Below are 57,671 nucleotides of genomic sequence, written 5' to 3'. Positions count from 1 at the left end.
GCATTCCGAAAGGGGGCTTTCCCGCCAGCTATGGCATACTGGAGGACGGCATTTTAAGTGTGGTCACGTTGGACAGCGGCAAGGCTGTTGCAGAGGTGGCATTAACGCACTAATTTATACACACACAATAAAAATCTTTGAAAAACACTCATTGATTAACCAGTGCGCGGGATGCATCGCGCCAAAATAGAAGGTTTTAGAGGATGGCGGAACAGGGTCAGGCTGCAGATACCGAGTGGGTTGATATCGTCGACGAGCAAAACGAAGTGATTGCTCAATCCAGTCGCCAACAGATGCGTGCTCAACGGCTACGTCATCGTGCTACCTATATTGTGGTGCATGATGGAATGGGAAAAATTCTGGTGCAACGTCGCACCGACATCAAAGACTTCTATCCGGGCTGGCTGGATGCCACGGCGGGTGGCGTAGTGCAAAGCGGGGAGAATGTGCTGGATTCCGCGCGCCGCGAGGCAGAAGAAGAGCTGGGTATTGCTGGCGTGCCTTTTGCCGAACATGGGCTGTTCTACTTCGAAGAAGAGCAGTGCAGGGTGTGGGGTGCACTGTTTAGCTGTGTTTCCCATGGCCCCTTTGCTTTGCAAGAAGAAGAAGTGGCCGAGGTGAGCTGGCTGACGCCGGAAGAAATCACCGCACGCTGTGACGAATTCACGCCCGACTCACTCAAAGCACTGTCGCTGTGGCTGACACGCAACAATGAGCAGGCCTATGGCAAGCCGCTACGCGATAGCGACGAAAATGCCTGATGGGCTTTTGCAATGAATAAGCCGGTCAGTCGACCGGCTTTTGTTTAACCTTGTTTATGCCAGCCGTGCAAAACCCGCGTCCAGATCGGCAATTAAATCTTCGATATTTTCAAGGCCAATGTGCACACGCACGAGTGTCCCGGTGAAATCTACTTTGCCGGCAGGGCGAATTTCGTTGAGTTCCTCAGGCTGGTTGGCCAAGATCAGTGATTCAAACCCGCCCCACGAATACGCCATGCTGAAGTGCTCAAAATTATCCAGATAATGGGCAACCTGTTCATCGGTTAACCGCTGTTTAAGCACAAAAGAAAACAATCCGCAGCTGCCGGTGAAATCCCGCTGATAGTATTCGTGCCCTTTACAGGAAGGGAGTGCCGGATGATTGACTTGCGCCACCTCGGGGCGATTAGCCAGCCATTTTGCGACGGCGATACTGCTTACCTCGTGTTGCTTTAATCGTACGCCCAACGTTCTCAATCCCCGGCTGCCAACATAGGCTGTATCGGCATCGGCCATTTGCCCCATGAGATAAGAATTCTCGCGCAGTTGATCCCAACAGCGTGCATTTGATACCGCAGTGCCTAACATGGCATCGGAATGACCAATGATATATTTGGTCCCGGCCTGAATAGAAATATCCACGCCGAAATCCAGCGCTTTAAATAAGATGCCTGCAGCCCAGGTATTATCAATCATGATTACAATATCAGGATTAACCGCGCGGATAGCCTTTACCATGCCGGGGACATCTTGAACCTCCATGGTGATGGAGCTCGGTGACTCAAGAAATACCACTTTGGTATTTGGCTGAATAAGGTCGACAATGCCAGCGCTTATCAGTGGATCATAATATGTCGTCGCCACACCCAAGCGTGCTAATACCTTATTACAGAAATCCTGTGTGGGCTCATAAGCTGCCCCAGTCATCAGAATATGATCGCCATTGGCGACAAAGGCCAAAATGGCATTGGTCACTGCGGCAGCCCCGCAGGGGTAAAGAGAGCATCCTGCGCCACCCTCTAACTCCGTCATGGCGTCCTGGAATGAAAAATGTGTCAGGGTACCTCGGCGACCATAGAATAACTCACCTTTGGCACGGTTTGCCGTGGCCTGTTTTTTCGCTTTAACTGAGCTGAAAATTAATGAGGATGCGCGCTGTATTACCGAGTTTACCGAACCCTGGGTAAATTTCGGTTTGCGACCCGCAGTGACCAAGGCAGTTTCTATTTTTTTAGACGTCATAATTTACCTGCTTATTATCGATTATTAATCCAATGGGTAACGAATGGGGTTCTATAAAGCGCTTTCTTCTTTTATTAGGGGAACATTTGTCTGATGTGCGGTAACTGCCGATTTCTTGCCAGAAAAACGTTCAACAATCTGCGCGGCATTTAAATCATGGATGACGTTGATTAAGGTGGCGGGGGCATCGGTAATGGTACCGAGAACCACCAACATCGGAATGGTTTCCAACGGGAGCCCCAGTGTCGTCACAATGAAAATTTCGCCAAGGAATGCTCCGCCAGGTACGCCGCCAACAATAATCGCCGAAAGTACAGAGATAAGCATGGTCAGTAAGAAGGTCTCCATCGTGAAGTCCAACCCCAACACGGCAAAGATGAAGACGATTTTCAATGCGGCAATCATCGCCACACCGCCTTTATTCAGGTTTACCAACAGAGGCAAGGCAATATCGACGATTTCCGGATCGATACCCATGGCTTTACCGGCGCGAATATTGACGGGCAACGTTCCTAGAGAAGAGCAGGTTCCCAATGCCGTTGCTGAAGGCTCGATGGCATTTTTCCAGAATGCGCGTACTGCAGGGACGCCGCCGCCAATCCAGGAGTAAAAAATGGAACCGAACACGAAATACAGCAGTGTTGCCAGGAAAAACAGGCCAATAGCGCGGGCAAAGGTGATCAGTAGTTGTGAGTCCTGGCTTGCCATGGTTGAAGCAAAATAACAGCCTAAACCGACGGGGGCCGCTTTCATGATGATGGACACAATCTTCATGATTACTGCATTCAGATCGTTTAACGAGTTGGAAATCCGTTTGCCTTGCTCACCGGATTGCCCAATGGCGATCCCGGCGATAACCGACATGATAATCAACGCCAGAATGTTGGATTTGGACAATAACCCAACAAAGTCATTGGCGGTAACCATGCTGACAAAATCCATCTCACCGCCCCCGGCGTTGAACTTTTCCGTCAGCTCAATCACCACGCCCTGTGCCGGATCAAACAGCGTTGCCAAACCCACAATACCTGCCGCCGGTATCAGCGCCATCATAATGGAAACGGCGAAGATAATTCCCATGATGCGGCCGAGTTTCTTCAGGTCCGTCATACCTGCAATTGATGACATAACGCTAACGCTGACCAAAGGGACAATTATCATAAATAATAAATTCAGGAATATTTTGCCTATAGCCTGTAATTTCAACGCTATCTCAGGTGCATAGATACCTAATGCTCCCCCCAGTGTTAATGCGAGCAATAGAATAAGTGAGGATCGGTAAGGCTCTAAGTGTTTCCACATATTGATTCCTTTTTCATCATTTTTTCACGTGTGACTGAAGTCACTTTTTTATTGGCTATTTTTATTGATTATTTATTTTGTGATTGCGATCACCCTTTGGTGCTGTATTTAAAATTAAAAACGGATAATGTTTCTGTTGTTAATAATTACATTTTATTTCAATCAATGTAATGCGCCATTCGTACCATTTAATGAAATCACTCGTGAACGAAAGGAAAAAATGAGCAATCCGGCTTCGTTAAAACAACTAGAGATCCTGGTCAAGATCGTCGAGTGTGGTGGGTTATCGGAAGCCGCAGTTCAGCTGAATGTCTCGCCGTCTGCGGTGAGCAAAAGCCTATCGCAGCTGGAAAATCAATTAGGGACAACGTTACTGAAAAGAACAACGCGGAGTTTTACCCTTACCGAGCCCGGGCAGTATTTATACAATAGAGCAACGCAACTGTTGTTGGATTTTGATGAATCAATAAATACAACGGCAGGTTACTATAATCACCCTCAAGGGGAATTAAGGATAACCTGTTCTATAGCCTTTGGTTATACACACTTAGTGACACTGGTTAATCATTTTCGCAAGAATTGTCCTGATGTTGATTTTCATATCGATCTTAATGATAACTTTGTTAATCTTAATGAAGTCAATGTTGATATTGCATTGCGGGTGTCTTCGTCCCCTCCTGATAATTATGCCATGCGTAAATTGGCGACTATTAACTGGGCCTATTGCGCCAGTCCTAATTACCTCAGAAAATATGGGAAACCCAAATCCGTTCAAGAGTTAACTCGGCATCATTGCCTTATTTATCCGGGTTTAACCCCGAGAGAAAGGTGTATCGATGAGCAGGGCGTGACGCACCAGTTAAAAAAACGAACGCCTATTCAAGCAAACAGCAGCCTGGTGCTACTCAAGTCAGCTATTGAAGATCAGGGAATTGCCTATCTCCCGACCTATTTGTTAAGTGATTCTATACAACAGGGAGCCCTGGTCCCTTTGGCACTGGATGGCGAATTGACTCACGACACCCATGCTCTCTATGCCCTCTATTTTCCCAGCAGATATAGCAATCCGAAGGTGCGTTCATTTATCGACTATCTGTTGGATGAGCTCCAGCCGATCCCCGTCTGGGATAGCTGGATGAGCGAGTTCTCGACGCATTAAAACCGGACGCCGCAATGAGAAGCATGTTTTGGCGCACAGGAGAGGGACTTTATGAAGAGGGGGGAAACTGCAGTAAGCGGTGTGGAAAAGAAAAAGCCGGTCAATTGACCGGCTTTTTATCTGATAATTCAGGAATTATCAGGCTTTGGCTGCTGCCGCATCAGCCTGGGAAGACTGGATGGCGGTCAGTGCGACGGTGTAAACGATGTCGTCTACCAGCGCGCCACGGGACAGGTCGTTCACCGGTTTGCGCATGCCTTGCAGCATTGGCCCGATGGACACCAGATCCGCAGAACGTTGTACTGCCTTGTAAGTGGTATTACCGGTGTTCAGGTCTGGGAAGATGAACACGGTAGCCTGGCCTGCAACCGGTGAGTTAGGGGCTTTGGACTTGGCTACGTCGGCCATGATGGCTGCGTCGTACTGCAGTGGGCCATCGATGATCAGGTCAGGACGTTTTTCCTGTGCCAGACGCGTCGCTTCACGCACTTTCTCAACGTCGCTACCCGCACCGGAGTTACCGGTAGAGTAGGAGATCATGGCGACGCGTGGTTCGATACCGAAGGCGGCAGCGGAGTCTGCTGACTGAATAGCGATCTCAGACAGTTGCTCTGCCGTTGGATCCGGGTTGATCGCGCAGTCGCCGTAAACCAGAACCTGGTCAGGCAGCAGCATGAAGAACACGGAAGACACCAGTGAACTGCCCGGTGCGGTTTTGATCAACTGCAACGGTGGACGGATGGTGTTGGCGGTGGTGTGAACCGCGCCAGAAACCAGGCCGTCGACTTCGCCTTTCTCCAGCATCAGCGTACCGAGAACGACGTTGTCTTCCAGTTGCTCACGAGCAACCACTTCGGTCATACCTTTGCTTTTACGCAGTTCAACCAGACGTGGCACGTATTGTTCGCGAACGGCGACGGGATCAACAATCTCGATACCTTTGCCCAATTCAACGCCTTGAGCGGCTGCGACACGCTGGATCTCTTCTGGGTTACCCAAAAGCACGCATTCTGCGATACCGCGTTCGGCACAGATGGCTGCTGCTTTCACGGTACGAGGCTCGTCGCCTTCAGGCAGCACGATGCGTTTGCCGGCTTTACGCGCCAGTTCGGTCAGCTCGTAACGGAATGCTGGCGGAGACAGGCGGCGTGAACGTTCGGAGGTTGCCGTCAGTGATTCGATCCACTCGGCGTTGATGTGGCTGGCCACGTAGTTCTGCACTTTCTCGATGCGCTGATGGTCATCTGCCGGCACTTCGAGGTTGAAGCTTTGCAGGCTCAGCGAGGTCTGCCAGGTGTTGGTGTCGACCATAAATACCGGCAGGCCGGTTTGGAAAGCACGTTCACACAGTTTTCTGATCGGTTCGTCGATGGCATAGCCACCGGTCAGCAGAATGGCGCCGATTTCTACGCCGTTCATGGCTGCCAGACAGGCGGAAACCAATACGTCAGGGCGGTCCGCTGAGGTGACCAGCAGTGAGCCTGGACGGAAGTGTTCCAGCATGTGCGGGATACTGCGCGCGCAGAAGGTCACAGACTTCACGCGGCGGGTCATGATGTCGCCTTCATTGACCACGGTGGCCTTCAGGTGACGAGCCATATCGATAGCACGGGTCGCAATCAGATCGAAGCTCCACGGCACGCAGCCCAATACTGGCAGCGGGCTGTTGGCAAACAGTTGCGCCGGCTCAACATGAGTGATGCTGGCCTTGGTGGAATCGTCGAAGATCTCGGACAGGTCAGGGCGGGTACGGCCTTGCTCATCAACAGGGGCGTTAAGCTTATTGATGATCACGCCGGTGATGTTTTTATTTTTGCTGCCGCCGAAGCTGCTGCGAGCCAGCTCAATGCGCTCTTTCAGCTGTGCTGGGGAATCGTTGCCCAGCGCCAGCACGAAGACGATTTCCGCATTCAGCGTTTTGGCAATTTCATAGTTCAGCGCATTGGCGAACTGGTGCTTACGGGTCGGTACCAGGCCCTCGATCAACACCACTTCTGCATCTTTGGTGTTTTCGTGGTAGCGAGCCACGATTTCTTCCATCAGCACGTCTTGCTGGTTGGAGCTCAGCAGGCCTTCAACGTAGCTCATACGCAGCGGTTCAGCGGCTGTAATCGTGGAGTTGCTGCTACGGATGATGGTGGTGGTCTGGTCAAGCGAGTCGCCGCCAGTGCGTGGCTGAGCGATAGGTTTGAACACGCTCAGGCTAACGCCTTTTTGTTCCATGGAGCGGATGACACCCAGGCTGACGCTGGTCAGGCCGACGCTGGTGCCAGTGGGGATCAACATAATTGTACGTGACACAGAATAGTCCTCTTCACGATTTGACATGAGGCTATAGCCAAAATAGTTGAAGTTGCAGCCAGACGGCAAACGCGTGCAGTCAATGTGGCTGCGGCTTCAAGTATGAAGGCTAAAACAGCACCGCCAGCCTGGGCTGACGGTGTCGGAAAGCATTACGCGGTCAGACGGGATGCGTCTTGCGCGATGACCAATTCTTCGTTGGTCGGGATAACCAGCGCCAGGCGGCTGCCGTCTTTGGTGATGGCACCGGATTTACCGAAACGCGCAGCCATGTTGCGCTCGTGGTCAATCTCGAAGCCCAGCAGGCCCAGTTTGTCCAGGGTCAGCTCACGCACCATGCCGGCGTTTTCACCGATACCGCCAGTGAAGATCACCGCGTCCAGACGGCCATCCATCAATGCGCTGTATGCGCCGATGTACTTGGCCAGACGGTGGCAGAATACGTCCATTGCACGCTTGGCGTCGGCTTTGGTTTCGTAGTTGTCTTCGACATAACGGCAGTCGCTGGTGACTTCGGTCAGGCCCAGCAGGCCGGATTCTTTGGTCAGCATTTTGTTGATTTGATCAACGCTCATGCCCAGTGCGTCATGCAGGTGGAAGATGATAGCTGGATCGATGTCACCGCTACGGGTGCCCATGACCAGGCCTTCCAGCGGGGTCAGACCCATGGAGGTATCAACACATTTACCGTTGCGCACTGCAGTTACAGAACCGCCGTTGCCCAGGTGGCAAGTGATCAGGTTAACTTCTTCAACGGGCTTGTTCAGCGCTTTTGCCGCTTCTTGAGTGACATAGAAGTGGCTGGTGCCGTGTGCGCCATAGCGACGAACGCTGTGGTCACGGTACAGGCTGTACGGCAGGGCGTACAGGTAGGATTCTTCCGGCATGGTCTGGTGGAATGCCGTGTCGAACACTGCCACGTTTTTATCAGCCAGTTTAGGGAAGGATTTCAAGGCTTCAGCGATACCGATCAGGTGTGCTGGGTTATGCAGTGGTGCAAAAGGTACTGCATCTTTGATACCCTGCAGGACATCGTCATTGATTACAGCAGAAGCGGTAAACTTCTCGCCGCCGTGCACAATACGGTGGCCGATAGCGGTCAGCTGTGCTGAAAGCTCCGGTTTTTGTGCCAGAATAGTATTAACAATGTAGTTCAGTGCTTCGCTGTGCGCAGCGCCGGCACCCAGAGCAGCTTCATGTTTGGCGCCGTCCATCTTCCACTTGAGGCGAGCCTCAGGCAGGTGGAAACATTCGGCTAAGCCGGAGAGGTGTTCTTCACCGTTGACAGAATCGATGATAGCGAATTTCAGGGAAGAACTGCCGCAGTTAAGGACCAGTACTAGCTTACTCGACATGGAAGTACCTACTTAAATAGTTCGTGTTGTTAAAGGAAATACCAAAACACGTGGTGAATTAATCGTCAATCAGACAACAAGCGTAGCGCATAATGCCGTTGACATTTATGATTAACATCATGTGAATTGCACAAACCACATGACGATGAAAAAACCGATGATTTCTCTGCGGTTTAAGTAATCTTGATTTTTATAGGGCTAAAAGTTGACAGAATTCTTGTCATCTTCTACCGGCCAAAAGGCCGGCTTAGGATACCGATAGCCTGAGGCAAACACAAAATAAATTTAAAGCTTCAAATTTTTTAGTATTGTGTTTGCCGTGCCCTTATTTTTCTTTGTGACGTTGAGGTACGCGATGACGAGCAAACCGTCCGGTTCCGTAAGCTGGTTTCAGGTATTCCAGCGCGGGCAGCATTACATGAAAACCTGGCCGTCAGACAAACGTCTGGCTCCGGTCTTTCCGGAGAATCGCGTTGCGAGTGCCACCCGTTTTGCCGTCCGCTTCATGCCGCCGCTGGCGGTGTTTACCCTGACCTGGCAGATTGCCCTTGGGGGGCAGTTGGGGCCGGCCATTGCCACGGCGTTGTTCGCCTGTAGCATGCCGATGCAAGGCTTGTGGTGGTTGGGGCGTCGTTCGATCACGCCATTGCCGCCAACGTTGTTGCAGTGGTACCACGAGGTACGCAATAAGTTAACGGAGGCTGGCCAGGCTGTGGCGCCGGTAGAAGGCACACCAACGTACCAGGCTCTGGCCGACCTGTTGAAGCGCGCCTTCAAGCAGTTGGATAAAACCTTCCTGGATGACCTGTAACATCAAAAAGGGCCGCATTCTTCAGCGGCCTTTTTACTGCGGTGACGAATAACCCCCGTTCAAATCAAAGAACCGGCGAGTTGTGATTTCCTGTGATATTGCGCTGTGCGATGCTTCCGTCATAAGCAATTTATCGAGGAAATTACGATGGAAATGACCCACGCCCAACGGCTAATCCTGTCCAACCAATACAAGATGATGACTCTGCTCGATCCGGATAACGCCGAACGTTACCGTCGCCTGCAGACCATCATTGAACGGGGGTTCGGTCTGCAGATGCGCGAGCTGGACCGCGATTTTGGTGAGATGAGCGAAGACGTGTGCCGCACCATTATTAATGTGATGGAAATGCACCATGCATTGCAGGTTTCCTGGGATAACCTGAAGGAAAAGCAGGGGATTGAAGCACGTCGGCTGGCGTTTCTCGGTTTTGACGCTGCCACCGAGGCTCGTCATTTGAGCTACGTGCGTTTCCTTGTTAATACCGAAGGACGTTATACTCATTTCGATTCCGGCAGCCACGGCTTTAACGCCCAAACCAAAATGTGGGAAAAGTACCAGCGTATGCTGGCGATCTGGCTGTCATGCCCACGTCAGTATCATTTGAGCGCCGTTGAGATAGCGCAAATTATTAATGCCTGAATAAAGAGGTTTCCTGTGGAGTGTAAGGGTTTTCTGTTCGATCTTGATGGGACGTTGGTGGATTCGCTGCCGGCGGTAGAGCGCGCCTGGATCAATTGGGCCACACGCCGTGGCATTAATCCGCAGGACGTACTGGATTTTATTCACGGTAAACAGGCCATTACCTCGTTGCGTCACTTTATGCCGGGTGAAAGTGAGGCTGCCATTCAGCAAGAGTTCCTGCTGTTGGAACAAGTAGAAGCGCAGGACACCGATGGTGTGACTGCCTTGCCAGGGGCCGCGGCGTTGCTGGCGCGGTTGGATCAACTCGATATCCCGTGGGCGATCGTTACCTCCGGCTCGATCCCGGTGGCGACCGCTCGCCGCCGCGCGGGTGGTTTGCCGGAACCTGACGTTTTCATTACTGCCGAACAGGTAAAACATGGCAAACCGCAGCCGGATGCGTATCTGCTGGGTGCCGAACGTCTCGGGTTGGCGCCGCAGGATTGCGTCGTGGTTGAAGACGCCGCCGCCGGTATTCTTTCTGGCTTGGCCGCGGGCTGCCAGGTGATTGCAGTCAATGCACCTGCCGATGCGCCAAAGCGGGACCAGGTCGATCTGTTGCTGACTTCGCTTGAGCAGATTGCCGTAGACAAAACGGAACAGGGTGCAGAGATTCGTCAGGTAGCCTAACGCGACGTTCCCTATCTTCACCCTAATTGATTAGACCCCGCATCGGCGGGGTTTTTTTATGCTACTTTTTAAGCCCTTGGATATCTCTGCCGGATGAGGCCGTTTTGAACAGCGAATTACTGTGGGTGCTGAGTTTACTGTTGATTGCCATTGTGCTGTTTACCACCAATAAGCTGCGTATGGACGTTGTGGCGTTGTTGGTCATCATCGCCTTTGTGCTGAGCGGCACACTGTCCTTGTCTGAGGCGACGGTGGGGTTTAGCGACCCCAACGTGATTCTGATCGCTGCGCTGTTTGTGATCGGGGAGGGGTTGGTACGCACCGGTGTGGCTTATCAGGTGGGCGACTGGTTGGTGAAAGTTGCCGGTAGCAGTGAAACCAAGATGTTGATGTTGCTGATGGTCACCGTGGCGGGCCTGGGTGCGTTCATGAGCTCGACAGGCGTGGTGGCAATCTTTATTCCGGTGGTGCTGAGCGTCGCGGCACGGATGAAAATTGCCCCGGGCAGGTTGATGATGCCGCTGAGTTTTGCCGGTCTGATTAGCGGTATGATGACGCTGGTGGCGACGCCGCCTAACATGGTGGTGAACAGCGAATTGGTGCGTGAAGGCATTAGCGGCTTTGGCTTTTTCGGCGTGACGCCCGTCGGCTTGGCGGTATTGGTGCTGGGCGTGGGTTACATGCTGGTGGCCCGCCGCTGGCTGAGCAATGACGACGGTGATAAAACCCGGGAAACCTGGCACCGGCGTACTTTTCGCGATCTGATCCGTGACTACAAGCTGACGGGCAGGGCGCGCCGGCTGGCTATCCGTAACGGGTCTCCGCTGGTGGGGCGTTCGCTCGACGAAGTGCACCTGCGAGCCCGTTACGGTGCAAACGTGGTGGGGATTGAACGCTGGAAGCGCTTCCGGCGTGTGATGGTAAGCGCATCCGGCAGCACTGAACTGCGCGAAGGGGATGTGCTTTTGCTCGACATGTCGGACAGCCAGGTGGATCTCCGCGAGTTTTGCAGCGAGCAGCAACTGGAGCCGATGGTACTACGCGGCGATTATTTCTCCGAACAATCGCGCAACGTGGGTATGGCGGAAGTGTCGTTAATCCCCGATTCAACGCTATTGGGCAAAAGTTTGCGCGAATCTGCCTTTCGAAGCCGTTACGATCTGAACGTGGTCGGGATCCGTCGCAATGGTGTAACCCTGTCTGGCAAACTGGTGGATGAGCCCTTGGCATTGGGCGACATTTTGTTGGTGATCGGCGACTGGAAAGCGATTCGTCAACTGCAGGCGAAAACCCACGATTTTATCGTGCTCAATCTACCGGCCGAGGTCGACGAGGTCGCACCGGCGATCACCCAGGCTCCACACGCATTATTCTGTTTGGCGTTGATGGTGGCAATGATGCTGACTGACGAGATCCCAAACCCGATCGCCGCATTGATTGCCTGTTTACTGATGGGCAAGTTCCGCTGCATCGACATGGAAAGTGCCTATAAGTCGATCCACTGGCCGAGCATTATCTTGATTGTCGGCATGATGCCCTTTGCTCAGGCACTCCAGAAAACCGGTGGGGTGGATTTGATCGTCCGCGGATTGATGGACGTTGCCGGTGGTGCGGGGCCGCGGGTGATGCTGCTGTGCCTGTTTGCACTGTGCGCCACTATCGGGCTGTTTATCTCCAACACGGCGACTGCGGTACTGATGGCGCCGATAGCCATCGCGGCTGCGCGCGAAATGGGTGTTTCGCCGTATCCGTTCGCCATGATTATCGCCATTGCCGCGTCGGCTGCGTTTATGACGCCAGTTTCTTCGCCGGTAAATACGTTGGTGCTGGGGCCAGGGAACTATAAGTTTGGTGATTTTGTCCGCATGGGCGTGCCATTCACACTGCTGGTGATGTTGGTCAGCGTGATCATTGTGCCGTGGCTGTATGCCTTTTAATTAACGGCGCAGCGTGCTGCGCCATGAAGATTACAGAGAGGAGTCCAGGCTGATTTCATCCAGGGATAGGCTGAAGCTGGGAATAAACACGTTCATAAAATAATCCATCTCCGGGCTGCTGCGCTGCTGCAGGGTCTTTTCCAATCGGGCTTTCGCCAGCTTGAATTCGTTATTACCGGCAGACAATTCCTCCAGACATTTCAGGTAGGCACAGAGCGCATCTGCCTGCTTGACCACCAATTTTTCGTCTTCGGTATAATAGTGCTCGTCAAGAATAGAGCGGAAATCGTTGCGTAATTCGGCAGGAATCATATCCAGCAACTTCTGCTGAGCGATTTTTTCTATCTTCTTATATTCGTGGGCGATCTGCGGATTGTAATACTTGATAGGCGTCGGCATGTCACCCGTGATCACTTCGCTGGCATCATGATACATCGCCAGCAGGGCGACGCGATCGGCGCTCAGGTTGCCATTGAACTTTCTATTTTTAATCACGGCCAACGCATGGGCGACAAACGCCACCTGCAGACTGTGTTCGGAAACATTCTCGGTACGGACATTGCGCATCAGCGGCCAGCGATTAATCAGTTTCAAGCGGGACAGATGGGCAAAAAAGTGGCTCTGGCTCATGGTGCTCTCTTTTACAACGGCAAGTGAGGATTCCATTGTGAGCAGTGACGGCGGCTTATGCAAATATCCTTCATGCTTCACGTTGCCTCTTTGTTGGCTGCCTTCGCCCACTCCGGTCACATAGCTCTCTATGCTCCCGGACATGTGCTCAGTTGCCGCCTTGATACAACGCGAAGCATTTCGGCTATTACGAGAGTGCCGTTAATTTTTACTGGCGGTAGCCTTCGAGGAAGCGGCCCAGTTTACCCACTGCCATTTCCAACTCGTCGACACGCGGCAAGGTAACGATTCGTACATGATCCGGGTATGGCCAGTTGAAGGCGCTGCCTTGTACCAGCAGCACTTTTTCCTGCAGCAGCAGATCCAGGACCAATTTCTGGTCGTCGCGAATATTAAACCGCTTGGCGTCGATGCGAGGGAACATATACAGCGCACCCTGAGGCTTCACGCAGGAAACGCCGGGGATCTCGTTCAACAGTTCCCAGGTGCGGTTGCGCTGTTCATACAGGCGTCCGCCGGGCTGAATGAATTCGCTGATGCTCTGATAGCCACCCAGTGCCGTTTGGATCGCATGCTGCATTGGAACGTTGGCGCACAGGCGCATTGACGCCAGCATTTCCAACCCTTCGATGTAGCCCTTGGCGTGTTTCTTCGGCCCGTTCAGTACCATCCAACCCTGACGGAAACCGGCCACGCGATAGGTTTTAGACAGCCCGTTGAAGGTGACTGTCAGCAAATCCGGCGCCAGCGCGGCGATAGAGTGGTGCTCGGCTTCGTCATACAGGATTTTGTCGTAAATCTCATCGGAGAAGATAATCAGGTTGTGTTGACGGGCGATCTCAACAATCTGCTCCAGCAGTGCTTTGCTGTATACCGCGCCGGTCGGGTTATTCGGGTTGATGATCACGATACCGCGGGTGCGGGGGGTGATCTTGCTGATGATATCATCCAGATCTGGGAACCAGCCGGCTTCTTCATCACACAGATAATGCACGGCTTTACCACCGGACAGCGAGACGGCAGCAGTCCATAACGGATAATCCGGTGCCGGCACCAGCATTTCGTCGCCGCTGTTCAGCAACGCCTGCATCGATTGCACGATGAGCTCGGAAACCCCATTGCCGATGTAGATATCCTCAACGGTCATGTCACGTATGTTACGCGCCTGGTAGTGCTGCATGATCGCTTTACGTGCCGAGAAGAGCCCTTTGGAGTCAGAATAGCCTTGCGCCGTGGGCAGATTGCGGATCACGTCGACCAGGATTTCGTCAGGGGCGTCGAAACCAAACGGGGCAGGGTTGCCGATGTTCAGTTTCAGGACTTTATTGCCTTCTTCTTCAAGACGTTTAGCTTCTTTGAGCACCGGGCCGCGAATGTCATAGCAGACGTTGTCCAGTTTGTTGGATTTCTCAATGGGGGACATAAAAAGTTGAGCCTTTTGCTGGGATGGGGGCGTTCCTACCGTGGAACACCGCAACCTGCACAATGTACTCCTGGCGTTAGCGCTTTTGAAGGGTTGTGCACGCCTTTGGTGCAAACGAAGGGGGCTGAGGGCAATTTCAGGGGGTATAAACAACGCTAAAGTAATTTGATGGGTTTTAACTCTGGTTTTTGTTTTTTTTCTGGTTTTTTGCTCTGTCATGGCGGGTGCGTACAGGTATAATTGCTCAAGGCCATCGGCGTATCAGCGCTGAGGTGTCAACGATTGTTAAGCTGGACCGAGGATTAAAACAGATAAAATGTAAAGAAATGATAATGCCAGAGTTGTCTGATGGCGAGTTGTCAATCGGCGATCCAAACTCAATGTTAAGGCCAAATTACATTAGCAATATTACAGTTTTTAACTTAAGCCGAATTTAAGTAGTTATTCCGGGATTATTTAAAGAATAAATGTTACTGGTTGAATTTATTAAATTCGTTAAAAAATGAACCGAAAGATACGGGAAAAAAAATTTACGTTTTACCGTATCGATGGACGCCGAGGCCAGTCTGGGTGCGGAAGTTGTGCAGCACAATTGGAGTGGAAATCAGGCGCGGTGAATGAGTAAAATATTTACGCTGGTAAAAATTAAACACTTTAACCACGAATAAAGTACGGTGTTCTATAAGCATCTGCGATAGATCACATTTTAAAAGGCGATAGAGGTAACGAATTAAAAGTAATTTTTTTGCCCTCCACTAATGAGTGGGGTACTGTCATGTCTGGCATCGTCCCTTTTAAACGATGTCTTAGAAACACACCAGGGTAGTTTGTAAATTAGAATTCAAAAAGTGAAGAAAACACTATGACAACTGCAAATCGTCCGATACTTAATCTCGACCTCGATCTGCTTAGAACCTTTGTTGCTGTTGCTGATTTGAATACTTTTGCGGCGGCGGCAGTTGCCGTTTGTCGTACCCAATCAGCCGTCAGTCAACAAATGCAGCGGTTAGAGCAACTGGTTGGCAAAGAGTTGTTTGCCCGTCATGGGCGCAATAAATTACTGACCGAACACGGTATTCAGCTTCTCGGCTACGCCAGGAAAATCCTGCGCTTCAACGACGAAGCCTGTACTTCACTGATGTACAACAATATAAAAGGTGTTCTGACTATCGGTGCTTCTGACGATACCGCCGATACCATCTTGCCTTTCCTGCTCAACCGCGTCACGTCAGTGTATCCAAAGCTGGCAATTGATGTTCGGGTGAAACCTAGCTCGTTTATGAACGACATGCTGGAAAACGGTGAAGTCGATCTGGCGATTACCACAACGGCGACCGAAGACCGCCCGCATATTGTGCTGCGGACTTCGCCAACCCTGTGGTATTGCTCGGCAGATTACCATTTCCAGGCGGGGGAACCTATCCCGTTGGTGGTGATGGACGAACCGAGTCCGTTCCGCGCCATGGCGATCAAGCACCTGGATGACGCCGGGATCCCATGGCGAATCGCCTATGTTGCCTCGACACTCTCTGCCGTTCGTGCTGCATGCAAGGCAGGGCTGGGGATCACCGTTCGGCCAATCGAAATGATGAGCCCGGACTTGCGGGTGTTAGGCGCGGTAGAAGGTTTGCCACCGTTGCCGGATACCCAATATGCCTTGTGCAAGGATCCAAAGTGCGCCAACGAGCTGGCAATGGCAATTTTCAGCGCCATGCAGAACGGTACGAGCAACTACAGCTTCAGTGGGCCAGGTGCTTCGCTGCAAGATGATGCTTGTCTGGTTGATGATGAGGAATAACGCCAAAACGCGTTAAACCGGATGAAAAACCTCCACCTCGGTGGAGGTTTTTTTTGGCCTAAAATCACAGAGAGTTCTATTTATAAGCAGTTAACATGATTTGTTATCTGAAAAGGTTATTTCTTCTGTTTTTATTTATGGGTGAGAACCTTTATCAGTCGAAATAAAACGCTTTCGATGATTTTTTGAACGATTAATTGCGCCAGCTAAAGGCATGGAATCAATATGGTTATTTTGGTAGTTTGTCACGGACGTGTTTGACCGCCGAAATTGACAAAATTTATTAAAGGGCCACACTTTTTTTGAGGATTTATGCTGGAAACGTGTCCTGGATCAAAAAAATACCCCTAGGTAGTGAGTGGAAGAACAGGAGATTCCTGAGACAATGGTATAGTAAAACTGAAATGAGCATGTTGGTTTATATCTATCTGTTTCTACACAGCAATTAACTGACACGATTTAGCCTAAGCCAGGCGCATGAAATGTTAATTAAATGATATGTATGTAAACTAGTGTGTAGATACTTTTGTCAAAGTTGACAAAAGGTTATAGAAAGGAGTAAAAAGCCCACAGTAAAACGCTGCCTAACTCGCTGTAAAAGCAGTTTGTTTGTGTGGTTAATTTATCCTTCCCTTAAATCGATGTGGTGCACTAACTGCCAGATACAAGAGCAGAGCGATCGACGCCACTTTTGATGAGTAAGCATAGAGTATGTCAACAACCACTGAAGTTATCGCTCATCACTGGGCGTTCGCCGTATTTCTTGTCGTGGCTATCGGGCTTTGCGGCTTAATGCTGCTGGGTGCGTTCTTCTTGGGCGGGAGAGCCCGCGCGCGCGCCAAACACACCCCATTTGAATCAGGCATCGACTCCGTCGGCACGGCGCGTATGCGTCTGTCCGCCAAGTTCTACCTGGTCGCCATGTTCTTCGTTATTTTCGATGTTGAAGCCTTATACCTGTACGCCTGGTCGGTCTCCATTCGTGAGAGCGGTTGGGTTGGCTTTATCGAAGCCGCCATTTTCATTTTGGTGCTATTGGCTGGTCTGGTTTACCTGGTGCGCATTGGCGCATTGGACTGGACTCCGGCGCGTTCCAAGCGTCAGAGCAAACCGGGCACAATCAAGAACGCCACCAACAGTCATCCGCAGTAGTCGGTTAAAAACGAGGCATTAAGATGGACTATACGCTCACCCGCATAGACCCGAACGGTGAGAACGACCGTTACCCCCTGCAAAAACAGGAGATCGTCGCTGATCCTCTGGACCAACAGGTTCACCGCACGGTTTACATGGGTAAACTCGAGCATGCATTGCATGACATGGTGAACTGGGGGCGTAAAAACTCTATATGGCCATATAACTTCGGCCTTTCGTGCTGTTATGTGGAGATGGTGACGTCGTTTACCGCCGTTCACGACGTGGCCCGTTTTGGTGCTGAAGTATTGCGTGCTTCACCGCGTCAGGCTGACTTGATGGTTGTGGCCGGTACTTGCTTCACCAAAATGGCCCCGGTCATTCAGCGCCTGTACGAACAGATGCTGGAGCCTAAATGGGTGATCTCCATGGGCGCCTGCGCCAACTCCGGCGGCATGTACGACATCTACTCCGTTGTGCAGGGCGTGGACAAGTTCCTTCCGGTCGACGTGTATATCCCTGGCTGCCCACCGCGCCCAGAAGCGTACATGCAAGCACTGATGCTGCTGCAGGAATCCATTGGTAAAGAACGCCGCCCACTGTCTTGGGTTGTCGGCGATCAGGGCGTTTATCGCGCCAATATGCAGTCTGAAAGAGAGCGTAAACACGGCGAGCGTATCGCGGTGACCAACCTTCGGACGCCTGACGAGATTTAAGACGTTCATTTAACGTCCATCTTAGTGCGCTATTGGTTAACACAGCGAAAAGTGAACTTGCGGCGAAATAACCCTTTAGTGTGGTGAAAAAAAATTATGACAGATTCAACGACGCACGACGCCTTGCCTTCTTGGCAAACCCGGGATCACCTTGACGATCCGGTTATTGGCGAACTGCGCAACCGTTTTGGGCCGGAAGCCTTTACTGTTCAGCCCTCCCGTACCGGAATGCCCGTGGTATGGGTCAAGCCTGACCAGTTACTGGAAGTAATGACGTTTTTGAGAAAACAGCCGAAGCCTTATGTCATGCTGTTCGATCTGCATGGCGTAGACGAGCGTCTGCGTACCCACCGCGACGGCCTGCCTGCTGCGGATTTCTCTGTTTTCTATCATCTGATTTCTATCGAACGTAACCGCGATATCATGCTGAAAGTGGCACTGTCTGAAAAAGACTTGCACGTGCCCACAGCGACGAAGGTATTCCCGAATGCCAACTGGTATGAGCGTGAAACCTGGGAAATGTTCGGTATTACCTTCGACGGCCACCCGCACCTGACGCGCATCATGATGCCGCAAACCTGGGAAGGCCACCCGCTGCGTAAAGACTACCCGGCGCGTGCCACCGAATTCGATCCTTTCGTGTTGACCAAACAGAAAGAAGATCTGGAAATGGAAGCGCTGACCTTCAAGCCAGAAGATTGGGGCATGAAGCGTGGTACAGAGAACGAGGACTTCATGTTCCTTAACCTCGGTCCGAACCACCCCTCTGCGCACGGCGCATTCCGCATTATTTTGCAGTTGGATGGTGAAGAGATCGTCGACTGCGTGCCGGATATCGGTTACCACCACCGCGGTGCCGAGAAAATGGGCGAGCGCCAGTCCTGGCACAGCTACATCCCGTACACCGACCGTATCGAGTACCTCGGCGGTTGTGTGAACGAAATGCCTTATGTGCTGGCCGTTGAGAAACTGGCCGGGATCAAAGTGCCGGATCGCGTAGACACGATTCGCGTGATGCTGTCAGAGCTGTTCCGCATCAACAGTCACTTGCTGTACATCAGTACCTTTATTCAGGACGTCGGTGCAATGACCCCGGTGTTCTTCGCCTTTACCGACCGTCAGAAAATCTACGATTTGGTTGAAGCGATTACCGGTTTCCGTATGCACCCGGCCTGGTTCCGTATTGGCGGTGTTGCACACGACCTGCCACGCGGTTGGGATCGTCTGCTGCGTGAGTTCCTTGAGTGGATGCCAAAACGTCTGGACTCTTACGTCAAGGCTGCGCTGAAGAACAGTATCCTGAAAGGCCGTTCCGTTGGGGTAGCCTCCTACAACGCTAAAGAAGCATTGGAGTGGGGCGTCACTGGCGCCGGTCTGCGCGCCACCGGTATCGAGTTCGACGTGCGTAAATGGCGTCCTTATTCTGGCTACGAGAACTTCGATTTCGAAATTCCTGTCGGCGACGGCAACAGCGACTGCTATACCCGCGTGATGTTAAAGGTGGAAGAGCTGCGCCAGAGTCTGCGCATCCTTGAACAGTGCCTGAACAACATGCCGGAAGGTCCGTTCAAGGCCGATCACCCGCTGACCACGCCGCCGCCGAAAGAGCGTACGCTGCAGCACATTGAAACGCTGATCACCCACTTCCTGCAGGTTTCCTGGGGCCCGGTGATGCCAGCCAACGAATCATTCCAGATGATTGAAGCCACTAAAGGGATCAACAGCTACTACCTGACCAGCGACGGCAGCACCATGAGCTACCGCACCCGGGTACGTACGCCAAGCTTTGCGCACTTGCAGCAAATCCCAGCGGTAATCCGTGGCAGCCTGGTCTCCGACCTGATCGTCTATCTGGGTAGTATCGATTTTGTAATGTCAGATGTGGACCGCTAACTATGCATGATCAAAAAGACAATCACGCGAATAACGAAGCGCTTGAACCCATCAATGCGGCCGCTCCACAGAGCGGCGTTAATGCATTTGAGCTGAGCGCGGAAGAACGTGATGCGATCGAGCACGAAAAGCACCATTACGAGGACCCACGCGCTGCCTCCATCGAAGCACTGAAAATTGTGCAGAAGCAGCGTGGCTGGGTTCCGGACGGTGCGATTTATGCCATCGCGGAAGTGCTGGGCATTCCTGCCAGCGACGTAGAAGGCGTGGCCACGTTCTACAGCCAGATTTTCCGTCAGCCAGTAGGACGTCACGTGATCCGCTATTGTGACAGCGTTGTTTGTCATATCACCGGTTATCAGGGCATTCAGGCTGCCATTGAGAAGAAGCTGAGCATCAAACCAGGTCAAACGACCTTTGATGGTCGCTTCACTCTGCTGCCAACCTGCTGCCTGGGCAACTGCGATAAAGGGCCAACCATTATGATTGATGAGGACACTCACAGTCAGCTGAAGCCTGAAGATATCGAGACGCTACTGGAGCAGTATCAATGATTAAAGACATTGTACGCACTCCCGAAATGCACCCGCTGACCTGGCGGCTGCGCGACGACAAACAGCCTGTTTGGCTGGATGAATACCGCAGCAAGAACGGTTACGCAGGCGCTGAAAAAGCCATTAAGGGCCTGGCCCCGGACGAGATCGTCACCCTGGTAAAAGACGCCGGGTTGAAAGGTCGTGGTGGCGCCGGTTTCTCCACCGGTCTGAAGTGGAGCCTGATGCCGAAAGACGAATCCATGAACATCCGTTACCTGCTGTGTAACGCCGATGAAATGGAGCCGGGCACCTATAAAGACCGCCTGCTGATGGAGCAACTGCCGCACCTGTTGGTTGAAGGCATGTTGATCTCTGCGTTCGCGTTGAAGGCTTACCGTGGCTATATCTTCTTGCGTGGTGAGTACATCGAAGCGGCGGTGCATCTGCGCCGTGCGATCGCTGAAGCCACCGAAGCCGGTTATTTGGGCAAGAATATTATGGGCAGCGGCTTTGACTTTGAGCTGATTGTTCATACCGGTGCGGGTCGTTATATCTGTGGCGAAGAAACCGCATTGATCAACTCGCTGGAAGGCCGCCGTGCCAACCCGCGTTCCAAGCCACCTTTCCCGGCTTCTTCCGGTGTTTGGGGCAAACCGACTTGCGTGAATAACGTAGAAACCCTGTGTAACGTTCCGGCGATCCTGGCGAACGGTATTGACTGGTACAAGGGGATCTCCGCCGGTAAGAGTAACGACGCCGGGACCAAACTGATGGGCTTCTCCGGCCGGGTGAAAAACCCAGGCGTTTGGGAACTGCCGTTTGGCACCACCGCGCGTGAAATTCTGGAAGATTACGCCGGCGGCATGCGTGACGGATTGCGTTTTAAAGCCTGGCAGCCCGGCGGCGCAGGGACAGACTTCCTGACTGCCGATCACCTTGATCTGCCGATGGACTTCGAGAACATCGGTAAAGCCGGCAGCCGTCTTGGCACTGCGCTGGCGATGGCGGTGGACCACGAAATCGGCATGGTTCCGTTGGTGCGCAACCTGGAAGAGTTCTTCGCTCGCGAGTCCTGCGGTTGGTGTACGCCATGTCGCGACGGCTTGCCGTGGAGCGTGAAGATCCTGCGTGCGTTGGAAAATGGCCAAGGGCAGCCGGGGGATATCGAAACCCTCGAGCAGCTGTGCCGTTCCCTCGGCCCGGGCAAAACCTTCTGCGCCCATGCGCCAGGTGCCGTAGAGCCACTGCAAAGCGCAATTAAATATTTCCGTGAAGAGTTCGAAGCGGGTATCGCCGTGAAGCATTTCAGTAACGCGCATGCGATTGGCGGCATTCAGCCGAACAACCTGCTGAAGCAGCGCTGGTAAGCCGAACTCGCCCGAACACGGCCAGAATTTTTGATTAACGCCTGCCGTAAGGCAGGCCACTTGGAAGCATGCTGACTATGGCTACGATTCATGTAGACGGCAAAGAATACGATGTAGATGGAGCTGACAACCTGTTGCAGGCTTGTCTCTCTCTCGGCCTCGATATTCCTTACTTTTGCTGGCATCCGGCGCTGGGAAGCGTCGGCGCTTGCCGCCAATGTGCGGTAAAGCAATACCAAAACGCGGAAGATACGCGTGGCCGTTTGGTGATGTCTTGTATGACACCGGCATCCGATGGAACCTTTATTTCCATCGACGATGGCGAAGCCAAACAGTTCCGTGAAAGCGTGGTTGAGTGGTTGATGACCAACCACCCGCACGACTGTCCGGTATGTGAAGAAGGCGGTAACTGTCACCTGCAGGATATGACAGTAATGACCGGCCACAGCTTCCGTAAATACCGCTTCAGTAAGCGTACCCATAACAACCAGGAACTGGGGCCGTTTATCTCGCATGAGATGAACCGCTGCATCGCCTGCTACCGTTGTGTGCGCTACTACAAGGATTATGCGGACGGTACCGATTTCGGTGTGTACGGTGCTCACGACAACGTCTACTTTGGCCGCGTCGAGAGCGGTACGCTGGAAAGCGAGTTCTCCGGTAACCTGGTAGAAGTGTGCCCGACCGGCGTGTTCACCGACAAAACGCACTCCGAGCGTTATAACCGTAAATGGGACATGCAGTTTGCGCCAAGCATCTGCCAGCAGTGCAGCATCGGCTGTAACACCAGCCCGGGTGAGCGCTATGGCGAACTGCGTCGCATCGAAAACCGTTATAACGGCAGCGTGAACCACTATTTCCTGTGTGACCGTGGCCGCTTTGGTTATGGCTACGTGAACCAGAAAGATCGTCCGCGCCAGCCACAACAGCTGCGCGGTGACGACTGGATCACCCTGAATGCCGAACAAGCCATGCAGGGCGCGGCGGACATTCTGCGTCAGGCAAAGAAAACCATCGGTATTGGTTCACCACGCGCCAGCCTGGAAAGCAACTTCGCACTGCGCGAATTGGTGGGTGCCGAGAACTTCTACACCGGTATCTCGCAGGCCGAACAGGGTCGTTTGAACCTGATGCTGAACGTGCTGCAAAACAGCGGCGTTTACACGCCGGCACTGCGTGAAATCGAAGGCTACGACGCGGTATTGGTGTTGGGTGAAGATCTCACCCAGACCGGTGCGCGTATCGCGCTGTCAGTACGTCAGGCGGTGAAAGGCAAGGCCCGTGCCATGGCGGCGGCCCAGCGTGTTGCCGACTGGCAGATCGCTGCGATCCAAAACATTGGTCAGCATGCCAAATACCCGCTGTTCGTGACCAACGTGGACGACACGCGTCTGGATGACATTGCGGCATGGAACTACCGTGCACCGGTGGATGAGCAGGCGCGCTTCGGCTTCGCTATTGCCCATGCGCTGGACAATGCGGCACCTGCGGTTAGCGATCTGGCTGGCGGTCTGAACAAGAAAGTCGACATCATCGTGCAGGCGCTGACCGACGCGCGCAAACCGTTGATCATCACCGGCAGCAACGCCGGTAGCGAAGCTATCATCGAAGCGGCGGCCAACATCGCCAAAGCGCTGAAGGATCGCGGTTCTGACGTGGGTATCACCTTCGTAGCCAGCGCTGCCAACAGCATCGGTTTGTCGATGATCGGCGGCGGTTCACTTGATCAGGCTTTGACGCAGTTGGAAAACGGCGAAGCCGACACCGCTATCGTCATGGAAAACGATCTCTACCGGCATGCGTCGGCGGCGAAAGTGGACGCGGCGCTGGCCAAGGTCAGCAACCTGATTGTCGCGGACCATCAACGCACTGCTGTGATGGAAAAGGCTAACCTGATCCTGTCGGCGGCAAGTTTTGCCGAGAGTGACGGTACGTTGGTCAACCAGGAAGGCCGCGCACAGCGCTTCTTCCAGGTCTACGATCCTGCCTACTACGACGATGCCAAAAAGAATCAGTTTACCGTGATGCTGGAAAGCTGGCGCTGGATGCACTCGCTGCACTCTACCTACACCAGTCGCCACGTGGATTGGACGCAGCTCGACGACGTGATAGCCGCCTGTGTTAATGCACTGCCGCAACTGCAGGGTATCGTCGATGCAGCACCGGACGCGAGCTTCCGTATTCGTGGTCAGAAACTGGCGCGTTCTCCAATTCGTTCCAGCGGCCGTACGGCCATGCGCGCCAATATTAGCGTGCATGAACCGCGTCAACCGCAGGATAAAGACACCATGTTTGCCTTCTCAATGGAAGGGAACAACAGCCCGCTGGCCGATCGTCAGCAGATCCCATTCGCCTGGGCGCCAGGTTGGAACTCACCGCAGGCATGGAACAAGTTCCAGGCCGAAGTGGGTGGCAAGTTGCGTCATGGCGATCCGGGTGTACGCCTGATCGAAGCAGGGGAGGGCAAGCTGGGTTACTTTACCAACGTGCCTGCCGCCTTTGGTCATGAGCAAGGCTGGCGTGTTGCGCCGTATTACCATTTGTTCGGCAGTGACGAAATGTCACAGCGTTCTGGTGTAATTCAGCAACGTATGCCAGAGGCTTATGTCATGGTGAACCCGGCGGATGCGGCTGCGCTTGGCGTCAATGCCGGTGCGCTGGTGGAGTTCAGCTGTGCGGGCCAGACATTGCGTCTGCCAGTACGCCTGAGTGAAGCCCTGACCCAGGGACAGGTGGGGTTACCGCTTGGCTTACCTGGGATCCCGCCAGTACTGGTGGGTGCGACGGTTGAAAATCTGCGGGAGGCGACACGATGAGCTGGTTTACCCCTGAGGTGATCGACATTCTGATTGCCATTCTTAAAGCGGTAGTGATCCTGCTGGTCGTAGTGAGCTGTGGGGCATTCATGAGTTTCGGCGAACGTCGTTTGCTCGGTTTGTTCCAGAACCGTTATGGACCAAACCGTGTCGGCTGGGGCGGCTCGCTGCAGCTGGTCGCCGACATGATCAAAATGTTCTTCAAGGAAGACTGGGTACCGAAATTCTCCGACCGGGTGATCTTTACCCTGGCGCCGATGATCGCCTTTACTTCCCTGTTGCTGGCATTTGCCATTGTTCCGGTCAGCCCGACCTGGGCAGTGTCCGACCTAAATATCGGTATTTTGTTCTTCCTGATGATGGCTGGCCTGGCGGTATATGCCGTGCTGTTCGCTGGTTGGTCGAGCAACAACAAATACTCGCTGTTGGGGGCGATGCGTGCTTCCGCACAAACCCTGAGCTATGAAGTGTTCATCGGCCTGTCGCTGATGGGCGTGGTCGCGCAGGCGGACTCTTTCAACATGCAAACCATCGTTGAATCTCAGGCGCATCTGTGGAACGTCATCCCGCAATTCTTCGGCTTCGTGACCTTTGCGATTGCCGGCGTTGCGGTGTGCCACCGCCATCCGTTTGACCAACCGGAAGCTGAGCAGGAACTGGCTGACGGTTACCACATTGAATATTCCGGCATGAAGTTCGGTCTGTTCTTTGTGGGTGAGTACATCGGTATCGTCACCGTTTCTGCCCTGATTGTGACGTTGTTCTTCGGTGGCTGGCAGGGTCCATTCCTGCCGCCATTCATCTGGTTCGCGCTGAAAACGGCTTTCTTCATGATGATGTTTATTCTGATTCGTGCTGCTCTGCCGCGTCCGCGCTATGACCAGGTGATGGCCTTCGGCTGGAAAGTGTGCCTGCCGCTGACGCTGCTGAACCTGCTGGCGACCGCCGCAGTCATTTTGTACAACGCTCAATAAGGGGTGAATAAACCATGACATTGAAAGAGTTATTGGTTGGTTTCGGCACCCAGGTGCGCAGCATTTGGATGATAGGCTTGCACGCCTTCGCCAAGCGCGAAACCCAGATGTATCCGGAAGAACCGGTTTACCTGCCACCGCGCTACCGTGGCCGTATTGTGCTGACGCGCGATCCGGACGGTGAAGAACGCTGTGTGGCATGTAACCTGTGTGCGGTTGCCTGCCCGGTGGGCTGTATCTCGCTGCAAAAAGCAGAACAGAAAGACGGCCGCTGGTACCCGGAATTCTTCCGCATCAACTTCTCGCGCTGCATTTTCTGCGGCCTGTGCGAAGAGGCTTGCCCGACTACCGCGATCCAGCTGACGCCGGATTTCGAAATGGGTGAGTTCAAGCGCCAGGATCTGGTGTACGAAAAAGAAGATCTGTTGATCTCGGGGCCGGGTAAATATCCGGAATATAACTTCTACCGGATGGCCGGTATGGCGATTGACGGCAAAGCCAAGGGCGAAGCCGAAAACGAAGCCAAACCGATCGACGTCAAAGGTCTGTTGCCTTAAGGAGCCAGCAAGCATGGAAATTGCCTTTTATCTGGCAGGTTTGATTGCGGTGGTCGCGACAATTCGCGTGATCTCGCATACCAACCCTGTGCATGCGTTGCTGTATCTGATCGTCTCGCTATTGGCGATCTCTGCAGTCTTTTTCTCACTCGGCGCGTATTTCGCCGCAGCGCTGGAAATCATCGTTTACGCGGGCGCCATTATGGTGTTGTTCGTGTTCGTGGTGATGATGCTGAACCTCGGCAACGCGGTGCAGCAGCAAGAGCGTGATTGGCTGAAGCCGTCTGTGTGGATTGGCCCGGGCCTGTTGTCGCTGGCGCTATTAGCGGTACTGATTGTCGCTATCCGTAGCGTGTCTGATCAGGGCATCAGCGGTGACATGGTCGACGCGAAAGCGGTAGGGATCAGCCTGTTTGGTCCTTACGTTCTGGCGGTCGAGCTGGCTTCAATGCTGTTGTTGGCAGGTCTGGTTGTTGCCTTCCACATTGGCCGTGAGCACAAACCGGGTGAAGTGTTGAGTAACGCCCCGGCCAGTAGCGAAATGGCGAGAAGAAAATCGGAGGAGCAAGCATGATCCCTCTTCAACATGGTTTGATCCTGGCGGCGATCCTGTTCGTCCTTGGTCTGACCGGGTTACTGGTTCGTCGCAATCTGCTGTTTATGCTGATCAGTCTGGAAGTGATGATCAATGCTGCGGCATTGGCGTTTATCGTCGCGGGTAGCTACTGGGGCCAACCGGATGGGCAGGTGATGTACATCCTGGCGATCAGTTTGGCGGCAGCCGAGGCCAGTATTGGTCTGGCGTTGCTGCTGCAGCTCTACCGTCGTCGTCATACCCTGAATATTGATACTGTCAGTGAGATGCGCGGATGAACCTATTATATTTAACTATTCTGCTACCGCTGATCGGGTTCCTGCTGTTGGCCTTTTCCCGTGGCCGCTGGTCTGAAAACGTTTCGGCGACCGTTGGCGTAGGCTCTATCGGCCTGGCTGCGTTGGTTACTGTGCATGTGGCGATGGACTTCTTCGCCCAGAAAGCCACCGGCGTACAGCTGTTTGAGCAAAGCCTGTGGAACTGGATGACCGTCGGCAACTTCAACATCGGCGTGACGCTGACGTTGGACGGGCTGTCGTTGACCATGCTGTCAGTGGTCACCGGTGTGGGTTTCTTCATCCACATGTTCGCGTCCTGGTACATGCGCGGTGAAGAAGGCTACTCACGCTTCTTCGCTTACACCAACCTGTTTATCGCCAGCATGGTGGTATTGGTTCTGGCAGACAACCTGTTGCTGCTGTACCTGGGTTGGGAAGGCGTGGGCCTGTGCAGCTACCTGTTGATCGGTTTCTACTATAAAGATCCGGCCAACGGTGCGGCGGCGATGAAAGCCTTCATCGTGACCCGCGTTGGTGACGTGTTCCTGGCGTTTGCGTTGTTCATCCTCTACAACGAACTGGGCACGCTGAACATCCGTGAACTGATGATCCTGGCACCGCAAAAACTGGCGGTCGGCGATACGGCGATCACCTGGGCTACCTTGATGTTGCTGGGCGGCGCGGTCGGTAAGTCGGCGCAGCTGCCGTTGCAGACCTGGTTGGCGGACGCGATGGCGGGTCCAACCCCGGTTTCAGCATTGATCCACGCTGCAACCATGGTAACCGCGGGTGTCTACCTGATTGCACGTACTCACGGCCTGTTCCTGATGGCACCGGAAGTCCTGCATCTGGTGGGTATTATCGGGGCGGTGACCCTGGTACTGGCGGGCTTTGCCGCGCTGGTCCAAACGGATATCAAGCGCGTACTTGCCTACTCCACCATGAGCCAGATTGGTTACATGTTCCTGGCGTTGGGCGTACAGGCGTGGGATGCGGCTATCTTCCACCTGATGACCCATGCCTTCTTCAAGGCGCTGTTGTTCCTGTCCTCCGGTTCGGTGATTTTGGCCTGCCATCACGAGCAGAACATCTTCAAGATGGGTGGCCTGCGCAAGAGCATTCCGCTGGTCTACGTCTGCTTCCTGGTGGGTGGCGCTGCGCTGTCGGCATTGCCACTGATCACCGCGGGCTTCTTCAGTAAGGATGAGATCCTGGCCGGCGCGATGGCCAACGGACACATTAACCTGATGATTGCCGGTTTGGTCGGTGCATTCATGACCTCACTGTATACCTTCCGTATGATTTTCATCGTGTTCCATGGCGAGGAGAAAATCAAAGCGCATGCCGGTAAAGGCATCACTCACCACCTGCCACTGTTGGTTCTGCTGGTGCTGTCCACCTTCGTCGGCGCGATGATTGTGCCGCCGTTGCAGGGTGTACTGCCAGATACCACCGAGTTGGCGCACGGTAGCGTGCTGCAGCTGGAGATCACCTCCGGCGTAGTGGCTATCGTCGGCATTCTGCTGGCGGCGGCGCTGTGGCTGGGCAAACGTAGCCTGGTTACCCGTATCGCCAAAAGCGCACCAGGGCGTTTCTTCTCGACCTGGTGGTTCCATGCCTGGGGCTTCGACTGGCTGTACGACAAAGTGTTCGTCAAGCCGTACCTGGGTATTGCGAAGTTGCTGCAACGCGATCCGCTGAACTCGATGATGAACCTGCCGGCCATCTTCTCCCGCTGGGGGAACCGAGGTCTGACAGTCAGCGAGAACGGTCAGGTGCGTTGGTATATAGCGTCTATGGGTGTGGGTGCAGTGGTGGTGCTAGCTCTGTTGATTTTGGTTTAACAGAGAGTAGACACAATTATCGGGCGTAGCGTCCGTTAACACGGCGCTATGCGGAATGTTTTATACCGTATGAATTTCGCGTTGTGGCTAGGCGGCAAGTGTGCAAATCCCCAGGGGCTTACTGAAGTAAGTGACCGGGGTGAACAGACGTAGCCAACAACGCCACAGCGTGAAAGACAACGGTAGAATAGGGACACAAAACGCCATGCTATTACCTTGGCTAATTCTTATCCCCTTTATTGGCGGTCTGCTGTGCTGGCAGTTTGAGCGCTTCGGTACTAAGGTGCCGCGCTGGATTGCGTTGATCGCAATGGGGCTGACATTGGCGCTTTCTCTGCATCTGTGGATGCAGGGTGGCTACACGTTGACTACGCCGAAAGGCATTCCGCAGTGGCAGTCTGAATTCCTGCTGCCGTGGATCCCGCGTTTTGGTATTTCTATCCACCTGGCGCTGGATGGCCTTTCACTGCTGATGGTGGTGCTGACCGGCCTGCTGGGCGTGTTGGCTATCCTCTGTTCCTGGCGTGAAATCCAGAAATACCAGGGCTTCTTCCACCTGAACCTGCTGTGGATCCTGGGTGGGGTAATCGGCGTGTTCCTCGCCATCGACATGTTCCTGTTCTTCTTCTTCTGGGAAATGATGTTGGTGCCGATGTACTTCCTAATTGCACTCTGGGGTCACAAGGCGTCGGACGGGAAAACCCGTATCACTGCGGCCACCAAGTTCTTCATCTACACCCAGGCCAGCGGTCTGGTGATGCTGATTGCCATTTTGGGCCTGGTGTTCGTGCACTACAACGCGACCGGCGTGTGGACCTTTGATTACGAAGACCTGCTGCAAACGCCAATGTCACATAACGTGCAGTACCTGCTGATGCTGGGCTTCTTCATCGCCTTTGCGGTGAAAATGCCGGTAGTGCCATTGCACGGCTGGTTGCCGGATGCGCATAGCCAGGCACCAACCGCGGGTTCTGTGGACCTGGCGGGGATCTTGCTGAAAACCGCGGCCTACGGTCTGTTGCGTTTCAGCTTGCCATTGTTCCCGGAAGCTTCACATGAGTTTGCGCCAATTGCGATGTGGTTGGGCGTGGTCGGTATCTTCTACGGTGCCTGGATGGCGTTTGCACAGACCGATATCAAGCGTCTGATTGCTTATACCTCCGTTTCCCATATGGGCTTCGTACTGATTGCCATCTACACGGGCAGCCAACTGGCTTACCAGGGCGCGGTGATCCAGATGATTGCGCACGGGCTGTCAGCGGCCGGTATGTTCATCATCTGCGGGCAATTGTATGAACGTCTGCATACCCGTGACATGCGTGAGATGGGTGGCTTGTGGGGACGTATTAAATACATTCCTGCGCTGTCGCTGTTCTTTGCAGTGGCGACGTTGGGGATGCCGGGTACCGGTAACTTCGTCGGTGAATTCATGATCCTGTTCGGCAGCTACCAGGTTGTACCGGTGATCACCGTGATTTCTACCTTCGGTCTGGTGTTTGCTTCGGTTTACTCGTTGATCATGATGCAGCGCGCCTACTACGGCAAAGCCAAGTCTGACCAACCGTTGCCGGGCATGACCGCGCGTGAGCTGTTCATCATTCTGCTACTGGTGGTGTTGCTGGTTCTGCTGGGGGTTTACCCGCAGCCGATTCTGGACACTTCTCATGCGGCGATGAGCAACGTGCAACACTGGTTTGGTTCATCAGTTTCAGCAATTTCAACAACAAGGCCGTAATTCGCCATGACAATAACTCCTCAACAACTGATCGCATTGCTACCACTGTTGATCGTCGGATTGACGGTGGTGGTTGTGATGCTTGGCATTGCGTGGCGACGCGACCACTTTATCAACGCCACTCTCACCGTGATCGGTCTCAACCTGGCGCTGCTTTCGCTGTACTTTGTCGGCCAGGCTGGCCCAATGGACGTCACCCCGCTGCTGCGGGTTGACGGCTACTCGATGTTCTATACCGGGCTGGTGATACTGGCGAGTCTGGCGACCTGTACCTTTGCCTATCCTTGGCTGGTCGGTTACCCGGACAACCGCGAAGAGTTCTACCTGCTGGTGCTGATTGCTACCCTGGGTGGCATTCTGCTGGCGAGCGCCAACCATCTGGCGTCGCTGTTCCTCGGTATTGAACTGATCTCGCTGCCGCTGTTTGGCCTGGTGGGTTATGCCTACCGCCAAAAGCGCCCATTGGAAGCGGCCATCAAGTACATGCTGTTGTCCGCTGCGGCATCATCATTCCTGCTGTTCGGTATGGCGCTCCTGTATGCAGAGTCTGGTGACCTGTCACTGGCTGGCCTGGGCAAGAGCCTGCAGGAAAACATGATGCACCAGCCGCTGATCCTGGCGGGTATGGGCATGATGATTGTCGGTTTGGGCTTCAAACTGTCTCTGGTGCCGTTCCAACTGTGGACACCTGATGTGTATCAAGGGGCGCCTGCGCCGGTTTCAACCTTCCTGGCCACCGCCAGCAAGATTGCAATCTTCGCGGTAGTGATGCGTCTGTTCCTGTATGCCCCGGCTGCCGATAGCGAAGCGTTGCGTATGGTACTGGCAATCATTGCGGTTTGTTCGATTCTGTTCGGCAACCTGATGGCCATCAGCCAGACCAACATCAAGCGTCTGTTGGGTTACTCGTCGATTGCCCATTTGGGTTATCTGCTGGTGGCGTTGATTGCGGTGCAAACTCATCAACTGTCGCTGGAAACCGCCGGTGTTTATCTGGCAGGTTACCTGTTCAGCAGCCTGGGTGCGTTCGGTGTGGTCAGCTTGATGTCCAGTCCGTACCGTGGTCCAGATGCTGATTCACTGTTCTCTTACCGTGGTCTGTTCTGGCATAAGCCAATCCTGTCCGCGGTGATGACGGTGATGATGTTATCACTGGCCGGTATTCCGATGACGCTGGGCTTTATCGGTAAGTTCTTTGTTATCGCGATGGGTGTCAGTGCTCACCTGTGGTGGTTGACCGGCGCAGTGGTGCTGGGCAGTGCCATTGGTTTGTACTACTACCTGCGTGTCACCGTCAGCCTGTTCCTCAGCGCACCGGAAGCATTGCAGCGTGATACCCCAAATAACTGGGCGTTGACTGCCGGCGGTGTCGTAGTGCTGATTTCTGCCGCGTTGGTGTTGCTGTTGGGTGTTTATCCGCAGCCGCTGATTACGCTGGTGCAGATGGCACAGCCGATGTTCTGATAGGCATCACGGCAGTAAAAAAGGTCGCTTCGGCGACCTTTTTTTATGGTGGGTGGGGAAGTCGGGGCCAATGATCAGCCGGGATTGTTTTTAAACGATTCTTCCAGAACCTGTACGACAGCACGAACGCGCGCCGCACGTTGCAGGTCAGGGTGCAGCACCAACCAAATATCGACCCAGTCTTTATTCTCCGGGAAGATGCGTACCAGGTCTGGGTCTTTATCCGCCAGGAAGGAGGACAGCAGGCCAATTCCCAATCCGTTGCGTGTCGCCGAACGCAGAAGCAGCTGCGAATTGCATTGAAGCACCACGTTAGGGTCGATCAGCGCTTCGCCACAGAAGTCGTTCCAGTGGCGGGGTACCAGTTCGCGTGGGAACATCAACAGATCGTGACCGCGCAGATGGTCGCCTTTGGTCGGCATCCCGTGCTTGTCGAGGTAGTCCTGCGTTGCATACAACCCCATCTCAATGGTGGCCATGCGCTTGATAATGAGTTCATCGGACTCTGGCCGTGCCCCCCTGATCGCTAAATCGGCACCGCGATAAGAGATATCAGAGATATTAACCGCCGTCAGCATCGTGACCGTAATTAACGGGTGTTGCTCCCGCAGCACCTTCAGCGCCGGGATGACAAAGGCTTCAGCCATGGTATCTGTCGTGGCGATGCGTACATTACCGCACAGGCTGTCGTCACCGCTGGTGGCTTTGCGGCCAATCGCTTGTACGGCGTTTTCCATATTCATCACGTCGGCCAGCATCTCTTCACCCAATGGACTGAGGGAAAAGGATTTTGGCGTGCGGATAAACAGCTTGGAGCCCAGGCTCTCTTCAAATGCAGTAATGCGCCGCCCGACGGTGGCCTGATCGACGTGTAGTTCATTGGCGGCTTTTCGTAAAGTGCCGCAGCGCGCGACCGCCAGGAAGAAGCGTGCATCATCCCAATTCATCATGCCATTTCCTTTGTACAGGCTTATCGGTCTTGTCAGTGTTCATTCTTGCGCAACCGTACTGGCTCTGGTTTAGGCTGCAAATGAGGCCCACGTATCATAATTATTTATTATGTTTCAGGATATGAATAAATGCATCAACGTGAAGCACTTTTGCATCTTTATTTTTACCCGACAATCTTTATGCTTATCAACGTTTATGCTGTGATCTGGCGCACATTTTGTGCCAATGTTACCTTAAACGCGTAAGCAGATACGCATGAGAGCCTGTCTCTGTGGCTAATCGCCTGGTGGGATCGACTCTATATCAGGTTGACCCACCACGACTGGACATTAAAAATGGAGTCTCACGCAGAGAAGTTATACACCCCCGTTGCGCTGGCAACGGCGGATGGTGTTAGGGTAATTGCAGCACCCGGCGCGAAAGCGGCAACGCAAAGTAATGCTGATGTGATCATCCAGGGTATTGAAGCTCGCGGCATTCAGCACATCTTCCTGGTACCCGGTAAACTGGTGTACCCACTGATTAAATCCATTGAACATTCAGGCATCACCGGTATCGTCGGTGCCCACGAGACCGCCTGTGGTTTTATGGCGGACGGTTATGCCCGCGCTAACCGCAAATTTGGCGTTTGCCTGGGGATCTCCGGCCCCGGCACAATGAATTTTTTGCCCGCGATGGCCGCTGCACAGGCTGATAAAATCCCGGTGCTGTATCTGGCTGGCGGTATCGCCACTTATCATGAAGCACAGGGTGCTTTCCAGGATGGCAGCAATAGCGGCATCGATGAGCTGACCATCGTCAAGCCATTGCTTTCCGCCGCGATAGAAGTGAAAAACAACCTGACGTTGCAACACGAGCTGCGACGCAGTTTGTCGTGTCTGAACACCCAACGTAAAGGCCGCGCTTACTTGAGCGTACCGGTCGATATGCAAAAGAACGTGGTTGCCGGCAATCATGATGCCAGCCCGCCGCGCACAACGCCGCAGTGCCGCGAAGTTGCCATCGATCAGCAGGGGCTGGATCAGGTGCTGGACGACTATCTGTTACGCGGGTTGAAGGTGGCCTGTCTGGCCGGTAACCGGATGAATAACCCGCAAGATGCGGCATTGCTGCTGCGTCTGGCGGAGAAATACCGTTTGCCCGTCGCCACGACGCTATCCGGCAAGGGCGCCTTCCCGGAAGGGCATGAGCTGGCATTGGGTCTGTATGGCTTTGCCGGCCATACCCGGGCTGTGGAGACCATCAATGGTGATGACGTTGATGTCCTGCTGGTGTTGGGCTGCGATCTCAGCCAGCGCGATAGCCTCAATTGGAACGCACGGTTGCACGGTACGAAAACGCTGGTGGTGATCGATGAGGATTTTGACAAGGTCAGTTCGCACTACCAGCCGGATATGCAGATTTTCTCCAGCCTGACCGGGGCGCTACAACACCTGTTAGATGCGGTCAGTGACGAAGATGCGCATCTGGCCGATATCAACGTGCTGCGCGATGGCTGGATTGAGCAGGTAAATCAGTTACCCTTGGAACAACCGCGCCCTGACTTGCAGGCACGTCTGGCCGTGGCAGAGGCAAACATGTACCCCGGCGATGCCATTAAACGCATTCGTCGCCATATGGACCAGGATACTAACGTCGTGGTCGACTCTGGCGCGCACCGTATCTTTATGGCACATCACTGGCTAGCCAGTGGGCGTGGTGATTACCATACATCAAGTTCGTTGGCCCCGATGGGCTGGGCGATTTGCGCGGGTATTGGCATCAAGCTGGCGGCACCGCATCGTAACTGCGTGGTGGTCACCGGTGATGGCTGTATGCTGATGCACGGCATGGAAATTCAGACGGCTGCCCGTTATCAGGTCAAGATGACCTTCGTGGTGATGAACAACTGTGCCCACGGTGCAATGCATATCGACACGTTGCAGAACCGGGGGGTATCGGCAGATTATACTGCGCTGCCCAATCATGACTGGAAAGCCTTCGCCAACAGTCTGGGCGTCTCTTCGGCCAAAGCGGCAACGTTGGAAGAGCTCGATGACGCGCTGGTTGCCGCGGCCGAACACGACGGCCCGTTCCTGATAGAAGTGTTGGTAGGAAATCATGTGGCGCCTAATCGATACTATGCCGAGAGCATCGTAGAATACGAGCAGCGTATCAAAGGCGTGTAAGAGCGTTGCCCTGTTAATCCGGGAGCCGTCATTATTTTGTCCTTTGCATCACGCCATTCTATTTTACTCACAGTAGTCATGGAGCGATAACAATGTATAAATTGACACTTCTGGCAGTATTAATGATGGCATTTCAAGGCCATGCACAGGCCGCTGACGATCATGGTGAAGGCATTACCAAAGAAACGCTTCTGAAAACAGAGACGTCGTGGGAGGGGTCGCCCTATCAGCATTATCCTGCCGGCGCTCCGCAGATCACCATGTTGAAGGTCACCGTTGAGCCGAACAAGGTGCTGGCCTGGCATACTCACCCGTGCATCAGCGCAGTGTATATGACAGGGGGGAGCGTTTCGCTGACGGTAAAGAAAACCGGCGTGAAGCACACCTTTAAACAGGGTGACTCTTTTACCGACACGGTAGATATTGTTCATCAGGGGGTATCGGGTGATAAAGGTGCTGAAATGCTGGTGTTCTTTGCCTGCGCAGACAATAAACCGCTGACGGTAAAAGCCGCCGAATAATGCCGGTGTCGTCTTTCAAGTTGCCGCTTTACCTGGCTGCAGCTTGGAATCTACGGGTATAGATTATTTTTTGCAGCCTGTTTGGGCTGCATTCTGAGGAAATCATGGTTGCTTTATGGATGGTTGTCGCCAGCGGGTTCTTTGCGCTGATGGGGGCCAGCATCAAATTGGCTTCGGCCAAAGTTGGCTTTTTCGACATCATTTTTTACCGTTCCGTCATTAACGTCCTGATCGTTGCCGCGCTGATTCATATTAAAAACCTGGGTTTTCGTACCCAGCATCTGGGCCTGCATATGAAACGTGCGGCTATCGGTAATGCGGCGATGTACTGCGGTTTCTATTCATTGATCCATCTGCCGATCGCCACCGCCACTACGCTGGGTTACACCAACCCGATTTTTCAATCGGCGATTGCCTTTGTTACTTCCAAAGGTCAGTTAACCGGAAAACTGTTGTTCTCGGTACTGCTGGGATTCATCGGCATTTTGGTGTTATTGCGCCCTGACGCGCCGAACGGCGAGTATGCGGCGACCCTGATCGGCCTGTTTTCTGGCCTGCTCACAGCATTGGCCTATTTTAACGTCGGCAAATTGGTACGTAGCGGGGAACCCGAACTGCGAGTGGTATTTTACTTCTCACTGGTGGGCACGCTGGTCGGTGGCGTAATGACGTCAGTGGTGGGGTTCACGGCGTTGGATAGCGCGATGATACTGTGTGTCTGTGCCATCGGCGTATTCGGCAGCCTGGGGCAAATTACCATGACTCGCGCCTATGGCAGCGGTAATGCGGTCATCGTTAGCATTCTTTCCTATAGCACCATCATCTTTTCCACCTTGCTCGGTTATGTGCTGTTCGGCGAAAAACTGTCTTACATTGCCGCCGGGGGCATGGCATTGATTATCCTTTCTGGTGCGCTGGCTATTTTGAAACGTGCTCCCGCGAAGGTCCAAAAAGCGGAGGCGGTGTAACCACTTTCTGCCCGTTTCTTTCATAAAGACCAGCGAGTATTGCCAGCGCGAATGCATTAATGAATCACTATGATGCATTCTTGGCTATTTTTACGGTTATACCCGAACGGTATGATAAACGCGTTTCCTGATGAGTTTGGTTTTCAGGGCTTAGTGTTTATCCAGATTGTTTCGGGAGAGAAAAATGTCTGAAGGGGTGGCTGTTGATAAAGCAGCTCAAGCGAATTCGGGCGAGTCACATTTTGCCATCTTATTGTTTCTAGCCTTGGCATTAATGTCTGCATTGCTCAACAGCAGTGCGCCGACGCCGCTTTATCCGCTTTATCAACATGAGTTGGCATTAAGCTCGGTCAGCCTGACAGTCATTTATGGTGCCTATGCTGCGGGTGTGCTGATCTCATTGTTCGGCGTGGGCAATATGGCCGGCAAAGTGAAGGACCTGCGCAGCATGATTGTTCCTGCGCTGCTGGTGGTACTGGCGGGGGCCTTGTTATTCTCGATGGCCGATTCGTTCCTGATGATGTTTATGGCGCGTTTGCTGGCCGGTATTGGTACCGGCGCCCTGACCGGGGCCGCGAATATTGCGCTGGTGCGTTTTGGGCCGAAAGACGGCGGTAAAAATGCGGCACTGATTGCGACATTGTCTTTTACCACCGGTCTGGCATTAGGGCCGATTTTCAGCGGCGTTGCGTTGCAAACTGGGTTCCATACCACCTCATTGCCGTTCATTATCATTATGGCGGTGGCGGCAATCGCTGCGTTAGGTGTGATGCTCAAATGGCCCGCTATTGCTCCGGTTGTCCCCCTGAATGGAGCCGTAGAAACAGGGGCCGAAACGGAAAAGAGTTCTCTGGGAGATGGCTTGCGAGCGACAGGGGGCAAGTTCTTCCTGTGTGCCGGTGCGCTGTTTATCTGTTGGGCTGTGGCTGCCAGCATTCTGGCGATTGGCCCAAGCGTGTCGGAAAAGCTGTTGGGTATGCATAGCCGTGGTGTTTATGGGTATGTGATCGCGGTTTATCTGGTGATTGCCGGTATTAGCCAGATCCTGAGCCGCCGCGTTAATGCTCGTCACTCGCTGATGTTTGGCTGCCTGGCGCAAGCGCTGTCAGTCGTGGTGTTCGCCGAAGCCATACAGATTCATTCGTTGGGTCTGGCCAGTGCCGGTATGGTGATTGCGGGTTATGCCTACGGGGCTATCTTTGTCGGCAGTGCCACATTGGTGAATCTGATTTCACCGAAGGCAAGCCATGCAAGACTGATTTCGCTGTTTTACGTTATTGCTTATATCGCCAACTGGATCCCTATCCTGTTGGGGGTAGTGATCGACCATGCCAGCTTGCATCTGGCGGTCAACCTGTTATTCCTGGTCAGTGCCGTGGTGTGCTTAATGTTAAGCCTCATGGTGACCCGCGCGGGCTTCCCACGCTGAGATTTCAGCGCCCGATCTCATTTGGGCGTGAGTGAATCTGGTAAACGATTTCCCTGGTGTTGTTGTGTGTCATTTCCAGCGTGCTTGCCACGCTGGTTTTTTTTGTGACAAATTCCTCAGTTCTGTAATTACCATGTTTCTCATTACATATTTTATGTGATGCCCATCATATATTTTTGCCGATTTTCGCGTAAACTGCGCGCTTCCTTTTCAGCGGGTCGGTTTATGAACGTTATTTTTGCCATTGCTTTGACTACCGGGATCCTCTCTGGCGTTTGGGGATGGGTTGCGGTGAGCCTGGGGTTAATCAGCTGGGCCGGTTTTCTCGGCTGCACAGCCTATTTCGCCTGCCCGCAGGGGGGATTAAAAGGGTTGTTAATCAGCACATTGACCAGTTGCAGCGGCGTCTTTTGGGCTATGGCGATCATTCACGGCAGTGAGCTCGCTCCAGGCTGGAGTATGCTCGGTTATCTGCTGACCGGCGTGGTGGCTTTTTTGATGTGCATTCAGGCAAAGCAACAGTGGCTGGGGTTCGTGCCTGGTACCTTCATTGGCGCTTGCGCGACCTTTGCTGGTGGCGGTGACTGGCCGTTGGTGACCCTGTCTTTACTGGTTGGGCTGGTGTTCGGTTACGCGATGAAAAACAGCGGCTTGTGGTTGGCGGCACGCAATGAGAAAACCAAAGCGACCGCTGTTGTTACCGAGAATGTTAACCGCTGATTCAAATGGTACCGCCGAGGGAAATGCGGTAGTGCAGGTCCACGCGCTCAATGCAGGGTAGCCCTTTTATGCGTTTGAGCAAGATCTCCGTAGCGACTTTACCCATATCAAACCTTGGTGTGATCACGCTGGCGATGCCCGGCGTGGTGGCTTTGCCGATATCCAAACCGTGAAAACCTGATAGGGCGACGTCCTGTGGAACTTGTAACCCGAGCCGGAGACACGCCTGCAACACGCCAACGGCCAGATCGTCATTGGTGCATAAGATACCGTCCAAATCAGGATAGAGTTGACGGGCCATCGCCAGCATATCGGAACCCACACTGACAGACGACACCCGATGCGGTGTGATTTGACGCGGCGCTAACCCTTGGTTTTCCATCGCCTGGCAATAGCCTTGAAAGCGCTTGTTATCGCGGGCATCAGACATGGCACCAAAATAAACCACCTGACGTTTTCCGCTGGCAAGCAGCGCTTCTGTCATGTCATAACCGGCCTGATAGTTATCGAACCCCACGGCAATCCGCCCCTCCGGGGCTTCAAGATCCATCACCTGCGCTACCGGGATTTTTGCTGCCGCCAAGTATTTCTCTGCCCGTAATGTGTGCTCAGAATCTGTAAGAATCAGCCCCGCGATGGGGTAGGCCAGCAGTTGGACGATATGCTCTTCCTCTCGTTGGCGGCTGTAATCATAGTTCACCACCAGGGTCTGATAACCGTGTTCCAGCGTAATGGATTCGATACCGGCTAACAGGTCGGCAAAAATCTGATTGTTGAACGAAGGGATCAGGACGCCTATACGCGGTTTTTGCGTTGAGCGCGCTTCATCGCTGTCGGTGAAATTAACCTCTTTCATCACTTGGGCAATTTTCGCGGCGGTTTCTGCTGCCACCTTTTCTGGCGTGCGCAGATAGCGGCTGACGGTCATTTTTGTCACACCGGCGAGCAGCGCAATATCCTGCAGCGTGACGCGTTGGTTCTTCATTCTGATGCCTTAGCTGGGGAGGCGGAAAGAGCCCGCATGATGTCATGTTAACAAATCGATCTGGCGATAACAATCCGCCTCATAAAGTATAAAAACTATATTTTTCAATAAACTATGTTGATATGTTTTCTCGGCGGAATGCGTAGCTTCACGTTAAAGGTAACAGGTTTTAGTAACACTGTTTTAAGTGATCTTAATCACATTTTTGCTGGCAGCGATCCGCTGAGATAGACGCCTGTTCTTTCTGAATGACATGGCCGGGGTGCGTTATGAACAACTTGTTTTCACTGGATAATAAAAAAATACTGATTACCGGCGCTTCTCGGGGCATTGGCTTTCTGCTGGCTCGTGGGCTGGCGCAGTATGGTGCCCATATTCTGGTCAATGCGACCACTCAGGAAAATGCACAGCGTGCGGTTGAAGCGTTGCGACGCGAAGGTTTCCGCGCCGACGCCGCGGCCTTTGACGTGACCGACTCTCAGGCCATTCATGCTGCTATTGAGCAAATCGAGGCAGAGGGCGGTGGAATCGATGTGCTGATCAACAATGCGGGCATTCAGCGCCGTCATCCGTTTACCGAGTTCCCGGAAAAAGAGTGGGACGAGATTATTGCCGTCAATCAAAAAGCGGTCTTTATGGTCTCGCAAGCCGTGGCGCGCCATATGGTGCAGCGCCAAAGCGGAAAAATCATCAATATTGGCTCAATGCAGAGCGAACTGGGCCGCGACACCATTACACCCTATGCCGCGTCAAAGGGGGCGGTAAAAATGTTGACGCGTGGCATGTGTGTAGAGCTGGCGCGCTATAACATTCAGGTAAATGGCATTGCTCCGGGCTACTTCAAAACGGAAATGACCCAGGCGCTGGCGGACAATGCGGAGTTTACCGCGTGGCTGACCAAACGCACTCCGGCTGCCCGTTGGGGTGATCCGCAGGAATTGATTGGTGCCGCCGTATTCTTGTCATCAAAGGCATCCGATTTTGTTAATGGCCACCTGCTGTTTGTCGATGGCGGCATGTCCGCTGCGGTATAACCGCCAGTTTAATGGAAAATAATGATGAAAATTCAAACCCAATCCTGCGTGGTTAAAGGCAAATATGACGTCGCAGTGGTGGAGCAGGAGGTGGAATACCAAGGGACGGGCACGCTGGTGAAAATCACGCGTGGTGGTATCTGTGGGTCAGACCTGCATTACTACCAAGAAGGCAAGGTTGGCAGCTTTCAAGTGCGCCAGCCGATGGTGCTTGGCCATGAGGTGATTGGTGAGGTGGTGGCCAGTGATACTGCGCGACTGGCTGTTGGCCAAAAGGTGGCGTTGAACCCCAGCAAACCCTGCGGGCAGTGCAAATATTGCCAGGCGAACCAGCAAAACCAGTGTACCCATATGCGTTTCTTCGGCAGCGCCATGTATTTTCCCCATGTGGATGGTGCCTTCACCCAATACAAAGTGGTTGATAGTGCGCAGTGCATTGCCTTTGACGCCGATCGCGATGAGAAGGTTATGGTGTTTGCTGAACCTTTGGCCGTCGCGATTCATGCCGCAAAACAGCCAGGGGAGGTAAACGGCAAAAGGGTGTTTGTTTCCGGCGTAGGGCCGATCGGGTGCTTACTGGTGGCTGCATTGAAGGCACTGGGCGCCAGCGAAATTGTTTGTGCCGATCTTAGCCCACGTTGCCTGGATATCGCCCGTGAGATGGGGGCGTCTATCTGCATGCATGCAAGCAATGACGATTTTAGCCGTTACCAACAGGAAAAAGGCTATTTTGACATCGCGTTTGAAGTTTCCGGCCATCCGTTATCCCTGTTGCGCTGTCTGGAGGTCACCCGTGCCAAGGGGACGGTCGTGCAAGTGGGCATGGGCGGCAGTTTCCCTGATTTTCCACTGATGCTGCTGATCGCCAAAGAGTTGAATTTGCTGGGCTCATTCCGTTTTGTTGAAGAGTTTGATATCGCGGTTGCCTGGTTGTCCGACGGGACGATCAATCCGTTGCCGCTGCTCTCCGCTGAGTTTAACAATCAGCAACTGGAACAAGCTCTGGCATTCGCCGGCGATAAGCGCCTGGCCGCCAAGGTCCAGCTGGTGTTCTAATTTTAGCCAATAGTCTGATGGCGGGGAGCGGCTATCCTTGTCTATAGTTAAGGGCCGCTTCATTTTTTAAATACGGAGAACTTAACATGGCGAGAAATACGGATGCAGATCAAACCACGCTCGACGACGATCTGAGAATGCTGAGCGACACGCTGGAAGAAGTGTTGAAGTACTCCGGCGATCGCGCCGATCAGGCCTACATCGACATTAAAGCCCATGCCGAAGAGGCGTTGAGTGAGGTCAAGTCACGGCTGACTGACTCTACCGAATCCTACTATGCGCGTGCCAAGGACGCGGTTTGCCGCACTGACGGCTATGTGCGTGAAAAACCATGGCACAGTGTCGGCATTGGGGCGACGGTCGGATTGGTGCTGGGTCTGTTGTTGGCGCGTAAATAACGACGTAAAGGTATTGGGCGCGGTCATTCACCGCGCCCTTGGTTTTACTGCCCCAGCATGACGTCCACGTGATGGATTTTCCCGTCGTCTACCAGCGTTATTACGGCCTCCGGCTGTTCTTCACCATCAACGGTGATCTGCGTCGTTCCCGTTCCCTGCCGGATAATCAACTGGTACTCGCTGCCACCCTCCCGGTAATTCAGTGTCACCTGTGGCCAGTCCGCAGGCAGACGGGTGTTGATGGACAACTGATTGCCACGGCGTTTCAATCCCAGCAGTGACTCGACAATCAGCCGGTACATCCAACCGGCAGAGCCGGTATACCAACTCCAGCCGCCACGACCGACGTGCGGCGCGACCGCGTATATATCGGCGGTCGCCACGTAAGGCTCAACCTTGTAGCGCTCGGCGGCGGTGCTGTCCAGGCTGTGGTTGATCGGGTTGATGAGCGCCATCAGTTCCCAGGCGCGTTCGATATTGCCCATTTCGGCGAAGGCCATGACCGCCCATACCGCGCCGTGGGTATACTGACCGCCATTTTCCCGCACGCCAGGCAGATAACCGCGGATATAACCCGGATTAGGGCCGTTGCCATCGAATGGCGGTGTCAGCAGTTTTATCAGGCCAGCTTGGTTGTCTACCAGGTGTTTATCCAGCGATTGCATCGCCTGCAGGCTGCGTGTTTTATCCGCCGCACCGGACAACACAGACCAGCTCTGGGCGATGGCGTCGATGCGGCACTCAGTTGATTGTTGAGAACCTAGCGGCTCTCCACTGTCAAAGTAGCCCCGACGATACCATTCGCCATCCCAGGCATGGTCACGCAGGTTATCGCGCAAGGTATCGGCCTGTTGTCGACAGAGTGCCGCCAGTTCGTTGTCGTTGCGCGCAGCAGCGACGTTGCCGTAACGCTGCAGGATATGGAACAGGAAGAAACCGAGCCAGACGCTTTCACCTCGCCCCTCCAGGCCCACCATATTCATGCCATCGTTCCAGTCACCCGCCCCCATCAGCGGCAGGCCGTGCTCACCAAAGGTTAATCCGTGTTTTAACGCCCGTACGCCGTGCTGATACAGGGTTTCCTGTATTGCGCTTGACGCGGGTTGCTCATACGAGGATTCCTCACCCGGCGACAGTTTGCGTGCCTCCAGATAGCCGACGGACTCATCGAGAATGGACCGATCGTCGGTGGCATCCAGGTAATGACAAATGGCCAGCGGCAGCCACAGGTAATCATCCGAACAGCGCGTACGCACCCCATTGCCCTGTGGCGGGTGCCACCAGTGTTGGACGTCGCCTTCGATAAACTGGCGCGAAGCGCACAGCAGGATCTGTTCGCGCAGACGTTCTGGGGCCGCATGGGTCAACGCCAACGTGTCTTGCAATTGGTCGCGGAAACCGAAGGCCCCGCCGGACTGATAGTAACCGCTGCGTGCCTGAATACGGCAGGAGAGGGTTTGGTACAGTAACCAACCATTGGCCAGCAGGTCGACGGCGGGATGCGGCGTCCCGATTTGCACCTTGTTGAGAATGCTGTCCCAATGTGCCGTAACGCGTTGCAGTTCATCTTGCAGGTTGTCTTCCCGCAGGTATTTTTGCAACAGGGCCTCAGCCTCATCGGCGTTTTGTCCCAACCCAAGGGCAAACACCAGACTGCGTTGATCGCCATCGATCAGGCTGAGCGCCGACTGAACGGCCCCACAGGGATCCATAGCTGCGCCCACTTTGCCCGACAGTCGCCGCAGTTTCAGCACCACCGGGTTGGCCAGCGAACCGTTGCGTCCGATAAATTCACGCCGATCGCCACTGATGGAACAATGCACGCCGGTGACACCAAAGAAAGCGGTGCGATCTGAACCGCTGCTACCGTAATGGTTGGTGGCCAGGATGCCACAGCCGCTTTCAGGCGATGCGGCCTGTGTGACAATGTGCATGGCCGATTTTTGCCGCAAATCACCCAGAATAAATTCCACGTAGCCGGTTGCCGACAACTTGCGCGTGCGCCCCGAGGTATTGGTCAGGGTTAGCAGGAACAGTTTGACCGGTGCATCTTTGGCCACCAGTACGGTGAACTGACTGTCGATACCGTTTTCGCGGTGGTCAAAGACGCTGTAGCCGAAACCGTGGCGGGTCAGGTAGTGCCCACGGCCCCGGGCAGGCAGTGGTGTGGGGGACCAGAAGTGCCCGTTCTCTTCATCACGCAGATAGAAGGCCTCCCCGCTGCGGTCGCAGATAGGGTCGTTATCCCAGGGGGTCAGGCGGTATTCATGGGCGTTTTCGTACCAGGTGTAGGCCTGACCACTTTCCGAGACAACGGTGCCGAACATCGGATTAGCGATCACGTTCGACCAAGGGGCGGGCGTGATCTTACTTTCGTTCATTGCGATCACATATTCGCGGCCATTCTCGGAGAAGCCGCCGAGACCATTGTAAAACTGCAACGCGTCAATGGCGGGCAGCTGTGGCGAATGCAGGTTACGCGGCAGATTGTCCACCGTGGCCAGTTTCGACGACGCGGTGACCGGCGACAGAGGTTGCTGCAGAACCTGCGGCATTTGCAGACGCTGGTTGAGTTGCTCCGTTAATCCACCGCGACGATCGTCGAGATAAATCCGCGCAACGCTGAGCAACAACCGGTGGTCTTCCGGTGCCATATGCTCGCTGGTGCGCACGAAGATGCCACCGGGCTTATCTGTTTGGGTGGATTCCATACCGGCGGCGATCAGGCCCATGATCTGGTTTTGCAGATCCTGGCGGTAGCCGCCGACGTCTTCATTGAGGATCACCAGATCGACCTGTAGCCCTTTCAAGCGCCAATAGTTGTGGGCTTGGATCAGTTGCCGTACCAGTTCGATGTTCTCGCTGTCGGTCACCGTAAGCAGGACTATCGGCAGATCGCCGGAGATAGAGTGGCCCCACAGCCCCGATTGGCCGCGGCGGTTGTTAATGATTTCACTGCCGGCGGCCCGCATTTCTTGCGCCGGGAAGACCACTGCGCCCGCCAAGCGATTAAACAGATTGGCGTCCTCTTCATTGGCGTTCAACTGGCGCAGGACCACCTGGCTATGCGACCACGCCAGTTCAAATACACGATCTGCCAGATGGCGATCGCGGTATTTTTCCAGCATGACCATTCCACTAGCGCGGTCTTCACTGACGCCATAAAAGATATCCAGCGTGAGAGGTACGTTCGGTTCCAGCACCACGCGCTGACGGATAGCGATGATCGGGTCAATGACCGGCCCGGCACTGTTACTGAGCGGCGCATTTTGATACAACGCCTGCGGATTGGTGGGCGTGCGCCCGCGGCCGATAAATTTGGCACGGTCGGTTTCAAAGGATGTTTGGCTGGAACGGCCCTGTACCGTCATCATATGCAGCAACCACGGGCATTTCTCTTTGGGTTCACGTGGGCGACGATGGCACAAAATAGCATCCTGCTCCGGCAGCAATTCGGTCTGCACGAACAGGTTACTGAATGCCGGATGAGCCAGATCGTTACTTGCCGGTGCCAGCACCACTTCCGCATAGCTGGTGATTTCGATGGTGCGTGGTTGTTTGCCGCGATTTATCAGCGTCACGCGCCGCAGTTCAATATCATCTTCCGGTGATACCACCACCTGGGTTTTTACCGTCAGCGCACCCTGTTGGCGCTGGAACTCGGCCCCGGCATCGTTGAATACGGCGCTGTACCCCTTGGCGGCGCCACCGATGGGTTGCCAGGTATTGCTCCAGACTTCACCGGTTTGCGGATCGCGCAGGTAGCAGAAGGCGCCCCAGTTATCGCAGGTAGCATCTTCGCGCCAACGGGTGAGCGCGAGGTTCTGCCAGCGGCTGTAACTGCCACCAGCCTGGGTGAGCATCAGGTGGTAGTTGGCGTTGGACAGCAGCTGCACTTCCGGGATAGGTGAGTCCACCCGGTTAAATTCACGCGCTACGAAGCTGGCAGGGGTAATGGTGCCCTCATGGGTCTCAAAGTGGCGACGCGTGCTGTACAACTCGACGGCATCCGGCACCCGTTCTTGCAGTAACAAACGTGCTGATTGGAAGGCCGGGTAGTCGGCGAAACGCGCCACCATCGGCGCATCCAGCAACAGGTGCGACAGGGCCAGGAAACTCATGCCCTGATGGTGCGCCATATAGGAACGGATAATTACGTACAGTTGACCGCGGCTGAGGCGTGCGGTGGTGTAATCCAGCGCTTCGTAAAAACCGTAGCGGCCTTTGGCACCATTTTTTTCCAGCGTGACCAGGTTATTGCAGGCCGCATCCGGGTCGACAATCAATGCCATCACCGTCGCATAAGGGGCGACCACCATGTCGTCACCCAGACCGCGTCTCAGGCCCAAACCGGGTACGCCAAAAGCATGGTATTGGTAATTTTGATCGGCATCGAAACCAAAGTAGCCGGACTCGGAAATACCCCAAGGGACGCCGCGTTCTTTGCCCCAGGCAATTTGTCTGTCTACCGCAGCACGGCACATTTGTACCAAGAGCGAATCGGGGTACGCGGGCATCACCAATTGCGGCATCAAGTATTCAAACATTGAACCGCTCCATGACATCAGCGCCGGTTCATTTTCGATCAGGGTAAACAGACGGCCAAGTGCAAACCAACTGCGTTGAGGGACTTGGTTGGTGGCGATGGCGACGTAATTGGTCAGCCGGATTTCCGATGCCAGCAGATCGTATTTACTGCTGTCCATCCGGTTTTGATCGCAGTTAAAGCCGACGGTCAGCAAATGGGTCGATTCGTCATACAGGAAGTGGAAGTCCATCTGCGCCATTTTTTCCAGCCGCTGTTGCAGGCTATCCAATTGCGTCAGCTTTTCTTGTGCCTGGATGCTGACCGCATCAAGTTGACTCCTTTGCTCTACCGACAGCGTCAATGACGAGGGGGGATTCGCCAACCAATGCAGGCTGGGGACTGTTTCCAGTTCAGATACGTTGTCGCTCAGCCAGCCGAACCATTGCGCCCACTCGGCGCAGAGCTCATTAAGTTGCTGGTGCAGTGCGCCGGCCCAACGTCGGGTTTCATCGCCATGGTTTAGCGCCGGCTCTTGCAGGCCGTTACTGTAATTGCGCATTGCATTCAGTTCGGCTAACAGGGCGGCAGGGTGGCTGTGATGAGCCTGTTCCCAGTGGTTACGCAGTTTTGACAGGTTCTTTGGTGCGGCGTCGCCCCAGTGCTGTTCCAGCAGTTGCAGGCTGTCGCCGAGTCCGTCCAGAACCCGTTGCGGTTCAATGAAGGGTTGGTGGGCCAGCGCGGGCAGGCCGGCGCTGAGCGTTAACAGATGGCCTGCCAGGTTGCCGCTATCGACGCTGGAGATATAGCGCGGGTTTAGCGGCTCCAATGTGCGGGTGTCATACCAGTTGTAGAGGTGTCCGCGGTAGTGTTCCATGCGGTCCAGCGTATTGAGCGTGAGTTCAATACGCCGCAGCGCTTCACTGAGTGTCAGATAGCCAAAGTCGTAGGCGGTGATATTGGCCAGCAACGATAGCCCGATATTGGTCGGTGAGGTGCGGTGCGCCACCACCGGTTCCGGTATCTCCTGATAGTTATCCGGCGGCAGCCAGTTTTCTTGCTGATTGACGAAGGTATTGAAGAAGTCCCAGGTCTGTCGACTGGTGTGGCGCAGGAACCGCCGTTGTTCATCGTTAATGGCGGTTTTACTGCGCTGAGGCTCTTGGCTGAGGTAATACAGCAGGAATGGCGCCAGGATCCACAAGCTGGTGATGGGCAGTGTAATAAACAGCGCCATTGGGTTATGCATGAGGGTGAAAATCAGCAGCGCCAGCCCGGCTAACGGGTTGATCCACATGGCGCGGTAGAAGTTTTCCAACGTGACCTGCTGACGGGCTTTGGATTGATCGTAGCTGGTCCATTCCTGCAGGTTGCGTTTAGTGATCAGCAACCGCCACAAGGTAATGGCGATGGCGTTGAGGCTGTACAGCGTTTCATGCGGCAGCGTTGCCAATCGTAGACCGATCTGCGACAGACGGTGGAGTGAGCCGTTCAGTACCAGCAGTATATGCTTTAGCAGCGGCCTGCGGGGGGGCTTACGTACGATATCTTGCACCAGTCCCAGCAGGGTCGGCAGCAGCAGAATAATGGCGAATACCGCCAACCAGTAAGGGGTGTTGGGCAACCAAACGAAGCCGCAAAACAGCAGTAATAGCAGGCTGGGGGCCGTCAGGCTGCGGCGCAGGTTATCAAACAGTTTCCAGCGTGACAGGGTGCTCAGTGGGTTGGCGGTGCGCGTGCCGTCTTCAGTTTTCACCCGTGGCAGTAACCAGTTGAGTAATTGCCAGTCACCGCGGATCCAGCGCGTACGACGTGCAACGTCCACCAGATAATTACTGGGGTATTGTTCATACAGTAGCACGTCGCTCAACAGGCCGGAACGGGCATAGCACCCTTCCAGCAGATCGTGGCTGAGCACCAAATTCGCTGGACAGGTTCCTTTCATGCTGTGCGAGAACACATCGACGTCATAGATGCCTTTGCCGATAAATGAACCTTCGCCAAACAGATCCTGATAGATATCCGACGCCATCAGCGTATAAGGATCATTGCCCGGCGTGCTGCTGCACAGTGCGGCATAGCGTCCCTGGCCGTAGCTCGGGATTTCCTCGGCCATACGAGGTTGCAAGATGGCGTAACCTTCCACCACCCGTTGCTGGTTCATATCATACTGGGGCTGATTGAGCGGGTGTGCCATGGCGGCGATTAATTGGTGGGCGCTTTCGCGTGGCAGAACGGTATCGCTGTCCAGCGTAATGACGTATTTGACGTTTTTCAGAACCTCACGGCCGTCACCCACCAGTGTGCTGAAGGCGTTTTCCCGGTTACGCAGCCAGTTATTTAGGGCATTCAGTTTGCCGCGTTTACGTTCAAGCCCCATCCAGACGCCTTGTTTTTCATTCCATTGGCGATCGCGGTGGAACAGGAAAAAGTGGCTTGGGCCTTCACAAGGGTAGCGTCCGTTCAGCGCTTTCATCTGTTGGCAGGCATAATCCAGTAAGGCCGCATCCTCAGTATGGTGCTGGTGGGGGGCATCGTTGAAGTCGGTGAGCAGGGCAAAGTGCAGATGCTTCATCGCGTTGCCCAGATAACAGACCTCAAGCGTATTGATCAGCTTATCAATGTCGTTTTTACTGCCGATCAGCGTCGGTATTACCACCAGGGTTCGGAACTCGGCGGGAATGCCACAGGAGAAATCGAGTCTCGGTAGTGGCTGTGGTGTACGACTACGGGTCGTGACCTCACTGAGCAGATTGAGTACAAATTGGCTGACAACGATGGCCATCGGGAAAAACAGCAGGACCAACCCCCAACTGATGCCGGTGCTATAGGCATGGCGCAGCAGTTCCGCACAGCACGCGGTGGTGATTAGGCTCAGGCTACCGAGCCAGGAAAGCAGTGGGGCCTGATTCAACGTATGGCGCAGTTGGGTAATGCGCCCAATGTGTACATCAAGCTGTTGTTCCAGCTCTGGGCGGCCATCATCAATCAGGTAGTAGCCGATGTGGTTACGGCGCGGATCGCCGGAGGGATCTTCGGCCGCGACGCGCGCCATGTTGAGCACGTGCTGGGCAACCTGTACCTCATTGTGCGGACAGTGGCGCGCCAGCATTTCAATCACGTGGCGGTAGTTATCGCGCGTGTTGAAGTGCATTAAGGGATAAACCCCGGAGGGATCTTCACGCAGGGTTTGCTCGACCTGACTCATGGTTTCGACAAACTCTGCCCAGTCCATTTCGCTGAGCTGACGCAGGCCGGAGATACTGTTGCTGACCGACAGTTGGCTAACCGCCAACTGCTGGTTAAAGCGATGGATGAGTTCATCAGAGGTCAGACCGACTTCCGCCAGACGCTGTTCTACCCAGGTAAGCGGCAATGCCAGCATGGTGCCATGGCCTTGCAGGCGACGTACCAGCTCGGCAACAAAGGCGCTGGTACGAGGGGGATTGGAGCGTGCCATGTCGGCGATCACGATGATCAGGTTGGCCGGGTCGTTCTCTGCCGATTCCAGCATTTTCGTGACCCAGGCGTCGGCTAAATTGCGTTCGCGTTGTGCCTGTGCAACTTCCACGCTGACGCGTCGCAGGTTTTCGATTAACGCCAAGCGCAACATACCGGGCAGTGCCCAGAGTTCGCCCAACGTCAGGTTAACTTCTTTTTGGTAAGCGGCAATATAACGGGTGAGGCTCTCCGCATCCCACCGGCCGTCACCGTGCGTAATCGCCTCGGCAGCGACGTCATAAATACGCGGGCAATTATGCGGTGGGCCCAGCTGTGGCAGGCCACGGCCAAAGGTTTTTGGCAAATGATGACGCACGACACGGATTTGTTCTTCGATCAGATAGTAGTTATCCAGCAACCATTCACCCGCGGGTGTCATGCTGGCTTTTTTGCCGTTGCTGAGTTGGTGGCAGCTTTCTGCCAGAATTCGCTCGTTATCGTCCAGACGCTTCAGCAAATAGTAAGGTGTTTTACGCGTTGCCAGCTTGTGCGAGCGTGCCAGACGCTGGCCGTAGCGCTCCATTTGATCGACAGAAAACAGTTCGGCCTTGATCGTTCCACCGGTCGGTTCAGGCTCCCCTTTACTGCGGCGTAGGGGCAAAGGTTTGACTTTGGTTATTCTGCGTTGTTTTTTCAACCAATTGATTAGTATTTCTTTCACAAAAAAGCTCCTTACATCTGACCAAAAAGGCAGCCGGAAAAAATCGCTTGGAGATTGTGAACATCCCATTAAAGCCGATTTTTAGATTTGGCGAGGGTTCGCAACAGGCAGGGATATGCTCACTTAGTATAGTCGGTTAATATCTTGTTGGGCGTTTTTTGAGCTAATTGTTTAATTTTAATAAACAATAAGGTGTTGTTACCGATGATCCAACGACACGATTTTTCCGCCGCTCTGCGCTGATTTACCGTATAATTCCCTACATTAGGTTTGGTTATTGAGGTCGCTGTGGAACAACTCTCTGCATTGTTAGGACGCTTACGCCAGCAGCTTGAACACGATGTACCTGCTGATGGCGGTTTCCAGCAACGTTCACTTCCTGTTCCGGCGCCGTTGGCCAACCACTTGCTGGAGTGGCTGGCGGCACAGCCGGCATTCCCGCAGTTTTATTGGCGCCATCGCGATGGGCATGAAGAAGCCGCGGTGTGCGGTGCAGTGCTTCAGTTCACCCAGCCTCAGCAAGCGCAAAGTTTTCTCAGAACCCATCAGAACGCACGCGTATGGGGGCTGAACGCTTTTGATGGCGCTGCGTATTTATTTTTGCCTCGGCTGGAAATATGGAATGGTGGCGAGGATGCGCACTTAACGCTCAATCTGTTTTCTGAGAACGCGCTGCGTGACGATGCGGCGTTGGCCAGCCAGTGGCTGGATCAACTGCTAGCAGCCGTGCCCATCACACCCTTAAAAGTGCAGGTGGATCAGGTTCGGCATCAGCCGGAACGCGCCGACTGGGAAGCGATGTTGCATGAAGCGTTACAGGCCATCGACAGTCAGCAGATGGAAAAGGTGGTGTTAGCACGCAGTACGCTATTAACGCTGGATAGCCCGCTGTCTGCTCCGGCAATGATGGATGCCAGCCGACAGGTGAATCACCGTTGCTACCACTATATGTTGCGGTTTGATGCACGCCGCGCATTCCTTGGCTCTAGCCCGGAAAGACTGTATCGGCGCGAAGGGCGCCTTTTGCTGACTGAGGCGCTGGCAGGTACGGTGGCCAATCACCCCGATCGGCAACAGGCGCAGGCATTAGCACAGTGGTTGCTGCAAGACGGTAAGAATCAGCATGAAAATTTACTGGTGGTAGATGATATCTGCCAGCGCTTGCAAGGCGGTGCCGACGCGGTGGATGTCTTGCCGCCTGAAGTGGTGCGTTTACGCAAGGTGCAACACCTGCGGCGGCGTATTGAAGGCCGTCTCAACCACAGTAGCGACGCTGATTGCCTGCAACGCTTGCAGCCAACGGCCGCGGTGGCTGGCTTACCACGCCAGGCTGCACGTGAGTTTATCCTGCAACATGAACCTTTTTCCCGTGCTTGGTATGCCGGTTCTGCCGGCTACCTGTCCTTTCCCCGCAGTGAATTTTGCGTGGCGCTGCGCTGTGCACAAGTCGATGAGAAAGCCTTACGTCTGTATGCCGGTGCCGGCATTGTGGCAGGTTCCGATCCGGCAGAAGAATGGCAAGAAATCGAAAACAAGGCCGCCGGACTGCTGACGCTATTGCAACCCGATGCGCTGAGCTGAATTTCCCTGCTTATGATCCGGATTTATTGAGTGGATGCTGCCGGGAGTGTAAACTGCTTGTGATTTTTGTGTTTATTTTTTGTTCTAAATCAATTGATTGTCTACCATAAAGTCACCGGGATATACGGCGTTTTTGCGCTGGCGCAAAAGTCGTAAAGATAACTACTCATATAATGCAGAACATCATTTTTGGCATGCTGCCAATCGGCACGCGCCAAAGGCAGATTCTGTTAACCGACTTGTGAGCGAATTATGTCGACAAGTGTTTTTAATCGCCGGTGGGCGGCGTTGCTGTTGGAAGCGCTGGCTCGCCATGGGGTGCGGCATGTCTGTATCGCTCCGGGATCGCGCTCTACACCGTTGACGCTGGCTGCGGCGGCTAACAAGTCTTTTATCTGCCATACCCATTTTGATGAGCGCGGGCTGGGCCATTTGGCGCTTGGTCTGGCCAAGGCGTCACGGGAACCGGTCGCGGTGATTGTGACCTCCGGTACCGCAGCCGCCAACCTTTATCCTTCCCTGATCGAAGCCGGCCTGACTGGCGAGCGGCTGGTGTTTCTTACCGCTGACCGCCCCCCTGAGTTGATCAACTGCGGCGCCAATCAGGCGATCCGCCAAAACGGCCTGTATGCCAGCCACCCGGCGCTGAATATCGATTTGCCCCGCCCGACGCCTGACATTCCCGCCCGTTGGTTAGTGTCTACTGTCGACAGCGCAATGGCACGTTTGCAGCACGGTGCATTGCACATTAATTGCCCGTTTGCCGAACCCCTGTATGGCGGTGATGAGCAACAGTATGCGGATTGGTCCGCGGCGCTCGGTGACTGGTGGCAAGACAGCCAACCCTGGCTGAGAGAAGTGGATCCACACGTGGTGCTCAAGCAGCCGGACTGGTTCTTCTGGCGGCAAAAACGTGGCGTGGTGGTGGTTGGGCGTATGAGCGCGGAAGAAGGCGAGCAGCTGGCACAATGGGCAGACATGCTCGGTTGGCCGCTGATCGGTGACGTGCTGTCCCAAACCGGACAACCACTGCCCTGCGCCGATTTATGGCTGGCTCAGCCGCAAGCGCAGAAAGTGTTGGCCGAAGCGCAGCTGGTGGTGCAGTTCGGTAGTAGCCTGACCGGCAAACGTCTGTTGCAGTGGCAGGAACAATGCCGACCGGCGGAGTATTGGCTGATTGACGATTTACCGGGACGGCTCGATCCGGCACATCACCGGGGCCGCAGGATCCGTTCCAGCGTGGCGCAGTGGCTTGAGCTGCATCCGGCGCAGCCGCGTTCCCCGTGGGCTGACGAGCTGACGGCGCTGGCAGACAAGGCATTGGATGCCGTTTCCGGCCACTTGGTCAACCGCTTTGGTGAAGCGCAGTTGGCGCACCGTTTACCGGAGTTGTTACCGGAAAATGGCCAACTGTTTCTCGGCAATAGCCTGATTGTCCGGCTGATTGATGCGCTGACCCGCTTGCCGGCCGGTTATCCGGTATTTAGCAATCGCGGTGCCAGTGGCATTGACGGGCTGATTTCTACCGCCGCAGGGGTACAACGGGCGACCGCCAAACCAACGCTGGCCGTGGTCGGTGATCTGTCCGCGCTGTACGACCTGAATGCGTTGGCGCTGCTGCGTCAATGTTCTGCGCCGACGGTGTTGATTGTGGTCAACAACAATGGCGGCCAAATTTTCTCACTGCTGCCCACGCCGCAAGAAGATAGAGAGCGGTTTTACTGTATGCCGCAGGATGTCGAGTTCAGCCATGTGGCGGCAATGTTCCACCTTGCTTACGCCTGTCCGGAAAACTGGGGGCAGTTGCTGCAAGCGGTGGAGCAGGGCTGGCGCCACAGCGGCGCTACGCTGATTGAACTGCAGGTGCCACCGAGCGATGGTGCGCAAACACTTCAGCATCTGGTGCAATTGATGGCGGAGCAATAATGCTGGCAACAAAGGTATTGCAACAGGGCGAGGCCGATCGCCCATGGTTGATCTGGCTGCACGGCATGTTGGGCAACAATAATGAATGGCGGGTGATTGCCTCTCGCTGCCCTGAGTGGCCATCACTGGCGATCGACTTACCCGGCCACGGAGACTCCGTCGCGGTGGCCTGTAACAGCTTTGACGATATCAGTGCGCAGATCAGCGCAACCTTGCAGATGCATGGTATCGAGCGCTATTGGCTGGTGGGCTATTCACTCGGCGGGCGCATTGCCATGTATCACGCGTGCTACGGGGAAACTACCGGCCTTCAGGGTGTGGTTATTGAAGGCGGCAACCCAGGGCTGGCTGACACTGCGCTGCGAGCTCAACGCTTGGCACATGATGCTGCCTGGGCCGAGCGTTTTCGTCGCGAACCTATCGCACAGGTTCTGGCTGACTGGTATCAACAGCCCGTTTTTGCCAATCTCAGTGCGGTGCACCGTACTGCGCTGATAGACGCCCGGTCTGATAATTCCGGCCCAGCGGTCGCAGACATGCTGGAGGCCACATCGCTGGGCAAGCAGCCTTACCTGGTACCGCAATTGCAGCAACTGACGGTCCCGCTGGTGGTGCTGTGTGGCGCGGATGATCACAAATTTCAACAGCTGGCGCGCGACGCTGAGTTGCCGTTACGCATCGTGCCACAGGCCGGGCATAACTCGCATCTGGCCAATCCGCAGGATTTCGCCGCTGAGCTGCACGACTTTCTCGTTAACCCTGGTTAAAGGAACAGAACATGCTCTATCCGAATGAAGAACAACTGTATGCCGCCATCGACTGGCAGGATTGCTCCGGTGATTTCGAAGACATCCTGTATCACAAGTCCAGCGACGGCATTGCTAAAATCACCATCAACCGTCCACAGGTGCGTAATGCGTTCCGACCGCACACGGTAAAAGAGATGATTGAGGCGCTATCCAACGCGCGTTATGACGACGGCATCGGTACCATTATCCTGACCGGTGCGGGCGACAAAGCCTTCTGCTCCGGTGGTGACCAGAAAGTGCGCGGTGACTACGGCGGCTACCAAGACGACAGCGGTGTGCATCACCTGAACGTGCTTGATTTCCAGCGCCAGATCCGCACTTGCCCGAAACCGGTTGTGGCAATGGTGGCCGGTTATTCGATCGGTGGCGGTCATGTACTGCATATGATGTGCGATCTGACCATCGCCGCAGACAATGCTATTTTCGGCCAGACCGGCCCGAAAGTGGGCTCGTTCGACGGTGGATGGGGTGCGTCTTACATGGCGCGCATTGTTGGCCAGAAGAAGGCGCGTGAGATTTGGTTCTTGTGCCGCCAGTATGATGCCGCAGCCGCCCTGGATATGGGCCTGGTCAATACCGTAGTGCCGTTGGTAGACCTGGAAAAAGAAACCGTACGCTGGTGTCGTGAAATGCTGCAAAACAGCCCGATGGCGCTGCGTTGTCTGAAAGCGGCCTTGAATGCCGACTGTGATGGACAGGCTGGTCTGCAAGAGCTGGCGGGAAATGCCACCATGCTGTTCTACATGACTGATGAAGGCCAGGAAGGGCGCAACGCATTTAACGAAAAGCGTCAGCCGGACTTCAGCAAATTCAAGCGCAATCCGTAATGATTTCCCCTATCCGTAACGCCGCTGTTTACCGTTACAGCCTGCCGATGGACGCTGGCGTGGTGCTGCGCAACCAGCGGTTGAAAACCCGTGACGGTTTACTGATCCATCTGCAACAAGGTGAGCAGGAAGGCTGGGGGGAGATCGCACCCTTGCCGGAATTTAGTCAGGAAACGCTGGCGCAAGCCGAGCAAGACACGCTGAACTGGGTACAGTGTTGGCAGGCCGGAGTATTACCGCCAGACAGCCTGTTACCCTCGGTGGCATTTGGCACAAGCTGTGCGCTGGCGGAGCTGGAACAGCGGCTGCCGCTGCAGGCTGACTACCGCAAAGCACCGTTGTGTTCGGGCGATCCCGATGAATTGTTTGCGGTGCTGACGGCTTTACCGGGCGAGAAGGTGGCGAAGGTGAAGGTCGGGCTGTATGAGGCAGTACGTGACGGTATGATCGTTAACGTGCTGTTGGAGGCATTGCCGGATCTCAGACTGCGGCTGGACGCCAACCGCAGTTGGACGCGGGTCAAGGCGGATGGGTTCGCTAAATATGTGGCTCCGGCTCTGCGCGAACGCATTGCCTTCCTTGAGGAACCTTGCAAAACCCGTGATGAATCACGGGATTTCGCTCGGGCAACCGGCATTGCCATCGCCTGGGATGAAAGTGTGCGTGAGCCTGACTTCGTGGTGGAGGCCGAGCCGGGCGTGGCGGCGATCGTGATTAAACCGACGTTGGTCGGCAGTCTGGCACGCTGTCGTGCGCTGGTGGAACAGGCGCATGCGGCAGGGTTAACGGCAGTGATCAGCTCCAGTATTGAATCGAGTCTGGGGCTAACGCAGTTGGCACGCATTGCGCACTGGCTGACACCGGCCACGGTCCCCGGGCTCGACACGCTTGATTTGATGCAGGCTCAACTGATGCGGCGCTGGCCAGACAGCACGCTGCCACTGCTGGACCGGCAGGCGTTGGAGTGTGTATGGCACAGTTAAACGACTGGCCGTGGCGGCATTGGGCGCAGCGACGCCCGCAGGCCACGGCGGTGATAGTCGGTCATCAGCCGCTTAGTTGGCTGGCGTTGCGGCGTCAGGTGGACAAACTGGCGGCAGACTTTCAACATCAGGGCGTTGAGCCTGGCTGTGGCGTTGCGCTATGTGGCAAGAACAGCTATCCACTGCTGTTAGCCTATCTGGCGCTGTTACAGTGTGGTGCACGGCTGTTGCCGCTCAACCCGGCGTTGCCAGATGCTCTGCTGACAACGCTGCTGCTCGAGCTGGATATGGATTTTGCCTTCAGCCCAGATCTTTTGCCGACATTACCGGCAAAGGTCATCCGTTTAAACCCACCCTCGACTGAGCACCGTTGGTTGAATCCGCCGCGCTGGGATGCCCAGCGGTTGGCGACATTGACGTTGACTTCCGGCTCCAGCGGCACGCCAAAAGCGGCTGCGCACAGCTATGCCGCGCATATTGCCAGTGCCGAAGGTGTGTTACAGCTGATGGATTTCCAAGCTCAGGATCGTTGGCTGTTGTCATTGCCGTTGTTTCACGTCTCCGGTCAGGGCATTGTCTGGCGTTGGTTGACGGCCGGTGGTGGATTGGTCGTCCGCGACATGCATCTGCTGGCTGACGCGTTAGCGGGATGTACGCATGCATCCCTGGTGCCGACTCAGCTTTGG

At 54.4% G+C, this 57,671-nt stretch carries 44 protein-coding genes (2 of these 44 running past the window's edge); 35 read left to right on the top strand and 9 right to left on the bottom strand.

The genetic code is table 11. The annotated features are described in order from the left end of the window. Together yfcE and yfcD are read left to right on the top strand one after the other, a co-directional pair. Positions 1-113 carry the 3' end of a phosphodiesterase gene (gene yfcE, locus AC2FCQ_RS06070; RefSeq protein WP_209638900.1) on the top strand. 439 nt of this gene lie to the left of the window's left edge, so only the last 113 of its 552 coding nucleotides appear in the window; its start codon lies beyond the left edge, outside the window; the stop codon is at positions 111-113. A gap of 90 nt (positions 114-203) precedes the next feature. After that, complete coding sequence (yfcD, locus tag AC2FCQ_RS06065) at positions 204-761, top strand: NUDIX hydrolase YfcD (protein ID WP_209638902.1); 558 nt, start codon at positions 204-206, stop codon at positions 759-761. A gap of 54 nt (positions 762-815) precedes the next feature. Here the strand turns inward: yfcD and metC are convergent, their stop codons facing one another. Both metC and AC2FCQ_RS06055 read right to left on the bottom strand, forming a co-directional pair. Then, complete coding sequence (gene metC / locus AC2FCQ_RS06060; RefSeq protein WP_490308474.1) at positions 816-2,003, bottom strand: cystathionine beta-lyase; 1,188 nt, start codon at positions 2,001-2,003, stop codon at positions 816-818. A gap of 51 nt (positions 2,004-2,054) precedes the next feature. Further along, on the bottom strand, positions 2,055-3,305 hold the full coding sequence (locus AC2FCQ_RS06055) for a dicarboxylate/amino acid:cation symporter (protein WP_209638904.1): 1,251 nt from the start codon (positions 3,303-3,305) through the stop codon (positions 2,055-2,057). A gap of 220 nt (positions 3,306-3,525) precedes the next feature. Between AC2FCQ_RS06055 and AC2FCQ_RS06050 the strand changes: the two genes are divergently transcribed. Then, positions 3,526-4,464 (top strand): LysR family transcriptional regulator, encoded by a 939-nt coding sequence (locus AC2FCQ_RS06050; protein ID WP_265555661.1) that lies wholly within the window; start codon positions 3,526-3,528, stop codon positions 4,462-4,464. 138 nt (positions 4,465-4,602) lie between these two features. Here the strand turns inward: AC2FCQ_RS06050 and pta are convergent, their stop codons facing one another. Beyond that, a complete protein-coding gene (pta, locus tag AC2FCQ_RS06045; RefSeq protein ID WP_209638908.1) occupies positions 4,603-6,765 on the bottom strand; it encodes a phosphate acetyltransferase in 2,163 nt (720 codons plus the stop codon). A 152-nt stretch (positions 6,766-6,917) separates the two neighbouring features. Continuing rightward, on the bottom strand, positions 6,918-8,120 hold the full coding sequence (gene ackA / locus AC2FCQ_RS06040; RefSeq protein ID WP_209638911.1) for an acetate kinase: 1,203 nt from the start codon (positions 8,118-8,120) through the stop codon (positions 6,918-6,920). 355 nt (positions 8,121-8,475) lie between these two features. On the opposite strand from ackA, the gene yfbV reads away from it, so the two are divergent. The 4 genes from yfbV to AC2FCQ_RS06020 all read left to right on the top strand — a co-directional run bounded on the left by yfbV (position 8,476) and on the right by AC2FCQ_RS06020 (position 12,182). Next, the gene (gene yfbV, locus AC2FCQ_RS06035) at positions 8,476-8,931 is read left to right on the top strand and encodes a terminus macrodomain insulation protein YfbV (protein ID WP_209638913.1); all 456 of its coding nucleotides are present in this window, start codon (positions 8,476-8,478) and stop codon (positions 8,929-8,931) included. A 147-nt stretch (positions 8,932-9,078) separates the two neighbouring features. Next, positions 9,079-9,573 (top strand): YfbU family protein, encoded by a 495-nt coding sequence (locus AC2FCQ_RS06030; RefSeq protein ID WP_037421009.1) that lies wholly within the window; start codon positions 9,079-9,081, stop codon positions 9,571-9,573. Positions 9,574-9,588: 15 nt separating this feature from the next. Further along, on the top strand, positions 9,589-10,245 hold the full coding sequence (locus AC2FCQ_RS06025) for a sugar phosphatase (protein ID WP_265555668.1): 657 nt from the start codon (positions 9,589-9,591) through the stop codon (positions 10,243-10,245). A 104-nt stretch (positions 10,246-10,349) separates the two neighbouring features. After that, the gene (locus AC2FCQ_RS06020) at positions 10,350-12,182 is read left to right on the top strand and encodes an SLC13 family permease (RefSeq protein WP_404759220.1); all 1,833 of its coding nucleotides are present in this window, start codon (positions 10,350-10,352) and stop codon (positions 12,180-12,182) included. A gap of 30 nt (positions 12,183-12,212) precedes the next feature. Here the strand turns inward: AC2FCQ_RS06020 and yfbR are convergent, their stop codons facing one another. Together yfbR and AC2FCQ_RS06010 are read right to left on the bottom strand one after the other, a co-directional pair. Then, positions 12,213-12,812, bottom strand: coding sequence for a 5'-deoxynucleotidase (gene yfbR / locus AC2FCQ_RS06015; RefSeq protein WP_037421003.1), 600 nt, complete (start codon positions 12,810-12,812; stop codon positions 12,213-12,215). A 208-nt stretch (positions 12,813-13,020) separates the two neighbouring features. Then, the gene (locus tag AC2FCQ_RS06010) at positions 13,021-14,235 is read right to left on the bottom strand and encodes a pyridoxal phosphate-dependent aminotransferase (protein ID WP_209638917.1); all 1,215 of its coding nucleotides are present in this window, start codon (positions 14,233-14,235) and stop codon (positions 13,021-13,023) included. Between the two features lie 862 nt (positions 14,236-15,097). Between AC2FCQ_RS06010 and lrhA the strand changes: the two genes are divergently transcribed. The 14 genes from lrhA to nuoN all read left to right on the top strand — a co-directional run bounded on the left by lrhA (position 15,098) and on the right by nuoN (position 31,942). Next, entirely contained in the window at positions 15,098-16,033 is a 936-nt protein-coding gene (gene lrhA, locus AC2FCQ_RS06005) for a transcriptional regulator LrhA (protein ID WP_209638919.1), read from the top strand. Between the two features lie 711 nt (positions 16,034-16,744). Next, the gene (locus AC2FCQ_RS06000) at positions 16,745-17,185 is read left to right on the top strand and encodes an NADH-quinone oxidoreductase subunit A (protein WP_209638921.1); all 441 of its coding nucleotides are present in this window, start codon (positions 16,745-16,747) and stop codon (positions 17,183-17,185) included. 23 nt (positions 17,186-17,208) lie between these two features. Next, complete coding sequence (locus AC2FCQ_RS05995; RefSeq protein WP_004947278.1) at positions 17,209-17,883, top strand: NuoB/complex I 20 kDa subunit family protein; 675 nt, start codon at positions 17,209-17,211, stop codon at positions 17,881-17,883. A gap of 96 nt (positions 17,884-17,979) precedes the next feature. Next, on the top strand, positions 17,980-19,776 hold the full coding sequence (nuoC, locus tag AC2FCQ_RS05990; RefSeq protein ID WP_209638923.1) for an NADH-quinone oxidoreductase subunit C/D: 1,797 nt from the start codon (positions 17,980-17,982) through the stop codon (positions 19,774-19,776). Between the two features lie 2 nt (positions 19,777-19,778). Continuing rightward, the gene (gene nuoE, locus AC2FCQ_RS05985) at positions 19,779-20,330 is read left to right on the top strand and encodes an NADH-quinone oxidoreductase subunit NuoE (RefSeq protein WP_490308473.1); all 552 of its coding nucleotides are present in this window, start codon (positions 19,779-19,781) and stop codon (positions 20,328-20,330) included. Then, positions 20,327-21,679, top strand: coding sequence for an NADH-quinone oxidoreductase subunit NuoF (gene nuoF, locus AC2FCQ_RS05980; protein WP_209638925.1), 1,353 nt, complete (start codon positions 20,327-20,329; stop codon positions 21,677-21,679). Before nuoE ends, nuoF begins: the two co-directional genes overlap by 4 nt. A 77-nt stretch (positions 21,680-21,756) precedes the next feature. Further along, a complete protein-coding gene (gene nuoG / locus AC2FCQ_RS05975) occupies positions 21,757-24,495 on the top strand; it encodes an NADH-quinone oxidoreductase subunit NuoG (RefSeq protein ID WP_209638927.1) in 2,739 nt (912 codons plus the stop codon). Continuing rightward, the gene (gene nuoH, locus AC2FCQ_RS05970) at positions 24,492-25,469 is read left to right on the top strand and encodes an NADH-quinone oxidoreductase subunit NuoH (RefSeq protein ID WP_037420984.1); all 978 of its coding nucleotides are present in this window, start codon (positions 24,492-24,494) and stop codon (positions 25,467-25,469) included. The genes nuoG and nuoH overlap by 4 nt, the downstream gene beginning before the upstream one ends. Before the next feature lie 14 nt (positions 25,470-25,483). Further along, positions 25,484-26,026: an NADH-quinone oxidoreductase subunit NuoI gene (nuoI, locus tag AC2FCQ_RS05965; RefSeq protein ID WP_004947256.1), complete on the top strand. Its 543-nt coding sequence runs from the start codon at positions 25,484-25,486 to the stop codon at positions 26,024-26,026. A 13-nt stretch (positions 26,027-26,039) separates the two neighbouring features. Beyond that, positions 26,040-26,600, top strand: a complete 561-nt coding sequence (gene nuoJ, locus AC2FCQ_RS05960; protein WP_037420982.1) for an NADH-quinone oxidoreductase subunit J — start codon at positions 26,040-26,042, stop codon at positions 26,598-26,600. Continuing rightward, complete coding sequence (gene nuoK / locus AC2FCQ_RS05955) at positions 26,597-26,899, top strand: NADH-quinone oxidoreductase subunit NuoK (RefSeq protein WP_012146014.1); 303 nt, start codon at positions 26,597-26,599, stop codon at positions 26,897-26,899. Before nuoJ ends, nuoK begins: the two co-directional genes overlap by 4 nt. Further along, the gene (nuoL, locus tag AC2FCQ_RS05950) at positions 26,896-28,743 is read left to right on the top strand and encodes an NADH-quinone oxidoreductase subunit L (RefSeq protein ID WP_209638931.1); all 1,848 of its coding nucleotides are present in this window, start codon (positions 26,896-26,898) and stop codon (positions 28,741-28,743) included. The genes nuoK and nuoL overlap by 4 nt, the downstream gene beginning before the upstream one ends. A 205-nt stretch (positions 28,744-28,948) precedes the next feature. Continuing rightward, positions 28,949-30,478, top strand: a complete 1,530-nt coding sequence (gene nuoM, locus AC2FCQ_RS05945) for an NADH-quinone oxidoreductase subunit M (protein WP_209639047.1) — start codon at positions 28,949-28,951, stop codon at positions 30,476-30,478. A gap of 6 nt (positions 30,479-30,484) precedes the next feature. Then, the gene (nuoN, locus tag AC2FCQ_RS05940) at positions 30,485-31,942 is read left to right on the top strand and encodes an NADH-quinone oxidoreductase subunit NuoN (RefSeq protein WP_209638933.1); all 1,458 of its coding nucleotides are present in this window, start codon (positions 30,485-30,487) and stop codon (positions 31,940-31,942) included. Positions 31,943-32,016: 74 nt separating this feature from the next. On the opposite strand, the gene AC2FCQ_RS05935 is transcribed toward nuoN, so the two are convergent. Then, positions 32,017-32,892 carry a LysR family transcriptional regulator gene (locus AC2FCQ_RS05935; protein ID WP_209638935.1) on the bottom strand — a complete coding sequence of 292 codons (876 nt, stop codon included), beginning with the start codon at positions 32,890-32,892 and terminating at the stop codon, positions 32,017-32,019. A gap of 336 nt (positions 32,893-33,228) precedes the next feature. Here AC2FCQ_RS05935 and AC2FCQ_RS05930 point away from each other — a divergent pair, with 336 nt between their 5' ends. The 5 genes from AC2FCQ_RS05930 (at position 33,229) to AC2FCQ_RS05910 (ending at position 38,699) form a co-directional block, all read left to right on the top strand. Continuing rightward, positions 33,229-35,061, top strand: coding sequence for a thiamine pyrophosphate-binding protein (locus AC2FCQ_RS05930; RefSeq protein ID WP_209638937.1), 1,833 nt, complete (start codon positions 33,229-33,231; stop codon positions 35,059-35,061). A 92-nt stretch (positions 35,062-35,153) separates the two neighbouring features. Next, positions 35,154-35,582: a cupin domain-containing protein gene (locus tag AC2FCQ_RS05925; protein ID WP_209638939.1), complete on the top strand. Its 429-nt coding sequence runs from the start codon at positions 35,154-35,156 to the stop codon at positions 35,580-35,582. A 104-nt stretch (positions 35,583-35,686) separates the two neighbouring features. After that, complete coding sequence (locus AC2FCQ_RS05920) at positions 35,687-36,550, top strand: DMT family transporter (protein ID WP_209638941.1); 864 nt, start codon at positions 35,687-35,689, stop codon at positions 36,548-36,550. 184 nt (positions 36,551-36,734) lie between these two features. After that, positions 36,735-37,979, top strand: a complete 1,245-nt coding sequence (locus AC2FCQ_RS05915; protein WP_209638943.1) for an MFS transporter — start codon at positions 36,735-36,737, stop codon at positions 37,977-37,979. Positions 37,980-38,204: 225 nt separating this feature from the next. After that, the gene (locus AC2FCQ_RS05910; protein WP_209638945.1) at positions 38,205-38,699 is read left to right on the top strand and encodes a DUF1097 domain-containing protein; all 495 of its coding nucleotides are present in this window, start codon (positions 38,205-38,207) and stop codon (positions 38,697-38,699) included. A gap of 1 nt (position 38,700) precedes the next feature. Here the strand turns inward: AC2FCQ_RS05910 and AC2FCQ_RS05905 are convergent, their stop codons facing one another. After that, the gene (locus AC2FCQ_RS05905) at positions 38,701-39,684 is read right to left on the bottom strand and encodes a substrate-binding domain-containing protein (protein ID WP_209638947.1); all 984 of its coding nucleotides are present in this window, start codon (positions 39,682-39,684) and stop codon (positions 38,701-38,703) included. Between the two features lie 269 nt (positions 39,685-39,953). On the opposite strand from AC2FCQ_RS05905, the gene idnO reads away from it, so the two are divergent. From idnO to elaB, 3 genes are all read left to right on the top strand, one after another. Then, positions 39,954-40,718: a gluconate 5-dehydrogenase gene (idnO, locus tag AC2FCQ_RS05900; RefSeq protein WP_490308472.1), complete on the top strand. Its 765-nt coding sequence runs from the start codon at positions 39,954-39,956 to the stop codon at positions 40,716-40,718. 24 nt (positions 40,719-40,742) lie between these two features. After that, complete coding sequence (gene idnD, locus AC2FCQ_RS05895; RefSeq protein WP_265555754.1) at positions 40,743-41,774, top strand: L-idonate 5-dehydrogenase; 1,032 nt, start codon at positions 40,743-40,745, stop codon at positions 41,772-41,774. Between the two features lie 86 nt (positions 41,775-41,860). Further along, positions 41,861-42,172: a stress response protein ElaB gene (elaB, locus tag AC2FCQ_RS05890; protein WP_209638951.1), complete on the top strand. Its 312-nt coding sequence runs from the start codon at positions 41,861-41,863 to the stop codon at positions 42,170-42,172. A 44-nt stretch (positions 42,173-42,216) separates the two neighbouring features. Here the strand turns inward: elaB and AC2FCQ_RS05885 are convergent, their stop codons facing one another. After that, positions 42,217-50,859, bottom strand: a complete 8,643-nt coding sequence (locus AC2FCQ_RS05885; RefSeq protein ID WP_490308470.1) for a glycoside hydrolase family 94 protein — start codon at positions 50,857-50,859, stop codon at positions 42,217-42,219. Positions 50,860-51,147: 288 nt separating this feature from the next. Between AC2FCQ_RS05885 and menF the strand changes: the two genes are divergently transcribed. The 6 genes from menF to menE form a co-directional block, all read left to right on the top strand. After that, positions 51,148-52,440, top strand: a complete 1,293-nt coding sequence (menF, locus tag AC2FCQ_RS05880; protein WP_490308469.1) for an isochorismate synthase MenF — start codon at positions 51,148-51,150, stop codon at positions 52,438-52,440. 252 nt (positions 52,441-52,692) lie between these two features. Then, positions 52,693-54,366 (top strand): 2-succinyl-5-enolpyruvyl-6-hydroxy-3-cyclohexene-1-carboxylic-acid synthase, encoded by a 1,674-nt coding sequence (gene menD / locus AC2FCQ_RS05875; RefSeq protein WP_490308468.1) that lies wholly within the window; start codon positions 52,693-52,695, stop codon positions 54,364-54,366. Further along, a complete protein-coding gene (menH, locus tag AC2FCQ_RS05870; RefSeq protein WP_209638959.1) occupies positions 54,366-55,133 on the top strand; it encodes a 2-succinyl-6-hydroxy-2,4-cyclohexadiene-1-carboxylate synthase in 768 nt (255 codons plus the stop codon). The genes menD and menH overlap by 1 nt, the downstream gene beginning before the upstream one ends. Positions 55,134-55,144: 11 nt before the next feature. Further along, a complete protein-coding gene (menB, locus tag AC2FCQ_RS05865; RefSeq protein ID WP_442477246.1) occupies positions 55,145-56,002 on the top strand; it encodes a 1,4-dihydroxy-2-naphthoyl-CoA synthase in 858 nt (285 codons plus the stop codon). An 11-nt stretch (positions 56,003-56,013) separates the two neighbouring features. Next, complete coding sequence (menC, locus tag AC2FCQ_RS05860; protein ID WP_490308513.1) at positions 56,014-56,985, top strand: o-succinylbenzoate synthase; 972 nt, start codon at positions 56,014-56,016, stop codon at positions 56,983-56,985. Beyond that, positions 56,973-57,671, top strand: partial view of an o-succinylbenzoate--CoA ligase gene (gene menE / locus AC2FCQ_RS05855; RefSeq protein WP_490308467.1) — the 5' portion only. It continues 687 nt past the right edge of the window; the window shows 699 of its 1,386 coding nt (coding positions 1-699); its start codon is at positions 56,973-56,975; its stop codon lies beyond the right edge, outside the window. Before menC ends, menE begins: the two co-directional genes overlap by 13 nt.

The sequence above is a fragment of the Serratia sp. CoH_134_PS_4 genome (genome assembly GCF_058190535.1).
This window is presented reverse-complemented; position numbering and strand designations above follow the sequence as displayed.

Excerpts from the sequence above, each read along its gene's own strand:
- yfcD (WP_209638902.1), top strand. The coding sequence starts at position 204 with ATGGCGGAACAGGGTCAGGCTGCAGATACCGAGTGGGTTGATATCGTC.
- metC (WP_490308474.1), bottom strand. The coding sequence starts at position 2,003 with ATGACGTCTAAAAAAATAGAAACTGCCTTGGTCACTGCGGGTCGCAAA.
- AC2FCQ_RS06055 (WP_209638904.1), bottom strand. The coding sequence starts at position 3,305 with ATGTGGAAACACTTAGAGCCTTACCGATCCTCACTTATTCTATTGCTC.
- AC2FCQ_RS06050 (WP_265555661.1), top strand. The coding sequence starts at position 3,526 with ATGAGCAATCCGGCTTCGTTAAAACAACTAGAGATCCTGGTCAAGATC.
- ackA (WP_209638911.1), bottom strand. The coding sequence starts at position 8,120 with ATGTCGAGTAAGCTAGTACTGGTCCTTAACTGCGGCAGTTCTTCCCTG.
- yfbV (WP_209638913.1), top strand. The coding sequence starts at position 8,476 with ATGACGAGCAAACCGTCCGGTTCCGTAAGCTGGTTTCAGGTATTCCAG.
- AC2FCQ_RS06030 (WP_037421009.1), top strand. The coding sequence starts at position 9,079 with ATGGAAATGACCCACGCCCAACGGCTAATCCTGTCCAACCAATACAAG.
- yfbR (WP_037421003.1), bottom strand. The coding sequence starts at position 12,812 with ATGAGCCAGAGCCACTTTTTTGCCCATCTGTCCCGCTTGAAACTGATT.
- AC2FCQ_RS06010 (WP_209638917.1), bottom strand. The coding sequence starts at position 14,235 with ATGTCCCCCATTGAGAAATCCAACAAACTGGACAACGTCTGCTATGAC.
- lrhA (WP_209638919.1), top strand. The coding sequence starts at position 15,098 with ATGACAACTGCAAATCGTCCGATACTTAATCTCGACCTCGATCTGCTT.
- AC2FCQ_RS06000 (WP_209638921.1), top strand. The coding sequence starts at position 16,745 with ATGTCAACAACCACTGAAGTTATCGCTCATCACTGGGCGTTCGCCGTA.
- AC2FCQ_RS05995 (WP_004947278.1), top strand. The coding sequence starts at position 17,209 with ATGGACTATACGCTCACCCGCATAGACCCGAACGGTGAGAACGACCGT.
- nuoC (WP_209638923.1), top strand. The coding sequence starts at position 17,980 with ATGACAGATTCAACGACGCACGACGCCTTGCCTTCTTGGCAAACCCGG.
- nuoE (WP_490308473.1), top strand. The coding sequence starts at position 19,779 with ATGCATGATCAAAAAGACAATCACGCGAATAACGAAGCGCTTGAACCC.
- nuoF (WP_209638925.1), top strand. The coding sequence starts at position 20,327 with ATGATTAAAGACATTGTACGCACTCCCGAAATGCACCCGCTGACCTGG.
- nuoG (WP_209638927.1), top strand. The coding sequence starts at position 21,757 with ATGGCTACGATTCATGTAGACGGCAAAGAATACGATGTAGATGGAGCT.
- nuoH (WP_037420984.1), top strand. The coding sequence starts at position 24,492 with ATGAGCTGGTTTACCCCTGAGGTGATCGACATTCTGATTGCCATTCTT.
- nuoI (WP_004947256.1), top strand. The coding sequence starts at position 25,484 with ATGACATTGAAAGAGTTATTGGTTGGTTTCGGCACCCAGGTGCGCAGC.
- nuoJ (WP_037420982.1), top strand. The coding sequence starts at position 26,040 with ATGGAAATTGCCTTTTATCTGGCAGGTTTGATTGCGGTGGTCGCGACA.
- nuoK (WP_012146014.1), top strand. The coding sequence starts at position 26,597 with ATGATCCCTCTTCAACATGGTTTGATCCTGGCGGCGATCCTGTTCGTC.
- nuoL (WP_209638931.1), top strand. The coding sequence starts at position 26,896 with ATGAACCTATTATATTTAACTATTCTGCTACCGCTGATCGGGTTCCTG.
- nuoM (WP_209639047.1), top strand. The coding sequence starts at position 28,949 with ATGCTATTACCTTGGCTAATTCTTATCCCCTTTATTGGCGGTCTGCTG.
- nuoN (WP_209638933.1), top strand. The coding sequence starts at position 30,485 with ATGACAATAACTCCTCAACAACTGATCGCATTGCTACCACTGTTGATC.
- AC2FCQ_RS05935 (WP_209638935.1), bottom strand. The coding sequence starts at position 32,892 with ATGATGAATTGGGATGATGCACGCTTCTTCCTGGCGGTCGCGCGCTGC.
- AC2FCQ_RS05930 (WP_209638937.1), top strand. The coding sequence starts at position 33,229 with ATGGAGTCTCACGCAGAGAAGTTATACACCCCCGTTGCGCTGGCAACG.
- AC2FCQ_RS05925 (WP_209638939.1), top strand. The coding sequence starts at position 35,154 with ATGTATAAATTGACACTTCTGGCAGTATTAATGATGGCATTTCAAGGC.
- AC2FCQ_RS05920 (WP_209638941.1), top strand. The coding sequence starts at position 35,687 with ATGGTTGCTTTATGGATGGTTGTCGCCAGCGGGTTCTTTGCGCTGATG.
- AC2FCQ_RS05915 (WP_209638943.1), top strand. The coding sequence starts at position 36,735 with ATGTCTGAAGGGGTGGCTGTTGATAAAGCAGCTCAAGCGAATTCGGGC.
- AC2FCQ_RS05910 (WP_209638945.1), top strand. The coding sequence starts at position 38,205 with ATGAACGTTATTTTTGCCATTGCTTTGACTACCGGGATCCTCTCTGGC.
- AC2FCQ_RS05905 (WP_209638947.1), bottom strand. The coding sequence starts at position 39,684 with ATGAAGAACCAACGCGTCACGCTGCAGGATATTGCGCTGCTCGCCGGT.
- idnO (WP_490308472.1), top strand. The coding sequence starts at position 39,954 with ATGAACAACTTGTTTTCACTGGATAATAAAAAAATACTGATTACCGGC.
- idnD (WP_265555754.1), top strand. The coding sequence starts at position 40,743 with ATGAAAATTCAAACCCAATCCTGCGTGGTTAAAGGCAAATATGACGTC.
- elaB (WP_209638951.1), top strand. The coding sequence starts at position 41,861 with ATGGCGAGAAATACGGATGCAGATCAAACCACGCTCGACGACGATCTG.
- menD (WP_490308468.1), top strand. The coding sequence starts at position 52,693 with ATGTCGACAAGTGTTTTTAATCGCCGGTGGGCGGCGTTGCTGTTGGAA.
- menH (WP_209638959.1), top strand. The coding sequence starts at position 54,366 with ATGCTGGCAACAAAGGTATTGCAACAGGGCGAGGCCGATCGCCCATGG.
- menB (WP_442477246.1), top strand. The coding sequence starts at position 55,145 with ATGCTCTATCCGAATGAAGAACAACTGTATGCCGCCATCGACTGGCAG.